Below are 56,736 nucleotides of genomic sequence, written 5' to 3' on the forward strand. Positions count from 1 at the left end.
GTAAGACTTCAATTTTTTTGATCAACCACTAACCGAAGTTAGTAAGTCGATCTTCTGAAGTCTCCAGCGAGCGCCCACACAAATTATCTGATTATCTATTTTAAAGAGCGTTGCCGTACCACTTAAGCCACTTCGTCTCTGTGTTAGAGTGAAGCCCTGTCCGTGTCAGCGAGGGCGTATATTAAGGATCTACAGATTTAGTGCAAGTGTTTTTTGGATTTATTTTAAATTAATTTATTTAACTGCAAGAAGGACAAATTAGAGTTCAATAATACGCAGTTCTTTCGGCATAGAAAAAGACACGCTCTCTTCCTGACCTTTAAGTTCTTGTGGGGCACTTCCACCCAAGGCAACCAAGCGTTCGATCACTTCGTTCACCAAAACTTCTGGCGCGGATGCACCAGCAGTAACACCAACACTCGACACACCTTGTAACCATGCCGAGTCTATCTCACTAGCATTGTCGATCAAGAAAGCTTTCGCTCCCATACGCTCTGCCAACTCCTTCAAACGATTTGAATTTGAACTATTCACTGAGCCAACCACCAACACTAACTGAGATTCAACCGCGAGGGTTTTCACCGCATCTTGACGGTTTTGTGTGGCATAGCAGATATCGTCTTTCTTTGGTCCGACTATTTTTGGAAAATATTCACGCAAAGCATCAATCACGACGGAAGTATCATCCATAGAAAGAGTCGTTTGCGTCACAAACGCTAAACGCTCTGGATTCTTCACATTTAACTTGGCGACATCGGCAGGATTTTCCACTAGGTAAATAGCACCACCTTGACTGTCGTCGTATTGCCCCATGGTGCCTTCCACTTCGGGATGACCGTCATGACCGATCAGCACACATTCCATGCCATCTCTTGAATAGCGCAATACTTCAAGATGTACCTTTGTCACCAATGGACACGTCGCATCAAAGACTTTTAATCCACGTGCCGTAGCAACATCACGCACAGCTTTAGAAACACCATGCGCACTGAAAATTACAATGTTGTCGTCTGGCACTTGATGCAGCTCTTCAACAAAGATAGCGCCACGGTTCTTTAGAGACTCCACCACAAATTTATTATGTACAACTTCATGGCGTACATAGATAGGTGGCTCAAATAAATCTAGACAGCGATTTACGATTTCGATCGCGCGGTCTACGCCTGCGCAGAAACCACGTGGATTGGCCAGCTGAATGGCAAAACTCATACCGTCTCCTCAATAGCCACTATTTGCGCTTTGAAGGTTAACGTGCGTCCTGCTAACGGATGATTAAAATCCACCTGCACCTGCTCTTCGCCGATTTGCGCAATCACACCAGGTAATTCATTCTTACCAACGTCTGCGAATGACACCACCATGCCCTCCTTCAAATCCATAGCGAACTGAGAGCGAGGAATCATTTGGATGTTATTTTCATTGCGTGCACCAAATGCTTTTTCAGGCGGCATGCTAAAACTAGCTTCTTGATTCACCTGCATACCTAGTAGCGCATCTTCGAAGGCGGGCAACAAACTACCATCGCCAAACTTAAAAGAGGCAGGGGCTTTCGAAAAGTTCGAATCAACAATAGCACCGTCTTCTAAAGACAATTCAAAGTGCAAAGTGACGCGACTATTCTTTGTAACTAAACTCATTGTTTTTTACCTTCCGGTTTCTTTACTACCAGAGTTTCTAGCAGCATTAAGATAACACCTATGGTGATTGCACTATCAGCGACATTAAACGCTGGAAAGTACCAAGCTTGCTGCCAATGAAACTGAATAAAATCCACCACATGCCCATATACCAAGCGGTCGTATAAATTACCGACAGCGCCACCGAGAATACAGGTTAGGGATAAGGCTTCCCACGGATTCTCACGCCCAATTTTGATTAGACGCCAGCTGATCCCTGTCACCACGGCAAAAGCGATCAATGAGAAGAACCAGCGCTGCCAGCCACCCGCCTCAGCTAAAAAGCTGAAAGCGGCGCCTGTATTGTAGCGCAGGGTTAAATCAAAAAATGGCAACAGTGGAATTTCTTCACCATAAGCTAATGAAGACTCAACGGCCTGTTTAGTGACCCAATCCAGTACAAAAATGCACAGCGCCAACAACCACCAGCGCTGGGCATTTTGCCATGATGCGAGCTTAATCATCTAAGCAAATAGGCGTTTCTCGCCCTCTCCATCTGGCAAGTTACTGATACAACGATCACAAAGTTCTGGATGAGCTTCACGCTCACCGACCTCAGGACGATGGTGCCAACAGCGAACACATTTAGCGTTTTCGCTTAACGCAACAGATACTTTCAAGCTTTCTAGGTCCGTCGCAACTGCATCTTCCCCAGCGTCACTCAAAGGTAGAACTTTGACGTCAGACGAGATCAATACAAAACGCAATTCGTCATCCAGACGTGCTAAAACTGACTGTAAACCTTCATCACAGTACAGGGTAATTTCCGCACTCAGGCTGGCTTTCATCTTGCCTTCACTACGAGCGGCTTCGAGCACCTTATTTGTCGCTACTTTAGCTTCCAACACTTGCTTCCAGAACTCACGCCCCATGGTCTCATCACCGGTTAGCGTCTCAAGACCTTGGTACCAAGTTTCTAGGAAAACAGATTCTCCACGCTCACCCGGCATAGACTGCCATAACTCATCTGCAGTGAAACTCAAGATAGGTGAGATCCAACGAGTGAAGGCTTCCATGATATGGTAAAGCGCCGTTTGCGCAGAGCGACGCGCCAAGCTGTCTGGCTGAGTGGTGTACTGACGATCTTTAATGATGTCTAAGTAGAACCCCCCTAGATCCACAGAACAGAAGTTTTGAATTTTCTGGTTCACTGTGTGGAACTGGTACTCTGAATAAGCGTGATCCAACTCTTCTTGTAGTTGCGCGGCACGATCTAGAATCCAACGATCTAGTGCAAGCATTTCCGTACTCGGCACAACATCTGTCGCTGGGTTAAAGCCACTTAAGTTCGACAACATGAAACGCGCTGTATTACGAATACGACGATAAGAGTCTGCAACACGCTTTAGAATCTCATCGGAAACGGTCATCTCTGTGGTGTAGTCCGTCGCAGCTACCCATAGGCGAATGATGTCTGCACCCAAAGTATCCATCACTTTTTGCGGCGACAAGACATTACCCAAAGACTTGGACATCTTACGGCCATCACCGTCTACAGTGAAACCATGGGTTAGCACTTGTTTGTACGGAGGCACACCACGTACAGCGATAGACGTCTTCAATGAAGACTGGAACCAGCCACGGTGCTGATCCGAACCTTCTAGGTAAAGATCTGCCGGGAAGCTTAGCTCATCGCGTTGATCAATCACTGAGTAATGCGTCACCCCTGAATCAAACCATACGTCCAACGTATCAGTAACCTTGCTGTACAATTCTGCTTCGTCGCCAAGCAATTCGCTGGCGTCTAGCTCGAACCAAGCATCGATTCCCTCCACTTCGATACGTTTCGCTACTTCTTCGATTAGGCGTGGCGTTTCTGGATGAAGCTCTTGTGTTTCTTTGTTGATGAAGAGTGCAATTGGCACACCCCAAGTACGCTGACGAGACACACACCAGTCCGGGCTGTTATTCAACATTCCTTCCATGCGATTTTGTCCCCAGCTTGGCACCCACTTCACACCTTCAACCGCGTGTTTCGCTGCATCCAGCAAACCTTCTTCGGTCATGCTGATGAACCACTGAGGTGTGGCACGGAAGATCAAAGGCGTTTTGGTACGCCAGCAATGAGGGTAGCTGTGGAAGATTTTCGACTCTTTCACCAAGGCATTGTGTGTATTTAGTGCCTCAAGGATCGCGCCATCTACTTTATAAACATGCATGCCAGCAAACTGCTCAGCCGCTTCGCTATAAACACCGTTGTCTTGCACTAGGTTCATAGTAGACAAGCCATTAGCACGACCAACATTAAAGTCATCTACGCCGTGGTCTGGTGCTGTATGCACACAACCCGTACCCGCTTCCGTGGTGACATGCTCACCAAGAATGACAGGAATGTCACGTTCAAAGAATGGGTGCTGTAGTACAGTGCCGTTTAAGTCTGCGCCCACAGAGCGGCCAACAATACGGTAATCCGTCGCTTCGTAACGCGCCATCAGGCCTTCAACCATGTCTTCCGCCACGATCAAGCGTTCCTTGCCCAGCCCCATATCAACTTCCACTAGGGCATAATTAAACTCAGGGTGAACCGAAACCGCCTGACTTGCAGGAAGCGTCCATGGGGTCGTCGTCCAGATAACAACCGAGACTTTACCTTCACCAGCTACATCACTAAATTTTGCTAGCAATGCGGCTTCGTCGTGTGGCGCGTAACGCACATCAAGAGATAAAGAGGTTTTGTCTTGGTACTCAACTTCCGCTTCTGCCAGGGCAGAACCACCTACCACACTCCAGTAAACTGGCTTGAAGCCTTTTACTAGGTGACCGTTCTCAGCGATTTTGCCCAGCGCACGAACGATATTCGCTTCCGTAGCGAAATTCATAGTTAGGTAGGGATTTTCCCAATCACCCATTACACCTAAACGGATAAAATCTTTCTTCTGTTGTTCAATCTGGCTGTAAGCGTACTCACGACATTTAGCACGGAATTCTTTATAAGAAACCTTAGTACCTGCCTTACCAATCAACTGCTCTACTTTGTGCTCAATCGGCAAACCATGACAATCCCAACCTGGAATGTAAGGCGCATCGTAGCCACTAACGGTTTTAGACTTAACAATAATATCTTTGAGGATTTTGTTAACCGCGTGACCAATATGAATACTGCCATTTGCGTACGGAGGACCATCATGCAGAATGAAAGACTTACGACCTTTACTAACATCACGTACTTTTTTGTATAGATCCATATCCTGCCAACGTTTTAACATTGCAGGTTCACGTTTTGCCAAGTCTCCACGCATCGGGAAATCTGTCTGTGGCAAATTAAGCGTCGCTTTATAATCACTCATGGTTTTTTGCTTTATCCTCAAAGATCATCAGTTCACTGATTCGGCAAAGAAACGAATTGCTTCTTCTTTGTCACATTGAATTTGTTGTTCCAGCTCTTTTAAGCCGGCCATTTTACGTTCCGCCCGAATAAACTGACAGAAGGTAACCTGTACATACTGGTCATACAGATCACCGTTAAAATTAAACAGGTGCACTTCTAATATGGGCGTTTTGCCTTGCACCGTTGGTCGCACACCAATATTTGCCACCCCTTGGTGACTAACGCCCTGCACTTGCAAGGTCACCGCATAAACACCCGCCAAGGCAGACTTAATACCTTTTAAATGTATATTAGCGGTGGGGAAGCCTAAGGTCCGGCCGAGCTGTTGCCCGTGCACCACACGACCACTCAACGTCATCGCATGCCCCATGTTTTCTTCTGCGCCTTGCACATCGCCACATTCAAGTGCCTGCCTAACCAAGGTGCTACTTACTCGTAGTCCTGAGGCATTTAACACCGAGGGGGTATTTTCGACGTCAAACTGGTGGCGTTCACCAAAAGTCTGCAAATACGCAAAGTCTCCATGGCGATCACAACCAAAACGGAAGTCATCACCCACCACCAAATGTTTGACCGAAAGGCCCTTCAGCAAAATCTGCTGACAAAAAGATTCAGCGGTTAACTGCTGTAACTTAGGGTTAAACGGCAAACACAACACAAAGTCGATGCCCTGCCCTTGTAACAACTGCACTTTATCTCGCAAGCGGCCAATCCGACCAGGGGCCGTCTCCGCTGCAAAAAACTCGCGTGGTTGCGGCTCAAAGATCATAATGCCAGCGGGTGACTGATACTCAGCCGCCAAGGCTTTGACCCGAGACAAGATAGCACTGTGGCCAAGATGTACACCGTCGAAGTTTCCTATCGTCAGCACACTATTCTTATGCTTTGAACGGATATTATGAATACCGCGAATTAACTCCATAGAACCCCGTACAAAACCATCTCACTCAGCGTCGAAAAAATAACCGCGATTATATAGCAGTTCACCACGCGAAGGTAGGCCAGCACATGAACAAGCCAGCCACCACCGCGCAGAAAATAGGAAAAGCCTATGAATGTTTCAGAATACTGGTACGTAAACCTGCCGCAAAGGCACTCATTCCATACACAGCAACACCCGCAAGAACGATAAGCAAGATATACCCAACACGCTGAGCGTCGCCCATTTGCGTCCACACCAGCCCCAACTTAGAAAACGCCCACAGACAAACGACTAACGCTACACTGGCACACACCAGAATCCGAACCAACTTTTTCCACTCTGATGTAAAGCTATGATGACCCTGCTTATGCAACCCACGCCATAGTAAAAATGCATTTAGACAGGCCGACAAACTGGTCGCCAGCGCCAACCCTACATGACCAAACGGCCATACAAGGATCAAATTCAACACCATATTAGAAACCATGGCGATAATACCGATGCGTACGGGAGTGCGGGTATCTTGGCGGGCATAATAGCCCGGCGCCAGTACCTTAATCAGCATCATAAAAATCAACCCCAAGGAATACGCCTGTAAACTCAGCGCAGCATTGGTAACATCCGCTACAGTCAACTCGCCTCGATAAAAAATCGTCGTAATCAAGGGCTCAGCCAGCATAAATAAGGCAATGGCAGAGGGCACCGCAATGAGCAATAACAATCGCAACCCCCAATCTAGCGTCACCGAAAAGCGCGAACCATCGCCCCCCGCAAAGCTACGAGACAAAGAAGGCAAAATCACCGTACTGATGGCAATAGCAAAAATCCCTAACGGCAGTTCATAAAGACGATCAGACAAATACAGCCAAGTGATGCTACCTGTTTGCAAGAAGGAAGCTAAAACAGTGTCTAACAACAAATTAATTTGACTGACCGACACCCCAAACAATGCAGGCCCCATCAACAATAAAATACGCCTAACCCCAGGATGGCGAAAACCCAACCTTGGCATAGGCAACAATTTTAAACGCCCCAGAAAAGGTATTTGAAACAACAGTTGAATAAGCCCTGCTGCAAACACCCCCCAAGCGACGGCTGTCTCTGCCTGCACAGCACTGCGCGCAAAGCAAAGCGTGGCAACCAGCAAGGAGATATTCAAAAAGATAGGGGTAATAGCCGGCACTGCGTATTCCCCATGAGCATTCAGTATTCCACCTGCCAGTGCCGTCAAAGAAATAAACAACAAATAGGGAAAAGTAATGGTCAGTAATTCTGCAGTTAATATTGATTGCTCACTGCCCGCAGTAAACCCCGGCGCAAACACATACACTACCCAAGGTGCTCCCACCATAAAAATCACCGTCACCAACAGTAACACCAAGGTCAGAGAGCCCGTCACCGCCGCCACTAAGGCACGCACTTCGGCTTTAGATTGATTCACTCGGTAATCACTAAGCACAGGAACAAACGCCTGAGCAAAGGCACCCTCAGCAAATAAGCGTCGAAAAAAATTAGGAATTTTAAACGCCACAAAAAAAGCATCAGCACTGCCACTTGCCCCCAAAACTGAGGCAAGCGCCGCATCTCGCGCCAGCCCCAAGATTCGAGAAAGAAAAGTACAAATAGAAACCAGCACGCCAGATCGTAATAAAGACAAGGATTTAGAAGACTTCTTGGCAGTTGAATTGAGTTTTGACATACGACCTTACACACATAAAAGAATGACAATGTTGCGAAACATAACGGCTGAATTATGCCTTACATAACCAATAATCTCAGCTGATTTGACTATTATTTGTATAATAGGGTTGTGGCATCGTGAAAAACTGGTAAAATCCGCCGCGAGATTCTCAAGTTGAAACTTGACATTAATTTCACGACACAGCAAAGTGCTAGGTCGTTTCATGTACAAATATTAAAGGAGCCAGACCGTGGCAAACTCCGCCGGTTCAAAAAAACGTGCACGCCAGGCAATCAAACGCCGCGCTCACAATGGTAGCCTTCGCTCAATGGTTCGCACTTACTTGAAAAAAGTAGATGCAGCTATCGAAGCAGGCAATCAAGCTGAAGCACAAGCAGCTTACGTTCTAGCAACTTCTAAGCTAGATAAAGCCGCTGATAAAGGCCTATATCACAAAAACAAAGCTTCTCGTCATAAGAGTCGCTTGAGTGCTAAAATCAAAGCACTGGCCTAATATCTATAAAAAAACCGGCTCATGCCGGTTTTTTTATACCCTCTCGTTATCCCATCACGCTAGTTCAGTAATAAAATAACCCACACTACAGCCGCCAACATTAGCGTTAGCATCACCGCTGCAGAGCCTAAATCTTTTGCTCGCCCTGATAACTCATGGTGTTCATCACTAATACGATCCACTACCGCCTCAACACTTGAGTTTAGCGTCTCAACAATCAATACCAAACCCACAGAAAAAACCATTAGCGCTTGCTCAATGCCGGAACCACCCAACCAAAGCGCCAAAGGCAAAGCCAACAAGAACAAGCGCACATCTAAGCGAAAGGATGCCTCATAGCGCCATTGGGCACGCAACCCTTGCACAGAGTACTTTGCCGCATCCAATACTCGTTCAAAACCACCCTTATTTGGCTTCGCCATGCCACACCCACTTTACGTCAAATGATCACCAGATCGTCCCGATGAATTAACTCGGGCTCACCTTCATACCCCAAAATATCACCGATGTCTGAAGAGGCATGCCCTAGCAATTTAAGTGATTCTGCCACACTGTAGTTCACTAAGCCGCGCGCAACCAGCGCACCCTTTTGGTCGACACACAACACCATATCGCCACGCGAAAAACTACCTTGAGCATCTTTCACCCCAACAGGCAAAAGACTGGTGCCAGAGCGACGTAAAGCCGCCACTGCGCCATCGTCCAACACTAAAGCGCCACGACTCTTCAAGTGCCCTGCCAGCCATTGTTTACGGGCCGCTAAAGGCTCATTCTCTGGCTGCAACCAAGTACCTAACATTTCACCACGCATCACTCGCGTGACCACATCAGGCTCACGACCAGAAACAATTAGTGTATCGGCCCCTGAACGAGCAGCTAAACGAGCGGCACGGACTTTCGTCAACATACCACCACTGCCCAACACACCAGCACCGCCACTTGCCATAGCCTCTAGACTGTCATCGGAGGCTAGAGCATGCGTGATTAATGTTGCATCTTTATGATCACGAGGATTTTTATCGAATAAACCTTGTTGATCCGTCAAAATAATCAAAGCATCCGCTTCCACTAAGTTGGCCACCAGTGCACCTAGGGTATCGTTATCACCGAAGCGAATTTCATCGGTTACAACCGTATCATTTTCATTAACAATAGGTACAACACCAAAGCCTATCAGCGTACGCAACGAAGAACGTGCGTTCAGGTAGCGTCGACGGTTTGATAAGTCATCATGAGTTAGCAAAATTTGCGCTGTGCACAAGCCATGTTTTTCAAAATGCGATTCGTAGATTCCCACAAGCTCCATTTGACCAACTGCCGCTGCTGCCTGCAGTTCGTTTACTTGTGTGGGGCGAGAAGCAAAGCCTAGGCGCTTCATGCCCGCTGCAATGGAACCGGAAGACACTAGGACAACTTCTTTACCTTGCGCTCGAAGCTGAGCGATCTGCTCGACCCAGAGACCAATTCGAGCAACATCCAATCCTTGACCATCATTGGTCAGTAATGCGCTGCCTATTTTGATCACTAAACGTTGCGCCTTCGCTATTTTTTCTCGCATTTCCATGATACTACTTCACTCATCAATACCGTGATTACACTGTCGTTAGCCGACGTACTCAACATCTACATCATAATCGTCATCATCAAAATCATCGTCATCTAGCTGCTGGCCAGCCTGACGGCGTTTTTCACGCAACGACATAATTCGATTACGACCTTCTTCATCGATCAAGGCACGCATCGCTTTCTCTTTTTCACGCTCTTCAGGGTTTTCTGCTAATAGCTCACGTTGCGTTTCAAGTGCCGTCATAAGATCCAGACACAACACTTCCGTACCTTCCCCGGAAATCGCTGAAATACGGTAAGCTTTACCTTCCCAACCCAAAGCATCGATCACGCTCTGACAGCGCTCTTCTAACTCATCAGCAGGCACCATGTCGGTTTTATTCAATACCAACCAACGCTCACGCTCTGCCAAAGCCGGGCTAAACTGTTGCAATTCATTTACCGCTATCATGGCCGCTTCCGCTGGCGTCACGTCATCCCACGGTGCTAAGTCGACAATGTGAAGCAAAATACGGTTGCGCACCAAGTGCTTCAAGAAACGAATACCAAGACCTGCACCTTCAGACGCCCCTTCGATGATGCCGGGAATATCCGCGATAACAAAACTCTGGTGTTTCTTAACTTTTACCACACCAAGGTTCGGCACCAAGGTAGTAAAAGGATAATCCGCCACTTTTGGCTTTGCAGAAGACACTGAGCGAATAAAAGTGGATTTGCCTGCATTCGGTAAACCCAGCAAACCTACGTCTGCCAACACTTTCATTTCTAGCTTCAAGGTACGCTCTTCACCCACAGTACCTTTGGTGGTTTGACGTGGCGCACGGTTGGTACTGGATTTGAAACGCGTATTACCCAAACCATGATGTCCGCCTTGAGCGACTTTTAAAGTTTGCCCTGCGCGCACTAAGTCACCCAACGTTTCGCCTGTATCTTCATCGATTACAGTTGTACCGATCGGCACTTTAATTTCTAAATCAGGACCTTTTGATCCGGTCATATCACGACCTTGGCCGCCCTGACCGTTTTCCGCAATGTACTTTTTGGTGAAACGGAAATCGATTAGAGTGTTTAACGACTCATCCGCTACCAAAATGACACTGCCGCCATTACCGCCGTCGCCGCCGTCGGGGCCGCCTTTAGCTACAAACTTTTCACGCCAAAAGCTCAACGCTCCGTTTCCGCCTTTACCGGCTCGAACATAGATACTGGCTTCATCAACAAATTTCACAGAAACACCCCTTCGGTGGGTTTATCAAACTTAATAAGCTTGATTATAGAATTCTTCCAAAAAAAAAGCCCCGCGTTGCGGAGCTCTTTTTAAGTTTTTTAGCAGGTATTAAGCAGCTACTACAGAAACTGTACGACGCTTAAATTTACCTTTCACTTCAAACTTCACTTGGCCTTCAGCAACAGCGAACAAAGTGTGATCTTTACCGATTTTAACACCTTCACCAGGATGGAATTGAGTTCCACGCTGACGAACAAGAATGTTACCAGGGATCACAACTTGACCACCAAAACGTTTGACACCTAATCGTTTCGACTCGGAATCGCGACCGTTACGAGTACTACCACCCGCCTTTTTATGAGCCATGACTTACTCCTTAAAATATGAATTAATTAACGCTTAGTTGATGCCAGTTACTTTCACTTCCGTGAACCACTGACGATGACCCATACGCTTCATAGAGTGCTTACGACGACGGAATTTCAAGATTTTAACTTTATCTCCGCGACCGTGAGAAACAACTTCCGCTGTTACTTTAGCGCCTTCTACAACAGGTGCGCCAACTTTAACGTCGTCGCCATTGCTTACAAGAAGAACGTCGTTAAATTCAATAACGCCACCTTCTTCAACAGCCAATTTCTCAACTTTAAGGGTTTGGCCTTCTTCTACACGGTATTGCTTACCGCCAGTTTTGATCACTGCAAACATGTTCTTCTCCAATAAGATTTATCCGGCTACTGAAATGATATTTGACCTACTTCTAGTGGCTGGAGTACCTATAAATTTATAGAAATACACTTGCCATATGATAGGGAGCAAAATGTGGATAAATCGGACGCGAGATTGTACAAAATCAAACCACTTAAAACAAGGGAAAAGCGATTGCTTTATGCATTTTTCATATTTTAGGTTGACCGCGACGGCGGCCTTACCTAGCATGGGGGCCACTTGCTGTTCAGCGTGAGACTTTTTAGCTTCGGAAATTGCATGCAATCCACACAAATCCATGATGTTGTCGCCAGTGAATTTGGTCAGGTCAACGAATACATAATGTCGCAACTTACGAGCGACATTCCTTTAATAGAACAAATCGGCTATTACATTATCAGTAATGGCGGTAAACGCCTCAGACCACTCTTGGTTCTACTTGCGGCCCGTGCCAGCAACGATCTTAACGATGATGCGCTACAACAAAGCATCAAAATGGCCACCATCATTGAATTCATTCACACCTCAACCCTACTTCACGACGATGTAGTGGATGAATCCGACATGCGCCGTGGCAAAAAAACCGCCAATGAAGAATGGGGCAATGCACCCAGCGTTCTGGTGGGTGATTTCCTCTATTCCCGCGCATTTCAGATCATGGTCGACGTGGGTAGCATGCAGTGCATGGATATTTTGGCAAAGACCACCAATATCATTGCCGAAGGGGAGGTGCAGCAGCTCATTAACTGTGGCGACCCAGACACCACGGAAGAAAGCTACCTAAAGGTTATCCAGTACAAAACCGCCAAGTTATTTGAAGGGGCGGCACTTTGTGGCGCAGTGATCGCTGGCGCAAATACCCAGTACCAACAAGCCCTGCAAGATTACGGCATGTATGTGGGCACCGCTTTTCAGCTCATTGATGATGTTATGGATTATGTCAGCACCGCTGAAGAAATGGGCAAGAGCGTCGGGGATGACCTTTCAGAAGGCAAACCTACCCTTCCGCTCATTTACACTATGCAAAACGGCACTAAAGAGGCCGCCGAGCGGGTACGTCAGGCGATTGTGACGGGCGGACTAGAACAGCTGGATACCATCATCCAAGATGTACAATCTTGCGGTGCTATTGAGTTCACGCAACAAAGAGCCCAACAACAAGCGGACTCGGCCATTAAAAGTCTAGAATGTTTGCCGGAATCAGATTACAAAACAGCCTTGATCAACCTTGCTCACGCATCGGTAAAACGCCGCAACTAAGAAGCATACAAAGTGCGCCAAGAACAACCCTTTGGCGCACTTACCTTATTCTTCGATATTTAGAATATCCTGAACCAGCTTGGCTGTGACCTGCGGATCTTCTTGCATAAAGCAATGCCCTCCTGCCGTTTCCACCAAACGTAAATTGCGGTTTAGTTTTGCCGCGAGACGATACGCTTTTTTGAACATAGGAAAGGTATCTTTACCCATCACTATGTAGGTAGGTACTGAAATTTTTAGGATATTTCGCCATAACCCCTTAGCCGTACTGCCAAATATGGCGGCTTCCATCCAGGTTGGGCAGATCAGCTCACAGTGCCCATTTTCATCTTGGCGAATCGAATACTCGATGTAATCCTCCAAACACTTATCTTGCCAACCTTTAAAAGTACCGCGCCCTTGATAGTTTGCTTTCACCTTATCAACATGACTCCACTGAGTGCGGCGACGATTAGCTTGTCGTACTACAGGCACTTTCCCAATAAGCCCTAACCACTGAACCACTCTCAGCATGAACAGCTGTTGAGGTGGGAAAAATGCTGGATCGAGTAGCACCATACGACTAAACAGACTAGGATCCTGAACACTCATGAGAGCCGTCATACAACCACCAAAGCTGTGCCCTACCCCAATCAGTTCACCATCCTTCGCACTGTGCTGGGTTTGCAACGACTGATAAAAACGCTGGGCGGTTTCATTCCAGCCAATAAAGTGCTCACCCACGCTAGACCCACCATGCCCCTCAGCTTCTTGAAGAATGAGGTTATAACCCTCGAGTTTAGACAAAAACTCGCTATAGGTACGCACGGCAAAACCGTTACCATGCAGAAAGTGAATACTCGCTTCCGCATCCACAAGGTCGCTACGATAGCCTTGCAAAAAACCACCTTGATACTCAAAACGCCATGGGATAAACGCATGTTCTTGGGAAGAACTCATAGAAATACTCAAATTTGATTCAAAACATAGCCAATCATTTTCTCACAGAAATTTAAAAAACCACCATTCAGGACAAAAATAGTTAAACTAATCGTCGCTAGATTTAGGGTTTTACGCAGATCGGACAGTAAATAGCCTTTTTTTTACAATTTGAGTTTGTTTTTTTTAGGGCTAAAGATTCATATTAGATCCTCAAACCGATATAATCAGCTAGATTTTATACTGCAAACTGAACCACGCGAACCCAGCCAAGCTATCTAAGCTTTCAGCTGCTATGTGGATATAGGACTATAATGACTACAGCTTCATCTTTTGAAAAAGACGAACTATTACAATGTGGCCACGGAGAAATGTTTGGTGCAGGCAATGCACAACTTCCAGTTGGTAACATGTTAATGATGGATCGCATCACTCACATTTCAACGGAAGGCGGTGAATTCGGTAAAGGCGAAATTATCGCTGAACTTGATATCAACCCAGACCTTTGGTTTTTTGCTTGCCACTTCCCTGGTGACCCAGTAATGCCAGGCTGCCTTGGCTTAGATGCTATGTGGCAACTTGTTGGCTTTTTCTTAGGCTGGAAAGGCAATAAAGGTCGTGGTCGTGCACTGGGTTCTGGCGAAGTGAAATTCACCGGTCAAATCCTACCAACTGCAAAAAAAGTTACCTTCCACATCCAATTAAAACGCGTTATCGAGCGTAAATTGGTTATGGGTATAGCAGACGGAAGCGTAAAAGTTGATGGTCGTGAAATTTACACTGCAAAAGATTTGCGTGTAGGCTTGTTCACATCAACTGATAACTTCTAACAGATTAAGTAAAAAGAGGCACTCTTATGCGTCGTGTAGTAGTAACAGGTCTTGGTATCGTCAGCTGCCTAGGCAATGACAAAGACAGCGTTCTAAACTCCTTACGCGAAGGACGTTCTGGTATTCGTTTCGCTGAAGATTACAAAGAATATGGCTTCCGTAGTCATGTTTGTGGTCGCATCGATTTAGACTCAGAATCTATCGATCGAAAAGTTCGCCGTTTTATGGGCGATGCAGCAACTTATGCATACGTTTCTATGCAGCAAGCGATTACGGACTCAGGCCTTACTGAAGAGCAAGTTTCCAATATCCGTACAGGCCTTGTTGCCGGTTCTGGTGGTGCGTCAGCGCAAAACCTAGTGGACTCTGCAGATACGCTACGCAACAAAGGCGTTAAGCGTGTTGGTCCATACCGTGTTACCCAAACTATGGGCAGCACCGTTTCTGCTTGCTTGGCGACGCCTTTCAAAATCAAAGGCGTTAACTACTCCATTACCTCAGCATGCTCTACTAGTGCTCACTGTATTGGTAATGCAATGGAGTTGATCCAGCTAGGCAAACAAGATGTTGTATTTGCGGGTGGCGGCGAAGAAGAAAGCTGGGCTCAAACTTGTATGTTTGATGCCATGGGCGCATTGTCTTCTAAGTACAACGAAACACCTGACAAAGCGTCTCGTGCTTACGATGCAAACCGTGATGGTTTCGTTATCGCAGGCGGCGGCGGTATGTTGGTAATCGAAGAGCTTGAACACGCCAAAGCACGTGGCGCGAAAATCTACGCGGAACTTGTTGGCTACGGCGCAACCTCTGACGGTTACGACATGGTAGCGCCTTCTGGTGAAGGCGCGAAGCGTTGTATGCAAATGGCGATGAGTACAATTGACGGTGAGATTGATTACATCAACACTCACGGTACAAGTACTCCTGCTGGCGACATGAAAGAGCTACAAGCTGTTAACGAAACATTCGGTGACAACATTCCATTAGTGAGCTCTACTAAGTCTCTATCTGGTCACTCTTTGGGTGCAGCGGGTGTGCATGAAGCAATCTACTGCTTGCTTATGATGGAAAACGATTTCATCACAGCGTCTGCAAACGTTGATGAGCTTGACGCCGCCGCAGGTAAAATTCCTGTTGTGACGACTCGTAAAGACAATGCAAACCTGAAACACATCATGTCTAACAGTTTCGGCTTTGGTGGTACCAACGCTAGTCTAGTATTCAAAAAATACGAAGACTAAGTTACCCGCCTTTTGTTAGCATAAAAAAACCGCATCTAATGCGGTTTTTTTTCGCCTGCTAATCACTGGATTAACAGGCGCTTAATACAAAGAAAATTACTTCAAAGGGAAGTCATGGCCTTTCGGTAACTGCCCCATAGTTTCACGCATCCAAGCATCCATTTCATTATGAAGCTCACCGGTTTTCTTGCCTTCGGCCTCAATAACTGGACCGACCACAACACGAATCGTACCCGGGTATTTCAAGAAACTGTTGCTAGGCCAAGTATAACCCGCGTTGTGAACCACAGGTAAAATCGGCGCATTAGCAGAGGTTGCAAGCATGGCAGCCCCTTTATTAAAGGCTTGCTCATCGTTCGGCTTAATACGCGTCCCTTCTGGGAAAATCAGCACAGAACGGCCATCCTCTAGACGCTCTTTACCCTGACTAATAATCTGCTTTAAAGCATTCGAGCGTTTTGAACGGTCAATCGCAATCGGCTGCACCATACGCAGCCCCCAGCCAAAAAATGGAATTGATAACAATTCTTTCTTTAATACTGTCGACACAGGCGCCATCAAGACTTGTAGCACATACGTTTCCCACTCGCTTTGATGGTTTGCTACCAAAACAACAGGGCGACCTTTTTCAATGTTTTCTAACCCAACAATTTCAACTTTAACGCGACAAAATACCCGAAACACCCACAACAAGCCTTTGTTGTGCTGATTCAATACTGGCTGACGAGCATTTTTGGGCAGTAGTAATGTGGCTAAGGGTGCCAATAAACCAAACAAAATCGTTGAAATTGCGTAATAAACAAAAAATATCGTTGAGCCAATCCAGGCTCCTATCGACGTGCACAAATTCATTGTAATGGCAGACCTCTATTATGAATTAAGCTGTTTCTGTTGCTGTTTTAGTGGATTGGCATACATTGCCAACACCGTTTCTCGTAAGTCTTCTGGGCAAGTTTCAAGGTACGCAGAAAAAGCTTTATCCGTCGTTGGTAAGCCCTGCTGTAAAGCTAAAGCGGCTTCGTTACTAGAATGAATAGCGTATTGAGAAATAATTTGACGATCTACTTCTGTAACAAAAGCTTCTGCCGTTTCAAAGCTATTATCCATCACATCACCAAACGTCACCACAACTTTACCTTTTTGCCCGACGATGCCGTTCTTAATGCTATCGATGTCTTCAAACTCACCTTTCTGATAGTTACCCGTGGTGGATTTTTGATGCAGCTCTCGAGCTTTATCAAAGGCACACGGATCATACTCATAAGAGATAGACACAGGCACAACGTTTAAATTACCCATGGCTTCGGCAAACGGCACCTTGGCTTTCTTTTGGCTCATGTAAAACATCTTAATAATGGCAGGGTCGGTTTGGTCCAAACCATCCTTCGCACGCCCCTCTTTTTGGGCAATCCAAATATTGGACTGCTCTTCCATAATAGAGTGACTGATATAGCCCGAAAGCTGACCAAAAGCAGCCATCATTTCGCGAATACCATTGGCCGAGCGTTTCACGATGAAGCTCTTGTTCAAACGCATCAGATCTGACACAAATGGTCGACGCAATAGGTTATCACCAATGGCAATGCGTACGGTATTAAGGCCGGCTAAATACAAACCGTAGTTTACAAAAGCTGGGTCCATCGCAATGTCCCTATGGTTCGACAAGAACAAGTAACCTTTGTTTTTGTCGAGCTTTTCGATACCGCGATACTCAACATCCGTGGTCGTGGTTTTAATCATACGTTCCATGTAGCCTGCCACACGCATCTGGAAATCGTGAACATTGGCAATACTTGATATCTGACGCTTTAGGGCCATTTTTACGGCAAAACCTAATGGGCTGCGTAGAATTTTAGGCCACTTCGCAAAGCGAAAATCAATAATCGTATTGATAAAAGCTGGCGTCTCAACCAAGTTATGCAATACCTCTACAACTTCATCGTCGTTGTAGGGGCGTATATCATGAAACTGATCCATTTAATTTTCCGTAAGTTATTACAATCGCAATTTGTTATTAGAATTTTTTATAGTGTTTCTATATTAAAGCCTAATGCTTCGAGTTCTGTACGCTTAGCCGTAGAAGACACTACGGCTACATTCTCGTTTTCTTTTACTAAGTAAGTGCGTGCCACATGCTGTAACTGTTCAATGGTTACCGCCAAAATGTTCGCACGGTATTTTTCTCGATATGCCAAAGAGCGTCCATGCAGCGCCACATAGAAATCACTTTGTGCTTCTCCAGCAGGAGACCCAGGTTTATCCATTGAGCCAATCACCCCTAAGACCGCTTCTTCAAGAGCTTCGTCGGTATGAGATTCACTAAGCAACCATTCAATCGAGGCATCAAAATCCGCTAGGGTTTCTGTTAAACGAGGGTCACGGTAAGAGTAAAAACGGAAAGCACCCAAGCTACCATCGAAACTCGCACCACCACCGTAAGCACCACCTTGCTCGCGAATTGCACGATGCAAGAAGCCATTACGCAAGAAACCACCAAGAACAGTAAGAGCCGCCACATCTGGGTGATCGCCCGATACCGTACGGAAGGCTTTACTACAGAAGTTCACTTGCGTCGCTGTCAACCACGCCGTTTTCACATTGCGCTCAACAGGGCTAAAGGCAAACGTTTGCTCGACCTGACCTTTCGGCAAGTCAGCAAATACTGGCGTCACATCCGCCATCATTTGAACTTCATGTTGTGGCTCGGCCACCATTAACAACTGCTTATCCGCCGACAATAGCTTAGCGTGAATACGCGTAAAGACAGCAAAGACTTGGCTTACCGCTGCATCATCCGCTTTCATCGCGTCATCTAGGGCAATGGCCGCGCGTATGCCCGTCATCCCACCCCAAGCTTCTTGTTGAGCAGAGTAACCAGAAATACCACTCGCTGCGGCGGTCATGGCTAAAGAATGGCCTTGTCCAGTGATGGATTGTTCACGGCGGGCACGGCGTTGTGCCACCAGCTCTTTGACTCGAGAGATCTCATCGAAGCGTACATTCAGCATGGTGTCTTTCAGCAGTTCGCTCATCGCCACAACATTGGAGACCAAGGCTTTCGAATTCAACACGAAGTAACCATTAACCGTTTGACGATCTTGCAGCGTTGCACGGATAGAGGTAGAAGCTCCGAAGCCACCACACACTTGCGCTTGACGCTCTTGCACGGCCAAATAATCCAATTCGCCCACACCAAGCTCAGTTAGCAAAGATGAGAACAGCGGCAAATGGCGCATTTCTTCTTCGTCTAGCTCGGGCAAGGTGATCACTAATTGCTGATACACCAAACCATTTGTACCTTGTGGATAAAAAGTAACGGGCAGATCACCCGCTTGCTGATGCTTTTCATATTCAGGCAGTTTGGCAGGCACATCTTCAAGGCCAACTTTTGGCAAGATGCTCATGTCATCCACTTGTGCCTGACGCGCTTTAAGGGCTTCACTGCGTTCAATAATTTGTTGTTTCTCAACGTCTGATAAAGCCGCTTTGATCTGTCTCAAACGCTCTGCTTCAGCTTCGTTACGGCGACCTTCCAACTTGTCGTCTGGGCTTAATGTCACAGTGACGCGGTGGGCGTTATCCAGTAGCAGGCTTTGAATTAGGCTTGGGATGTAGGCTTTATCCAAGACTTTTTCACGCATTTGCGCGATCACTGGATCAAGATCCAACTGGGCAATCACATCACCTGAGTGCACAGCGGTAGACAAGCCCGCTAGGATAAGCTGTAAGCCATAAGGATAACCGTCACCACCAATTTCACGCTGGCTTAGTTCCAATTGATGCAGCATGGCATCGACCATATCCTGAGGAACACCATTGGCGACAATGTCTTCAAGGGTGTTAATAATAAGGGCTTCCACTTCGCCACTGCGCTCACGTTCCACGCCTTCCAGGCCACACATAAAGCTCATTTCTTTATTGCTGTCTTCTAGACCACATAACGGCGATGGGGCACGGCCAAGCTTGCTGCTTTCCAGCACGCGACGCAAAGGTGATGCGCTGTTGTCTAGCAACACACTGGATAACAACTGCGCTTCAAACTGCTTGCTTAAGTCTGTGCTTTCTCCTAACAACCAAGCAACAACCACATGGCTCGCATCCGCTTTTACTTCGTCTGCGGCATAGCCTTCTTCTACTCGTACAGGTGAAAAGTAGCGCTTAGCATTCGGTACGCTAACTTGCGTGTCTAGACGCTCAAAACGGCTCAACACCTTAGTTTCGAATTCTGCTTGTAACGTTTGTGCTGGAATATCGCCAAACGTCATAAAGACAGCATTGGAAGGGTGGTAATGGGTACGATAGAAAGCCAACAAATCTTGATAAGACAAATCTGGAATATCACTTGGCTCGCCACCAGAGTTAAAGTGGTAAGTGTTATTCGGGCATAAGTATTTGGTCAGCGCTTGCCACAACACAGACGTTGTTGAGCTCATGGCGCCTTTCATTTCGTTGAACACCACGCCTTTAAAAGTCAGATCGGAATCCGCATTGGTGGGCTCTGCAAATTCTAAGCGATGGCCTTCTTGAGAAAAGTCCAATTCATCTAGGCGTGAAAAGAACACGGCATCTAGATAAACATCCAACAGGTTACTGAAATCCTTTTTGTTTTTGCTGGCAAAGGGGTAAGCCGTCCAGTCAGAGGAAGTAAAAGCATTCATGAAGGTGTTCAGGGAACGACGTATCATCATGAAAAAAGGGTCACGTACCGGAAATCGCTCCGAACCACACAATACTGTGTGTTCCAATATGTGGGCCACACCACAAGAATCCGTCGGTACGGTTTTTAAGCCAACCAAGAAAACATTTTCGTCATTGTCTGATGCCATGTGAAAATGTTTCGCACCCGTAACAGTGTGTTCAAACTCTTGAACCGTCACATTAAGTGCGTCAATAAACTCACTACGAATAAATGTGAACGCCGGGTGATGCCCATTGTGGTCGACCATTATTTACCTCTTGGAATTCGGATACGATGTCAAAATTGGGTAATCGCAGCCAGAAACAATAACTGGCCGCAAAAGTGGTGGGATTATAGCAAATTTGTCGCTTTTACTGCACGAATAAACGTGAAAGGTTTCGTAAGAAAACAGCCGATTTACTAACGTTTTTGCTGCTTTTCCCAGTTTTCCAGACGGGCTTTGTCACTTTTCTTGAATAACACGTAAACCGCCCCTAAACCGCCATGATGGCGCTGAGCGCTGTGAAATGCCATCACACTGTCTAGGTCTCGTAGCCATTTATTGATGTAACTCTTGATCATGGCTTGATCATTCGGATCTGGGGTTCTATCTCCTTTGCCATGCACAATAATCGCCACACGAATATCATGACGAACACAGTCTTCGGCAAACTGATAGACCTGCTCTCGCGCTTGTGCAACCGTATGACGGTGAAGATCTAAACGCGCCTCAATGCCATATTTACTTTGGCGCAAACGTTTGAACACACCATCTTGCATACCAGAGCGTTTAAACTCCAGCACATCATTAGGTTCTACTTTTTCTACGTAATCTTGAGACAGGTGATTTCGATCCGCCTCTTGAGCAATCGATGCGGCCTGCTTTCGAGCATCGAAATCTACCTGAGGACCTTTTTTACCCAGATATACCTCTTGGGTTTGTAATTGCTGAATGCCCGCTACTTCTTGAGCAAACAAGGAAGCTTCATCATCCTCGTGCACAATGCCACCTCTACACATCATAGCGCTACACGAACAGTAGCGACTTAATCTTAAAATGGTGCCATTATAGCAATTATCAAAGGCACCAGTAGCAAGCTTGCAAGAAAGTTTCTCTGTTGTTTTTATACTAAGCGTTAATTCTTGTACAGCTGTGTTGCTGTCCATAGTGTGTAAACATCGCTTGCTGGCCTTTTTGCCAAAAGCTCATTTCAGCATTGGCATACTGTACACCCGAAGCCGTTGGTGAGCGTTGCAAAACATCACTACTGTGACCGACCATCAATTTAACCGTTTCTGCAGTGTGTTCTGCGAGAGTAACCGCGCCCAAACTGTCGCATTGGTATTGATCAATGGCGGCGCCATTTTCGCCATCTATCGAGGTCTCATCAACGACTTTGCTAAATTCCATTCTTAGTAAGCCTGCATTATCGTACAACGTGAGTTTTCTCTGTGCTTCAACTTTAAAACTTACGGTTTCGTTGAGCGCAGAAAAAAGACGTCGCTCTTGTGAACCTAGCGCGACAGGACAGCCTCTCCTCGTCGACACAATGTTGGTAAACACCAGTCTGTCCGTACTCACAGAAGCTTTACCACTGAAGCGATTACAACCTGTAAAACCAGATATTCGATCTTGCTCTGAAAACGTCAACGTCAACGGTTGAGGACCACTTACGCCGCTTTGATCTAGGCTCTCAACTTGCCAACTCCCCTTTGGTAAGGACACAGCCTCTGCTTGCGGCGGTTTATCTTGCTGAATAAGCGGCTCCGTACACCCCACTAACAACCCTGTCATTATGATCATCAAAGACCAAGCACGCTTTTGCATAAATATACTCTTAACTGTCTACTACAAGCGTTATGCAAACATAATTAAAAAACACTGTCATGACCTTTTACGGTAAAGCTTGGTAAATATTCACGCTCAATTCTCTGTAGGGGTACTAACGGTCCTTTTCACAGATCAATCTTTCGTGATTACCGGTTATCCATGACAACCATCGCCTTTTTGAATTCAAAACAAAGGCTTCATTTTGCTCGATACCCTGTGTCACAACACCATCCATGTTTACTGCCATGAGATCATCACTAAACAACCATTCTCGGGATAGTATGCGTTGACCAGCAATCAGAGCGTCATGAAGTTTCTCTGAGTACACTTGAAGAGAAAAACCCGCCACTTCAGAAACCCCAATATAAGTTTGAGCTTTGCTTCCCACGACGACAGGCACAAGTAATTTACAGAGTTGCTGTTGCGGTGACTGAAACTGATAAGTGGCTTCACCTACTCGTCCTGCCATAAAGAATAGCGCCCCCTGTGTCATGTTAGAGACAGTAAGTATGCCAAGCACCTTCTTAGAGGGCCATTGCTCTGCATGCAAAGGAAAAAAGGCACTCGCGAAGGTTAAACACAAAACAAATATCATATGCTTCATAAAGCCACTCCTTTAGCCGAGACAAGCTCACTTGGCTGAGCCAGTTGATACGCCAGCCAAAATGGCCCGATTGCAGGAACTAAAAAAATGAATAGCCAAACCGTGCTTTTGCCTGCATCTTGCAAACGACGAATCATAGCCGCCAGCATAGGGATAAAACTGACGACACTGTAAAGCGCATCCAGCCATGACAGTTGATCACTCTTGATATCCCAGGCGATACAGCCAATAGAGATAACGCTATGTATTAGCATAAACATCCAAAACGCCTCTCTCCTTGAGCGCCCTGAAAAATCAAACCCTCGTCTCCATGCCTCAATATAAAAATTCATAACCAAACCTCTTCGATGAATGAAGGTCCTATTTTTGGTCAATGGCATCTAAAAAACGTCCTAATATGGGTTTTAGGACGTCCTGAAACCTGTATTAGGGTATATTTGGTGTGAAAATAGCGTGAGAGAGAGGTCTGTGAATGCCTGCCGAATGCTCAACTTAAGCTCATTAAGGAATGACTATGCTCGCCATCCCTGTTCCATTTGTTGTCTCCATGTTGTTGGGGTTATTGGCGACAACGCTTTATATGCAATTTGCCAAGCAGGCTAAACTCGCTTGTCTATTTCTGTTTCTATGCGCCCTCACTACAGCACTTGTTGGCCTTCGATGGACATTTGATCTGGCGGGATTACGAATCATTCAACCTATCTTTGCCGCCATTATTCCCTTCGCCGCTTGGTATGTTTTCGCGGCACAGGAAACGAATATCCGCCTAATACCACTCAAACATTTTATAGCACCTTTATTTATTATCCTTAGTGCCACCAGCCAACCTTGGCTAGCGCTTCCCTTAGATGAGGTACTAACACTCAGTTACGTGTGTTATGGCATAGCACTTATACGCATGGCGAATCAAGAAACAGCATTAACACGTGTTTCTTTAAACCGTTGGGAAGAAGTGAAGAAGGCAAAAAGTGTCGCGGGTTGGATGTTGATTTTCTCGGCTATGATCGATGCCTCTATGTCACTAGACTTCGCTCTTAATGATGGCAGGTTATCACTCTATATTCTAACAACAGCCCATCTTATCTTATTACCCGTGCTGTCTATCGCAGTTATTATCGCGGGCATCCATACCCCCCTTGACGATGATCAACCACTCTCACCTGAACCGACTAAAGCAGACACTAACACGCCGATGATGAACCATACTCGAGCGTTAGAAATTTGCCAATTATTAGACTTAAGAATACGTCAAGATAGCCTTTTCTTAGACCCCGAGCTGACGCTCTCTAGAGTGTCTCGCAAGCTGACTATTCCAGCAAAACAAATATCCAGTGCGGTCAATTTAATACACCAAAAGAATATCTCTTCTTTCATTAATGCTTATCGTATAGAGCATGCTCAGCAAGCTTTGACTCATACAGACGATCCCATCACTCAGGTTCTAATGAATTCTGGATTCCAAACCAAATCTAATTTTCACCGCGAGTTTTCACGCATTACAGGCATGACGCCAAGCGCCTATCGCAAACAGACACGCACTAGTGATTGATTGGATATCTCCTCGTAATCATTACCTAGGTTTCAGGGGATATTGGTAATATATGGTCTGTTGGTCCTCCCCATTGCGGGGAGTAAAACCCAGTTTTTCTAGCAGCTTAGCAGAAGCAGTGTTTGACTTATCGACACCGCCCACCAACATGGACCATGCTTCATTCTCTTGCGCGTATAGTATGAACCCCCGCACTAGTTCCGATGCTAAACCCTGCCCCCAATAATCTTCCGCTAATAAATACCCTATTTGCACATCGTCCGAGCTTTCAAATACAAACAAAAAGCCAATCACTTTGCCTTTTGACACTTCGACCATAAACAATCGACTGTCTGCCAGCATACGTTGCAACCAAATAGCCGCCTCTTGTGGGTTGGTTACATGCTGAAAGTAATCTGGGAGTTTGCCTACAACTGCAGGGTGAGTATCTCAGGGATACGAGACAGTAACTCATGGTATCGCCACTGAGCGCTAGACCCTTGTGCTTCCATGACCCGCAACCTTTGTGTCGTAAACATCATTCTTAATACACTCGCTTTTAACTAGTTAATCGGCTTAGCTTCGTGCATCACATGGAGCTTATTACCATCCAAATCACGGCAGTACGCGCCATAATAATGGGGGCGATAACGGAAACCGGGAGCACCTTCGTCTGTTCCTCCCGCGGCTAAGGCGGCTTGACAAAAGCGCTCTACGGCTTCGTTGCTCTGCGCCTGAAAACTTATTTGCACACCATTCCCCACGCTTGCTGGCTGCTGATTAAAGGGCGTAAGCACCCAAAAACAACTCGGGCCACCCACAGGGCCATAACCGATTTCGCCTTCTACCGTCATAGTTCGAACCATATTGAGAGTGGCCAGCAGAGTGTCGTAAAACGCCCCAGCCTTTTCTAAATCATGAGAGCCAAGAGTGACGCCTAACAGCATAAAATCATCCTATGTTGGGTTAGTTTAATGAGCTAAAGTTTACAGGCTTACAGCTCATGATGCTGTAAGTCTAGCCCAGAGCCCCTATAACAAACAGTTAGATAACTAGCGCTATACCTGCACATACTGAATGGAAAAATGCTCAGGAGGCGGTACTTGGTTAAAATCAGCAAAAGCCTGTAATTGTTCGGCAAATTCCGCTCTAAAAGCGTCTTCTTTGCTAAGTTTTTTCTCAATAAACAACTGGTTAATTTCCAGAGTGTTGTTTTTGCGATGGGCCTTGCAATCCAAGCGCCCCACCAGCTGACCTTGCCACAAGATAGGTAAACAGAAATAGCCAAATTGTCTTTTGATGGCAGGCACATAGCATTCAATAGTGTAGTCGTATTGGAATAGGGTTTTTAAGCGTGACCTTTGAATCACGAGATTATCAAAGGGTGACAATATACAAACCTTGTTACGCTTCATCCTCTGGTCAAGTAAGTCCAAGGATTTTTGAGTAGTATAAAACACATTACCTTGAACGCTCACTTGCTGTATCACGCCTTTCTCCATTAGACGATTCAATGCGGCCTCCACCTGTGGCTTCACTCCTTTTAACAAGTAGGCCATCTCTTGCAACTGCCCCAAGCCTTGGGCGCTAAGGTAGCTAAGCACCAAGTGTTCCGCATGGTCTTCTGGGCTTGGCAAGCTAGTATCAATGCCTGCTGGCAATACCCGCTCAGTGAGATCATAAACCTTATGAAAACTTTGCCGTTCACTGATCATTAAGTCCCCCTGCATAAACAAGGTTTCGAGCGCTTGCTTGGTCGGTTTGCTTTCCCAGCCTGTACGTTTTGCTACACTGGATTCAAAGTCTTTGGCCATCAGCGGCCCTTCTGCACGAATGCGGTCGAGCACATAGTCCATCAATTTGGCGTCTCTTTTATACCAATGGCTTTGCACTCCCGACTTGAGTGCCTGTTTGCGAGGTAGCGAATAGCGATAGTCCTGCATCGGCAGATACGCCGCCGCATGGGACCAATATTCAAATGCTTTACGCTCTTTAATTAAGCGGTCCAAATGTTCAGGCTGATACCTAGGGTTACGGCTCCAAAGCACATGATGATGCGCCCTTTGCACCACAGATATGGTGTCGATTTGCACATAACCCAAACGTTCTAGCGCCGCCAACGTCTGCTGATAAGCAGAGCCTGCAGCGGCTTTAGTCAGCAAGCCTTGGGATAAGAGAACAATTTTCTGCGCCTGCTCAAGAGATAGAGACATCATCACCTTTGTTTTGCACCCCATATAAATAAACGTTCGCCAGAAGTTAAAGCTACCTGCCTTAACGCCAGTATGCAAAACCAGCCCGCAATTCCCTGTCGCGAGGGTATAAAAAAGACTGCCAAACGATTGCTTGGCAGCCTTTCTATTTCGCTTATCTTGATCCGCTTACGTTATAGCTCGATCACGACCTGTTCACCATCAATGATCAGCTCAAGGGTATTACCCACCAGCTTATGAGACACTTGCGTTTTCGCCCCATCGGCTTTGCTTGGCACCAGCAGAGTCAAAATATTATGGGATTTCTTCGCTTTAAACTTAGCCTCAATGTGACGATGAACTTCTAAGTCTTGGAATTCCGCTGAGTCTACTTCACCAAAGCCTTCCACATTGTCGATGGACAATAGATCGTCCGTGCAGTCATTGATGAAAGTCACATCCAATAGCGCATTGTCACCAATGATTTGGAAAGACGCATCGCTGGTTTGTGTTTGGAACGTCGTGTGCAACAACCACGTTAAATCTTGTTCCGCTTTTAGCGTCGCGGTATCCCGCATGACGAACACCTTGCCCTTGGCAAACCAGATCTTACGCTTGTAGCTTTCTAGCTCTGGGTTGTGGAATTGGTAAGACGTTGAAGCATCCCCTTCCACAAACAAAACCTCTGACTCAGTGTCGTAATCACTGATCTTACCGCCCGCTTCAATACAGTAGCGGTCTTGGTGCTCGCCTTCGAAATTCGACGTGGTGTTCTCGGCATATTGGCCTTTGCCATCGAACAATGGCAAGTTTTTAGAGAAGGTGCGACGACGCCACTTAATGTGCATGTCGACACCAAAGCCACCGTAGTAGCCAGTAATGGCCGCCAATGTATCGCCAAAGGCATGCAAGGTATACGCATTTTGGTCACCGTGTGAGTGGCTGATCGAACCAAATGGGCTACATTTGTACACCATGTGGATATGCTCATCACGCTTCGTCATGTTGCTATGGAAAGCGGCCCAGCCAGTAATCGGGAAGACTTTTAATAACGGCTCGTTAGACGGCGCAACCTCTGGCATATCGTTCCACAGGTAATCAAAGCGCAAATCATCGTAACCGAAATCCCACCAGCCAAAGTTATAGAACTTGGTGTGTGCTTCCGTGTCACGAGCTTTCAATTGGTTGTAATACCAGATGTACTCAGGCTTGTTATTCACACCCGCAAAATGTTTGATGTTGTAGGCCAGTTTCAAACCGGGGAAATCACCAATACTGGATTGGTCACAGAAGCTGGCACGCTTAGAATGTACCGGCATACAGTACAATGGGAAATCGCCCGTGTTTTTGTAGAACTCTTTATTGAACATATTGATGGACGTGTAGCTTTTCAGCAGGTCGAACGACTCACCAAGGAATGCCATCTGAGTATTCCAGTAGTCCGGGCCTTCTGCCCATGCGCCATCTTGTCCACCCCATGGCGGATAATGTTTCGCATAATACTCGATACCGTACTCGATATATTCGCGTGCTTTCGGGTATTCACTGTAAAGGGCGATACAGGTGGGGATCACTGCGGAACTGATACTGCGCACCCCATGGCTGTTTAATGGGTTCGCCAATAGATCCACCGTCACTTGCAGGTGATGCATTATCTCTTCTAAACGAGCAATAAGCGCCTGTTTAATAGTGTCGCGTTCCGCCTCTGTGAAGTAAGCGTGCAACCAGTCGTAACCCCAAGCCATCGCCGCAATCACACGGAAGGCCGCTTCATCGTTATAACCGCGAGAGGTCACGCCTTCTGGGTCATAAGAGGCTAGTTGTAATGTCCAAGCTTTGGCTTTCGCGATCATGGCTTGGTCTTCTAACACGATACCAGCAATGGATAAGTTACGGGTGGCGTTAAAGGCTTCTTGGCAGCTAACGTACATTTGACGCCAGTAAGGGCGCCATAAAGAGGCCTTGCCAACAGTTTCTTCAGGGTAAGGTTGCGGCTCAGCATAAGGCTCCACATCGATAAATTTGAGTGTGGAGTTACTCATAAAGGCGTCGAACTTGCAGTAGCTGGCATCCTTTTTTAGATGTTCACGAAAGGCCGCTAGGTCTTTGCTTTGTACTAATAAACGTGGGTGCTCGACACTCAAGTTATCCAAAAAAGAAAGGTCGATATCGGCTTCTTGTACCTTGATCGGCATCACATCCACTAGGTTGCCCGCGGACTTATCGTTTTCTAATTTGATCGCTTTAATGGCGTCAAAAGATTTCTTATCAGACATTCAAAAACCTCGTTCTAAAAAGGGAGCCATCACTAGCCTCGTCATTTTTCGATGACAATTAAGCACTGCAAATTCACTGCGATGCTCATTCAGGCTTGTGTAATCTTGTTATTAAAATGGGTATCACACCCTGCACTGGCCGCTATTTTAACGTTGTTTTCTTTAATTGTCATACAAATGAGCATAGCTCTCATTCGCTTAACGATTGCTCACCCTCCAAAGCCTGCTTCACTGCGGGTTTAGGGGTGAAAGGCGACAACACAATACCTATAGAAGCCACCACGATTGCGCCAATGCCCAAGCATTGCAGTAACGATAGCTGCTCTCCTAGTATCAAAAAGCTGACGATCACCCCCATCACCGGCTCGCCACTGGCCATGACACCGTATATATGGGTGGGCAAGTTGCGCAAAGCAAACATCTCAAGCATCAGGGGTATGGCGCTGGATAACAGAGCGATCACCACTACTATCAAAAACACATTCGGCTCTAATATTTGGGAAAGTGAATCCGTGTCGCCAGCGGGCATCACGATCAAGGAAGCGACCACCAAACCGAGTGATGGTGCTTTGCTACCAAAGCGCTTACCCGCCTTCTTGCCCATGAGGATATAAGCACCCCAGAAGAACGCCGCCACCAGCGCGTAGAACAGCCCTAGCACATCAAGGTTTTCCACTTGCGCGGACTTTGGCAGCAGCAAGAAAATCCCCGTTGCCGCCAATAATACCCACAGATAATCGGAACGGTTTTTCGAATAAAACGCCGCCACACACAAAGGGCCAATCAGCTCCACCGCTAATGCCACACCGACCGGCACTGTCTTGATGGACATATAAAAGAACAGATTCATACCGGCAACGGTTATGCCGTAAGCCAAGACCGTTCCTAGGCTGTTGCGGTTAAAGCGCACCTGCCAAGCTTTTAACAAGAAGAATAAGATCACCGCCGACACCGACAAACGCAGCACAGTGACATCTTCTGGCGTGAACACCGAAAACATGGATTTCGCCAACGCCGCCCCAGCGGTAATCGACACTATGGCCAGCAGCAGTGCTGCCACAGACGTCATGAGCTTGAATGAAGGAGATGCCATCAGCATAAGTTAATCTCTAATAAGTCGAAAAATATGAGATAAAATTTATCAGCTTGGCGTATATTTCTAAGTCATAATTCACTTGGATTTGATAATTTTTATCAAAATATCCCTAAGAAAGGCCAAAACCTGATGGACGCATTAGATAAGAAGATCCTCGAACAGCTGCAAATAGATGCCAAAGCTTCCATGGGTTCGATTGCCGAAAAAGTCGGTCTGTCTGAACCCGCCTGCTATCGCCGAGTGAGACAACTGCGTGCTAGTGGTGTTATTGAAAAGGAAATGGCCATCGTTAAACCCAAAACCATGGGTTGGCCTCTAAGCATGCTCGTCATGGTCACCTTCGAAAGAGACCATAACACCATCATAAACAGCTTCCTTACTCGGGTTAACAAGGAGCCAGAAGTGCTCGATTCATGGTGTGTAACAGGAGATCATGATGTGGTACTACAAGTATTGTCTACCGACATGGAAGCCTTCGACGACTTCACCAACCGAGTGCTGCACAAAGACGACAGCGTGAAATACTTCCGCACCCTAGTGGTACTCAAACACGCCAAAGCCAACAGTCCGATACCGCCAGCTGGGTAGCGGCTTTCAAATATAGTAAGGGTTCTAGGATTCTACAGTCTATCTAATAGAAAAATTAAACAGACCAGAATGTGATCTTTACTCTCTGTCATATATCTCATATAAAGATGATGAGTGATTTAGTTTTGCTCTGACCGCAATTTATCGCTGATAGCCATTAAATTTTTGAAGTTTCGATATCTCTATACTCTAATGCGAAACAATTGTCTTTTGATATAAACGCTTCTCGTAAAGTTACTTTTGGTATATGGCTTTCTCTATTGAAGTTTATAGCATTAATTATATTTACTATAAGTTTTCTCTTATCGTCAGGGAAATCGCACCCTAGCGTAATACTACAAATCCGAGCATTAATTTGAGTTCGATCGGTATTTGGGTACTCAAAGCTGTCAAAAAATAATTTTTCTTTAGCATTGGTGAATATTCTTACTTCATCTTCGTAAGACCAGTCGTTATTTTTAGTTAGAAGGTACTGATTAAAAACATATAAATCTTTTTCTAAGTTTCTTTTAGATTCATCTATATAACTCACTTTTTCTATACCAACCCCGTAAGGGAGCTCCCCACCAAACCAATACTCAACCATTATACCTTGGTGCTCTTGGGCATAGTGAGACCACATCAACATTGAATTGTTATTGTTCGATAGCGAGCAGATACGATAGTTGGTATCTATGAGGCTATTCGAATCGAGCTTACTTAATGTTGGTAGTTCAATCGGGTCATTTAATTGTTTTTTCGACGCCAAATAAAAGTACTGGCTGGTAAGTGCATCAATACTATTGACATTAAAAGGGGAGTACTTGAAAAGCCGGCCTGATTTTGCTGTAAAGGTGTGCCATTTGAACTGGTTAATCAGATCTACATTGTACCAGTATTGCAAATATTTATATTCTTCTTCTGCTATTTCTACATCGGACAATCTTTCTGCGCAGCTAATATAATTACCTATGAGAATGTGATTGTGCTCTTTTGATGAGCGCATCAACTCTATCGCAAGCTTGTAGTATTGAAATGCAAGGCTAAGTTCGTTTTTACGCTCATAACAGACGCCGATACAATTGTACGATGACATAGTTGGTTGATTACCAGCGTGAAACTTGGTGACATTCTCTATGACGAAATCAAATTCATTGCACTCGATGCCTAAGTCGTATAAACGTAAGAAATCGTCGCTACTCATATCTCCGTTAGATAATTTGACTTTCATCTCTGCGAGCTGTGTATCGTAGTATGTGCTGTTCCACTTAGTTTTTAATGATTTTAACTCACCACTCAAATGCTCATATATTTGGTGTCTAATTAGGTCGGGAGAGTCAAGTGCCTTCATCACTTCTTGATATATTCCCAATATATCAATCATATTGTTAAAGTGTTTTTTTTCTATAAATAATTGCTCTAGCTCATCGATTTTATGTTTGCATCTAACTGCTTGATATAGAATTTTAGATTCATCGCGCAAGGTCTCTGCCTTATCATTAATAAACTCCAAAATTTTCTTGTTCGCTGGCTGCTTTAGGTGTGACAACGCTAGCAAGTAATACAGACGTCCGTTTATATCATGTCGGTAATGCAAATCGTCTGTTGAAACATCTTCATGGTAAGTAACGACGTCTTTATATTCCCCAGCCTGAAAAGCTTTTTGTATTAGTACCTGCTTCAGAGGATTAGCTTCGCCTTTCTCTGATTCCTTAACATAAACTTGATAAATTTCTTTGTTGTCATTCCCCAATAACTTATCGACCTGCCAGTAACGAAGCTTGCTTAACGCAAACTCTTTACTGATTAAGTTGCGATTGAAATACGCTTCAATGATTTCAACATTTACTGTCTCCATTGATTCTATTAGGGCTAAGCAATTCTCAACTTCATCAAGATAGAAAAGCGCAAAAACAAGCATGCCATTCCCGCAAGTAACTTTACTGTCTTGAACTAAAGATTTGATAAACTGCCAGTCTTGAAGAGTAAAGTTAGAGAAGTTATTTCCGCAGTAGAGCAGGTTATCGATTGTTCGACCTAGCTTCTCAAATTCATTTTTTTCATAATCGATTTTTAATGATGTTATGCATGAGTTCGTATTATGATCCGTTATAAAAAGTCCCCAATGAGCGTAAGAGTTGTTTGGGTTTAGTTTTATAGCATACCGATAGAAGCATGCTGGAATGTGCTGTTCATTAAATGAGTCGTAAATTTTATTTGCGGTATCCCCAAGGTAGCAGTAGGCGGATGATTCATCACTGTGTCGTAAAGTTACCTCGGCAATAACATCATCCAAACATTCTTGCTTTAGATATTGGATAAAGTAATAAAAACCTAGATACCATTCATTACCATCGGACCGCCAACAGCTATCTAGAAAAGTTAGCTTCGAAAATTCTTGCTCTTTAATCCAACTAATTATCTTTTTATCATCAACACTGCTCATAACATCCATTCTTTAAATCGCGGGTATTATCAATAAAACGTAATAAAATGGGGCAAAGTCAAATCATCAATTTCCTCTACTCCAATTTACTCCCATCACGACCAGACATTCAATCTCCCAATCAAAAAAAGCCCCGCAATTTTGCGAGGCTTTCTATTTCGGTGCTTAAACAACAAGTCTTAGAACGGAATATCGTCGTCGAAGTCGTCGAAGTTCGGTGCTTGTTGTGGTTTTGGCTCTGGTGCTTTAGGTGCTGGTTGTGGCGCACGTTGCTGCGGAGCGGATTGAGCAGGCTGCTGTGGCGCGTTGCCCCAGCTACCGAAAGATTGTGGTGCAGCTTGTTGCGGAGCCTGTTGTGGTGCTTGCTGAGGCTGTCCGTAACCACCTTGCGCAGGTTGCTGGTTAAAGCCTCCTTGCGGTGCGTGTTGTTGTGGCGCTGCCTGCTGTGGTGCTTGGTTGTAGCCGCCTTGTGCAGGTTGCTGAGCTGGAGCATTGTTGCCGTAGCCGCCCTGTTCGCCACCGTAAACGCCTTGTTGGCCGCCGTTGTTATCGCCACGTCCGTCTAGCAGTTGCATTTCGTTGGCAACGATCTCTGTGGTGTAACGTTTGATGCCGTCTTTTTCCCACTCACGAGTACGTAAAGAGCCTTCTACGTAGACTTTAGAGCCTTTTTTGATGTAGTCGCCAGCGATCTGACCTAGGCGGAAGTTACCACGGTCCATGAAGGCCACTCGGTGCCATTCTGTACGTTCTTGCATTTGGCCGGTTTGCTTGTCGCGCCAGCTTTCTGTTGTCGCCAAGTTAACGTTAGCAACGGCTGCACCTGATGGCATGAAGCGTACTTCTGCATCGTTGCCTGCGTTACCAATTAAGATGACTTTATTTATTCCACGTGCCATGACGTTGTTCTCCAACTATAAATAGATATTGTCTGTTAAAGATTTATTTGCGGAGCAATCTGTCGCAAAGCGTCTTTGTCTAATAATTTCTTGTCTACTTTCAAATAGGCGGTTTGCTCATCTGAAAAAATCTGCATATCTTCCACTCCTTGGACTTGAGCAAGTTTTGCGCTGAGTTCGCTGACTGCTTGGTCGTTTGTCTCTGTTAGGCTAAACGCTAAGCTGCTCAGTTGTTTTGGCGGTGTCTGCCAGTAACAAGCGAGTGTCCAAATCAGTAACACGCCACCTACTGCCCAAAAAACGGCACTCGATGAATAATACTGTAATAGCCAACCCCCACATAAACCACCAATAAAGGAGCCCATAAATTGGTGTGTGGAAAACACGCCCATGGCGGTACCTCGGTAGCCGACTGGTGCGAGTTTACTGATGAGTGATGGTAAGGTCGCTTCGAGAGTATTAAAGCCAATAAAGTATAGCCACAATAATAGCCCAAATATCCAAATCTGTGGTGCCCACTGTAGCAGCAAGGCGCTAAAACCTAGCATGGCCACTACAAAAATAAGCACGCCTTTCATTTTGCCTTTTGTCTCGGCAATAATGACCAATGGTACCATACCCACAAAGGCAAAACCCATGACTGCCAGATATAACCAGCTATGTTGTGCCAAGGGTAAATCAAACTGATTAATTAATAGGTTTGGAATGGTTAAAAACAAGGCGGTTAGGCTGCCGTGTAGTAATAATACGCTGATGTTCAAAAAGCGCAGTTGGCCGTCTTTAAGCACACGACCTAGGGCGACTAGGCTTGGTGTGGTGTCACGGCGAAAGGTATGTTGCACTATGTTAGGCACAGCAAAGACAATTAAGGCTATGCCCAATAACGAGAAGAAGAAGGATAGATAAAACAGTCCTGATAGTCCGACTAGGTCGAATAACCATGGCCCTAGCACTAAGGACAACATAAACGAGGCACCAATACTTATGCCGACGGTCGCCATAGCTTTGGTACGGTTTTGCTCGCGGGTCACATCACTTAATAGAGCCATTAGAGTGCTAGCAATGGCGCCTGCCCCTTGCACAGCGCGACCGATAATTAATACCATGATATCGTTAGCGTTGGCACAAATGAGGCTACCTAGGGCGAACAATAATAAGCCGATGATGATGACGCGTTTACGGCCAATTTTATCGGACCACATGCCCATGGGAATTTGTAAGAAAGCTTGGGTGAAACCATAGATACCGATGGCCATGCCTATCATCGCAGCGTCGGCGCCGTTTATGCCATCGGCGGCCACACTTATCACTGGCATGATAAGGAATAAACCTAACATTCTGAATAGGTAGATCAGCGCTAATGCAAGTACAGAGCGACGTTCGAGAGCATCCATAAGGAAAAATAACCAACCAGCTAAAGGGTTAAGACAGAAATATGTCAATTTTACAAAAAATACCGTTGAAGCTCCATTTCAACTACTGTAAAAATAGACAGTAATTTCATTAACTAACAAAACATTTACTGTTAGCTAACTTCACATTGGAGACACATGGATACCATTACTATACGCGGGGCCCGCACCCACAACCTAAAAAATGTGGACCTAGACATCCCTCGCGATAAGTTAGTCGTGATTACTGGCTTGTCAGGATCGGGCAAGTCTTCCCTCGCCTTTGACACGTTATACGCCGAAGGCCAACGTCGTTATGTTGAATCTTTATCAACCTACGCTCGCCAGTTTTTATCCATGATGGAAAAACCCGATATTGATCATATCGAGGGGTTATCGCCTGCTATCTCTATTGAGCAGAAGTCAACGTCACACAACCCTCGTTCTACGGTCGGTACCATCACCGAGATCTACGATTATTTGCGTTTGTTATTTGCTCGTGCAGGTCAGCCAAGATGTCCTGACCACGGCGAACCACTTGAAGCGCAGACCATATCACAAATGGTCGATAAGATAATCTCCTTGCCAGAAGAAAGCAAAATGATGCTTTTGGCTCCGATTGTTAAAGATCGAAAAGGTGAGCACTTACATACTCTTAATGATTTGTTATCTAAAGGTTTTATCCGTGCTCGTATCGACGGCATAGTGGTTGACTTGGACGATGCTCCGGCATTGGAAAAAAACAAAAAGCACACTATTGAGGTGGTTGTCGACCGCTTTAAAGTACGCTCAGATTTACAGCTACGCTTGGCGGAATCTTTCGAGACTTGTTTAGGTTTGTCCGACGGTATCGCAAAAGTCATCAATATGGACGACGAAGACGATGTGCATATTTTTTCCAGCAAGTTTGCCTGTCCTGTTTGTGGTTACAGCCTAACCGAGTTGGAACCTAGACTTTTCTCTTTCAATAACCCTAATGGTGCTTGCCAGACCTGTGATGGCCTTGGTACACACCAGATGTTTGACCAAGAACGCATCATCCAAGACGACACGCTGACGCTCGCTGAAGGCGCCATTCGTGGTTGGGGACGTCGTAGTATTTATTATTACCAACAGTTGAGCGCGCTTGCCCAGCATTATGGTTTCGATATTGAAGCGCCTTTCAAAGACATTCCGGCAGAGTTTCAAAAAAGCATTTTGCATGGCTCTGGTAAAGACAAAATAGAGTTCATGTACATCAATGAGCGGGGCGATAAGATGACCCGCTCCCATGTGTTTGAAGGGGTCATTCCGAATTTACAGCGTCGCTACCATGAAACCGAATCGGACTCGGTGCGAGATGACTTGTCTCAGTATATTAGCACTCGTGCTTGTCCGGATTGTCATGGCTCCCGCTTGAATCGTTCGGCGCGAAATGTCTTTATTGCTGAGCAAACCTTACCTGAAATTGTGACCTACCCTATTGCTGAGTGTTTGAAGTATTTTGAAACGTTAGAGCTGGCTGGGTCGCGAGGCGAAATCGCATCGAAAATTTTAAAAGAAATACGTGATCGCCTAACGTTCTTGGTCAACGTTGGTCTGGACTACTTAACCCTAGATCGCAAAGCCGACTCGCTGTCTGGTGGTGAAGCACAACGTATTCGTCTTGCTAGCCAAATTGGTGCGGGTCTAGTGGGGGTTATGTACATATTGGACGAGCCTTCGATTGGCTTACACCAACGAGATAACGAGCGCTTAATTGCCACTCTGACGCGTTTACGAGATTTGGGTAATACGGTGATTGTGGTGGAGCATGATGAAGATGCGATCCGCATTGCCGATCATGTTGTGGATATCGGCCCAGGAGCAGGTGTACATGGCGGACAAATCATTGCTAGCGGTACGCCTCAAGATATTATGGATTGTCCTGAATCAGTCACCGGACAGTTTTTAACGGGTAAACGTAAGATAGATATTCCAGCGCTTCGTCATCAGGCTAAGAACAAACAGTTTCTCAGCTTGATCGGGGCAAAAGGTAATAATCTAAACGATGTTACTTTAAATATCCCCGTGGGCGTGATGACCTGTGTGACAGGCGTATCAGGTTCGGGTAAATCCACCTTGATCAACGGCACACTTTATCCGTTGGCCGCCACAGCACTTAATGGCGCGACAACGTTAAAAGCAGCGCCTCATGAGCGTATCGAGGGCTTAGATTTATTTGATAAGTGTGTAGACATAGACCAAAGCCCAATTGGTCGTACGCCACGTTCAAACCCGGCTACCTACACGGGTATTTTTACGCCTATGCGTGAACTGTTCTCCGCGACCCAAGAGGCCAGATCTCGTGGTTATAAACCAGGGCGCTTTAGTTTTAACGTGAAAGGCGGACGCTGTGAAGCCTGCCAAGGCGACGGTGTGATCAAGGTAGAAATGCATTTCCTACCGGATGTGTATGTGCCGTGTGATGTCTGTAAAGGCAAACGCTACAATCGTGAAACTCTCGAAATACAATACAAGGGTAAAAATATTCACGAGTGTTTGGATATGACCATCGAAGATGCTCGAGAGTTCTTTGATCCCGTGCCTAGCATTGCCCGTAAGCTGCAAACATTGATTGATGTAGGTTTAGGCTATATACGTCTTGGGCAAGCCGCCACGACGCTCTCCGGCGGTGAAGCACAAAGGGTAAAACTGGCAAAAGAACTGTCGAAACGCGATACCGGTAGCACTCTGTACATTTTGGATGAGCCAACCACAGGTTTGCATTTCTCAGATATTGAACAATTACTGAAAGTTCTGCATCGCCTACGAGATCATGGCAATACGGTGGTGGTTATTGAGCATAACTTAGATGTGATCAAAACCGCGGATTGGATTATTGATCTAGGTCCAGAAGGTGGTAGCGGTGGTGGTTATATTATCGCAGAAGGCTCGCCTGAAAAAGTTGCTGAGGTGGAAGGCTCACATACAGCACGCTTCTTAAAGACCATGCTCAATTAATCTCTAACTGAACACATAAATCCCTTTACAGGTTTGTAGAGGGATTTTTTTTGCTCAAATTTATAAAAAATGAGAGATTAATCGAACACTAAAATTTAGGCACAAAAAAAGCCGAGCTGTTATAAGCTCGGCTTTTTTGTTACTTGCTGATATTACTCAGCGGCTTCAGCAACTGGTCGATCGACCAATTCAACGTAAGCCATAGGAGCGTTGTCACCTGTGCGGAAGCCACATTTAAGAATGCGAACATAACCACCAGGACGAGTTTGGTAACGAGGACCAAGCTCAGAGAACAATTTACCTACTGCATCTTTGCTACGAGTACGAGCAAAGGCAAGGCGACGATTCGCAACAGAATCGATTTTCGCCAATGTGATCAATGGCTCTGCAACACGACGAAGTTCTTTAGCTTTTGGCAACGTAGTTTTAATAACTTCGTGCTCAAATAAAGAAGCAGCCATGTTTTTGAACATCGCTTTACGATGCGAGCTAGTACGGTTTAAGTGACGTCCACTCTTACGATGACGCATTATACATTCCTTACTAAACTACTGAGGTCAGGAAACAATGACCTAGCGAGCTAGTACTTTGCTATCGTCTTTCAAACTAGCCGGTGGCCAGTTCTCTAAACGCATTCCCAAAGACAAACCACGCTGTGCTAAAACATCTTTAATTTCAGTTAATGATTTCTTACCTAGGTTAGGCGTCTTAAGAAGCTCAACCTCGGTACGCTGAATCAAGTCACCGATGTAATAAATATTTTCTGCTTTCAAACAGTTAGCACTTCGAACGGTCAATTCAAGATCATCAACCGGGCGTAGCAAAATTGGATCGATTTCATCCTCTTCTTCTTCAACAGGTGCTTCGCTTTCGCTCTCAAGAGCGACAAATACTGCGATTTGTTGTTGAAGAATAGTCGCTGCGCGACGGATTGCTTCTTCTGGATCAATCGTACCATTGGACTCGATGTCTAAGACAAGCTTGTCCAAGTCAGTACGTTGCTCTACACGAGCATTATCGACACTGTAAGCAACACGACGTACAGGGCTAAAAGAGGCATCCAGTTGCAGGCGGCCAATAGGACGAGTCTCATCGTCGCCAGCAACACGAGCATCAGCAGGCTCATAACCACGACCACGAGCTACTTTGATCTGCATCGTTAATTCAGCAGTATCATCTAAGTGAGCAATAACGTGATCTGGGTTAGCGATCTCTGCATCGGCAACTAGCTGAATATCACCAGCAGTTACAACACCAGGACCCTTTTTACTTAAAGTAAGAGTTGCTTCATCTTGCCCGTGTAGAGCGATCGCAACTCCTTTTAGGTTAAGAAGAATCTCAATTACATCTTCTTTAACCCCTTCAATTGCGCTGTATTCGTGCAATACACCGTCGATTTCTACTTCAACAATTGCACAACCAGGCATTGAAGACAAAAGAATACGGCGCAACGCATTACCCAAAGTATGACCAAAACCACGTTCTAGTGGTTGTAGCGTTACTTTAGCTCGCGTATTACCTAATTCCTGAACTTCAATGTTGCGTGGGGTTAACAATTCGCTCACTGAACGCTGCATAGATCCACCTATTTCTTAATCCTAATTACCGACTTACTTAGAGTAAAGTTCGACAATTAGGTTCTCATTAATTTCAGCTGATAAATCGGCACGTTCTGGAGCAGCTTTGTAAGTTGCTTCCAATTTAGTTGAATCAACTTCGATCCAATGGATCGGTGCGCGATTTTTAGATAGCTCTAGTGCGCTTTGTACACGCAATTGCTTCTTAGCTTTTTCACGGATAGACACAACGTCACCAGCTTGAACTTGGTAAGACGGGATGTTAACCGTTGCACCGTTAACTAGAATACCTTTATGGCCAACTAGTTGACGAGCTTCCGCACGTGTAGAACCAAAACCTGCGCGGTAAACAACGTTATCTAAACGTGATTCCAAAAGTTGCAAAAGGTTTTCGCCAGTTGCGCCCTTTAGACGAGCTGCAGATTTGTAGTAGTTACGGAATTGTTTTTCAAGAACACCGTACATACGACGTACTTTTTGTTTCTCACGTAATTGTAAGCCGTAATCAGAAAGACGACCGCGACGTGCACCGTGCACACCAGGAACTGTTTCTGCTTTACATTTCGACTCAAGAGCGCGTGAACCGCTCTTCAATTGCAAGTCGGTACCTTCACGACGAGACAACTTACAAGTTGGACCTATATAACGAGCCATGTATCTGTCTCCTCAATTAAACGCGACGTTTCTTAGGTGGACGGCAACCGTTGTGCGGGATTGGCGTCACATCTGTGATGTTATTGATACGCAAGCCCAATGCATTCAATGCACGAACTGCGGACTCACGACCTGGACCTGGGCCCTTGATCATTACGTCAACGTTTTTAAGGCCGAACTCTTGTGCGACAGCACCGGCACGTTCCGCTGCTACTTGAGCTGCGAAAGGAGTACTTTTACGAGAACCGCGAAAACCAGAACCACCGGCAGTAGCCCAAGACAATGCGTTGCCTTGGCGATCGGTGATAGTCACAATAGTGTTGTTAAATGACGCGTGTACATGAGCAACACCGTCGACAACCGTCTTTTTGACTTTTTTCTTGGTATTGCGCGTAGCTGGCTTAGCCATATTGCACTTTTCCTATTTAATGCTCAGCTCTAGCTAACTTAGGTAGCTAGAGCGAAACGCGTTTAAATTACTTACGAATTGGCTTACGAGGGCCTTTTCGTGTACGAGCGTTCGTTTTGGTACGTTGACCACGAACTGGTAGGCTGCGGCGGTGACGAATACCGCGATTACAGCCTAAGTCCATCAAACGTTTGATAGACATACTGACTTCACGGCGAAGATCACCCTCTACAGTATACTTAGCAACTTCACCACGAAGTTCATCAAGGATTTCATCACTTAATGAACCGATTTTCGCAGTTTCAGCAACACTAGTTGCAGCACAAATTGCGCGTGAACGAGTGCGACCGATTCCGAAGATGTAAGTCAGAGAAATGACCGCATGTTTATTGTCAGGAATATTGACACCGGCTATACGAGCCATTCACTTTACTCCGTTGTTATGGATGAATTAATCATCACTTTACATAATTAGGGCGGCTGATTATGCCTACATTTAGACTATAAATCAACCACCCTATCCTATCATTGAGCAAACTTGCTAATTAGCCTTGACGCTGTTTATGTCTAGGCTCAGTTTTACAAATTACTCGAACTGCACCGTTACGACGAACGATTTTACAGTTACGACAGATTTTCTTTACAGATGCACGTACTTTCATGTTCAACTCCAACCTATGCTTAACGCATTAGGCCATTTGGACCATAACCAGTCAGATTAGATTTCTTCATTAATGACTCGTATTGCTGGCTCATCAGATGACTTTGAACTTGCGACATAAAGTCCATGACAACCACTACTACGATTAACATAGAAGTACCGCCAAAGTAGAATGGAACATTCCACGCAACAACAAAGAACTGAGGCATCAGCGACACTAGAGTGATGTATAAAGCACCAAACAATGTCAAACGGGTCATTACACCATCAATATATCGAGCTGTATGATCGCCTGGACGAATACCCGGTAAAAAAGCACCGGACTTTTTCAAGTTATCTGCCACATCTTTAGGGTTAAACACTAGCGCTGTATAGAAGAAGCAAAAGAATACAATTGCTATCGCAAATAACAGCACATAGAGAGGTTGCCCTGGAGCAAGAGCCAAAGAGATATTCTGCAACCATTCCATTCCTTCGCCTTGACCAAACCATTGGCCGATCGACGCTGGGAACAAAAGGATACTTGAAGCAAAGATAGGTGGAATAACACCCGCCATATTCACTTTAAGTGGCAAATGACTCTTCTGTGCGGCAAACACTTTTTTGCCTTGTTGGCGCTTAGCATAGTTCACAGTAATGCGACGCTGACCACGTTCGATGAAAACAACGAATGCGACAGTGGCAATGGCTATGATACCAATTAACAACAAAGCAAGAATATTAATATCGCCTTGACGAGCCGACTCAAAAGATTGACCTAGAGCAGATGGAAGGCCTGCAACAATACCAGCAAAGATAAGAATGGAAATACCATTACCAATACCTTTCTCTGTAACTTGTTCACCTAACCACATCAAGAAAACAGTACCAGCAACCAGAGTAACTACCGCAACTGCGTAGAATTCTAGACCACTGCTAAAGGAGATACCTTGACTTGCCAAACCAACTGCCATACTAGCAGACTGGACAAGCGCAAGTAGCACCGTACCGTAACGAGTGTATTGAGTAATCTTGCGACGACCCGCCTCACCCTCTTTCTTAAGTTGCTCTAGCTGCGGACTCACAACCGTCAATAACTGCATAATAATTGAAGCAGAAATGTAAGGCAGAATACCGAGCGCAAAAATACTCATACGCTCGAGTGCGCCCCCTGAGAATACGTTAAATAAACTCAGAATTGTGCCTTCATTTTGATCAAACAGTGCTGACAGCCTATCAGGATTAATTCCTGGCACAGGGATGTGTGCACCGATTCGGTATACAATAATTGCTAAGAAAACGAAGCGGATACGAGCCCAAAGCTCGCTTAATCCACCTTGCATCCCAGCGGGTAGTGAGTCACGCTTTGCCATCTATTCCTCGACTTTTCCGCCAGCTGCTTCAATAGCGGCACGAGCACCTTTAGTCACTTTAAGACCGCGAACAGTAACAGCTTTGTCGATAGAGCCAGACAAGATTACACGTGCAGTTTTAATTTGATGACCAAGGATATCGGCGCTCTTAAGGGCAGCCAAATCTACAACTTCAGCATTTACAGCAGCAAGTTCGTTCAAACGAACTTCAGCAACATACTTTGCCTGACGTGAAGTAAAACCAAATTTTGGCAGACGTTTCTGCAAAGGCATTTGACCACCTTCAAAACCAGGTTTTACTGAGCCACCTGAGCGAGATTTAAGACCTTTATGGCCTCGTCCGCCGGTTTTGCCCAAGCCGCTACCAATGCCGCGACCAACACGTTTAGGAGCATGTTTGCTACCTTCGCCAGGACGAAGTGTATTTAAGAACATGTTATTCTCCTACCACTTTTACCATGTAATAAACTTTATTAACCATACCACGAACAGATGGAGTATCTTCCAACTGACGAGTTTGGCCAATCTTACTTAAACCCAAGCCTTTAACAGTTTCACGGTGCTTTGGAAGACGACCGATCGGGCTGCGGGTTAGTTGAACTGTGATGGTTTTGTTAGCCATGACACATTACCCCAAAATTTGATCGACTGACTTACCGCGTTTTGCTGCGATTTGCTCAGGTGCTTTCATATCCTGCAAACCTTTGATCGTAGCGCGAACTACGTTTACTGGGTTTGTAGAGCCGTAACATTTTGCCAATACGTTGTGAACGCCAGCGATTTCAAGAACCGCACGCATTGCACCACCGGCGATAACGCCAGTACCTTGTGACGCAGGCTGCATGTAAACTTTAGAAGCGCCATGTGTTGCTTTAACAGGATACTGAAGAGTATCGCCGTCAAGCTTAACAGACACTAGGTTACGGCGAGCTTGTTCCATAGCTTTTTGAATCGCTTGAGGAACTTCGCGTGCTTTACCACGACCGAAGCCAACCTTACCATTACCATCTCCGACAACTGTTAAAGCTGTGAAAGAGAAGATACGACCACCCTTTACAACTTTAGCAACGCGGTTTACTTGAACTAGCTTCTCTTGGAGGTCGCTAGTTTGTTGATCATTAACTGCCATTTGCTACCCCTTAAAACTCTAGACCGGCTTCACGTGCAGCGTCAGCAAGTACTTGAACGCGACCGTGGTATTTGAAGCCAGAACGGTCAAAAGCGACCGAAGTGACACCTGCTTCTTTAGCGCGTGTAGCAATCAAAGTACCGACTTCTTGAGCCGCTGCTTTGTTACCAGTCGCTTTAGCACGTAGAGCTTCTTCAAGAGTAGAAGCGCTCGCTAGAACTTTACTACCACATGGAGAAATCACTTGAGCATACATATGGCGTGGTGTGCGATGTACAGTAAGACGATTCGCACCTAACTCACGAATATGCAAGCGCGCACGGCGTGCACGACGAATTCGAGATTGTTTTTTAGTGTTCATGAATGCTTACCTACTTCTTCTTAGCTTCTTTACGACGAACGATTTCGTCTGCATAGCGAACACCTTTGCCTTTATATGGCTCAGGTGGACGGAAACCGCGAACTTCTGCAGCTACCTGACCAACGGCTTGTTTATCAACACCCTTGATCACGATTTCTGTTTGAGAAGTACATTCAGCTGTAATGCCTTCAGGAAGTTCGTAGTCAACTGGGTGAGAGAAACCCAGAGACAGGTTAAGTACTTTACCTTTAACGGCAGCACGGTAACCTACACCTTGAAGAAGCAATTTTTTCTCAAAACCTTGGCTTACACCAACAACCATGTTGTTAACCAAAGCGCGAGTTGTACCAGCTAAGGCACGGCTTTGTTTTGCACCATCGCGCGCAGCGAAAGTGATAACGTTTTCTTCTTTAGACACAACAACGCTTGTGTGAACATTAAACTCTAAAGAACCTTTGCCGCCTTTTACAACAACATTTTGGCCTTTAAGAGTCAAATCTACACCACTAGGAAGCGTCACGGGACTATTAGCAACTCGAGACATACTAACTCCTAGAATACAGTGCAGATTACTTCGCCACCAATACCAGCAGCACGAGCTGCACGGTCTGTCATCACACCTTTAGAGGTAGAGATGATTGCAACACCAAGGCCTGCTTCTACTTTAGGTAGATCAGTTGTGCCTTTGTATTGACGCAAACTTGGGCGAGATGCGCGTTTAATTTCTTCGATAACCGGCTTACCTTCGTAGTATTTCAACTCGATAGTAAGTGTCGGTTTGATCGCTTCGTCTACAGAGAAGTTACCTACGTAACCTTCTTCTTGTAGTACAGATGCGACTGATGCTTTCATTTTTGATGAAGGCATGCTCACAGTGGTCTTAGCGGCCATCTGTGCATTACGAATACGTGTGAACATATCCGCAAGGGTATCTTGCATACTCATTTAAGAGCTCCTAATTGAAAAAACCATTGTGCAGCAAATAGAGCTCGCGCATAGTACACAGCAGCGAGCAGAATGTCCAGCTTTTAGACACCCCACCCACTGCAATGTATTATGATCGTGCTCTACTTGCTTACCAACTAGCTTTCTTCAAGCCTGGTACGTCACCGCGCATCGCTGCTTCACGCAGTTTGATACGAGACAAGCCGAAACGACGGTAAACACCGTGTGGACGACCTGTAACTTGACAACGGTTACGTTGGCGAGAAGAAGATGAATCGCGTGGAAGCGCTTGAAGTTTCAAGGTTGCTTCCCACTTTTCATCGTCCGATGCATTAACGTCGCTAATGATCGCTTTTAGAGCAGCACGCTTTTCAGCGAACTTTGCTACTAATTTGGTGCGTTTTGCTTCGCGCTGAATCATTGAGATCTTTGCCATGATTCCTACCTCTTATTTCTTGAAAGGGAAACTAAAGGCGGCTAGCAAAGCACGACCTTCTTCGTCGGTACGAGCAGTCGTTGTAATGGTAATATCCATACCACGTACACGATCTACTTTATCGTAGTCGATTTCTGGGAAGATGATCTGCTCTTTAACACCCATGCTGTAGTTACCACGACCGTCGAAAGACTTAGGATTAAGTCCACGGAAGTCACGGATACGTGGAATAGCTACATCAACCAAACGGTCGAAGAAATCCCACATACGCTCACCACGTAGAGTTACTTTACAACCGATCGGGTAACCGTCACGGATTTTAAAGCCTGCTACTGATTTACGCGCCTTAGTCACTACAACTTTTTGGCCGCTAAGTGCTTGAAGATCGTTAACCGCATGCTCAAGAAGTTTCTTGTCTGCGATTGCTTCACCAACACCCATGTTCAATGTGATTTTAGTGATTTTAGGCACTTCCATCACGTTTTTGTATGCAAACTCTTCAGTAAGAGTTGATACAACTTGATCTTTATAAACTTGCTTAAGTCTCGCCATGGCTATAATTCTCGCTCTTAGGCGTCGATCGCTTCACTGTTTGATTTAAAGATACGTACTTTCGTACCGTCTTCATTCAATTTAAAGCCGACGCGATCCGCTTTGCCAGTAGCATCGTTATAGATAGCTACATTAGAAATTTGGATAGGTGCTTCTTGTTCAACGATGCCGCCAGTTGAACCCTTCATAGGGTTTGGTTTTTCATGTTTCTTAACGGTGTTAACACCAGAAACAAGAACTCGACTATCGTCTACTACCTTAACCACTTTACCGCGTTTGCCTTTATCTTTACCAGCAATCACGATAACTTCGTCGTTACGTTTGATTTTACGCATAATGTCCCCTCTCCCTCTTACAGCACTTCTGGTGCAAGAGAAACAATTTTCATGAATTGCTCTGTACGCAATTCACGTGTTACAGGGCCAAAGATACGAGTACCAAGTGGCTGTCCTGACGCATTCAATAATACCGCAGAGTTTACATCAAAACGGATTACAGAGCCATCTGGACGACGAACACCTTTCTTAGTTCTAACGACAACTGCGTTAAGAACTTGCCCTTTTTTAACACGACCACGAGGGATCGCTTCTTTCACTGTGACCTTAATAATGTCACCGATAGCAGCATAACGACGATGTGAGCCACCCAGTACTTTAATACACTGAACACGCTTTGCGCCGCTGTTATCTGCAACATCAAGCATCGATTCTGTTTGAATCATTACTGCTCTCCAATCAAATTAGATAACAAGTCTCACGAAGGGGCAGCTTAAACAGCTGCCGCTTTGTTAACAACTTGAACCAGATTCCAAGTCTTAGACTTAGAGTAAGGACGTGTTTCTACGACCTTAACGGTATCACCGATCTGACACTCATTGTTCTCATCGTGAGCGTGTAGTTTTGTAGAACGACGAATAAACTTACCGTATAAAGGGTGTTTTTCAGTACGTTCAACAAGTACCGTGATGGTTTTATCCATCTTGTCGCTAACTACTTTACCAGTAGCTGTACGCGCTTTTGTTTCTGCCATCTTAGTTACCTGCCTTATCGTTTAGCACGGTTTTAACACGTGCGATATTGCGGCGAACCTGTGAGAGCAAATGTGTTTGCGCTAACTGACCAGTGGCTTTCTGCATACGCAGAGTAAATTGCTCACGCAGTAGTTCGATCAAGGTCGCTTGTAGCTCAGCTACAGACTTTTCTTGCATTTCTTTTGCTTTCATCTACATCACCGTACGCGTTACGAAAGTTGTGGACAGAGGAAGCTTAGCAGCAGCCAACGCGAATGCTTCGCGTGCTAGCTGTTCTGAAACGCCCTCAACTTCATAAAGCATCTTGCCAGGTTGAATCTGTGCAACCCAGTATTCTACGCTACCCTTACCTTTACCCTGACGAACCTCAAGAGGTTTCTGAGTAATCGGCTTATCAGGGAATACACGAATCCAGATTTTACCACCACGTTTGATGTGACGAGTCATTGCACGACGCGCCGCCTCAATTTGACGAGCAGTAATACGACCGCGAGCAGTCGATTTTAAACCGAATTCACCAAAGCTAACCTGATTACCGCGTAATGCAAGACCGCGGTTACGGCCTTTTTGCATCTTACGGAATTTAGTACGTTTCGGTTGTAACATGACTTACCCCCTACTTAGACTTCTTCTTTTGTGCGCCTTTATCAGCACGCACTTGTTCAATACCGCCCAAGATTTCGCCTTTGAAGATCCACACTTTAACACCGATGATGCCGTAAGTTGTGTTTGCTTCATAAGTAGAGTAGTCAATATCAGCGCGTAGTGTATGTAGAGGCACACGACCTTCACGATACCACTCAGCACGTGCGATTTCAGCACCGCCTAAACGACCACTAACCTGAACCTTGATACCTTTCGCGCCTGCACGCATAGCATTCTGTACTGCACGTTTCATTGCACGACGGAACATAACGCGACGCTCTAATTGGCTTGCAATATTTTGCGCAACCAATTTCGCATCCATTTCAGGCTTACGAATTTCTTCGATGTTAATGTGGACAGGTACGCCCATCATTTCAGAAACTGCATTACGTAGTTTCTCAACATCTTCGCCTTTCTTACCAATCACGATGCCTGGACGGGCAGTGTGAATTGTAATACGAGCTGTTTGAGCAGGACGTTGAATCTCGATACGAGAAACAGAAGCCTGAACCAATTTTTTCTCCAAGTACTCACGAACCTGAAGATCATTTAATAGCAGCTTAGAGTAGTTTTGATTATTCGCATACCAAGTAGAAGTATGATCTTTAACTATCCCTAGGCGTATACCAGTTGGATGAACCTTCTGACCCATTGGGTTTCTCCTAATTAGTCAGCGACTTTAACTGTTATATGGCAACCGCGTTTTAGAATACGGTCAGCACGGCCTTTAGCACGTGGCATAATACGTTTCAGAGTCATAGCCTCATCAACATACGCCGTAGAAACACGCAAGTCATCTATATCAGCACCTTCGTTGTGCTCAGCGTTAGCTACAGCAGACTCTAGTACTTTCTTGACAATTACTGCCGCCTTCTTAGGACTGAACGTTAGAATGTTCAGTGCTTCGCTAACAGATTTGCCGCGGATTTGATCTACAACCAAACGGGCCTTCTGCGCTGAGAGGCGAGCACCTTTTAATGAAGCGCTTACTTCACTCATATTAATACTCCTAATTACCGTTTGGCTTTCTTGTCCGCAGCATGACCACGATATGTACGGGTCGGAGCGAACTCACCCAATTTATGACCGACCATGTCTTCAGTTACAAGAACTGGAACATGCTGGCGACCATTATGGACAGCGATAGTCAACCCTACAAAATCAGGGAAGATAGTTGAACGGCGTGACCAAGTCTTAATTGGACGTCGATCTTTTTTCTCTACCGCAGCCTCTACCTTTTTCAACAAATGAAGGTCGATAAAAGGACCTTTTTTTAGTGAACGTGGCACAGTCGTTTCCTCTTATTACTTAGTACGGCGACGTACAATAAGTTTATCAGTACGCTTGTTGCTGCGCGTTTTGTAACCTTTAGTAGGCACACCCCATGGAGATACTGGATGACGACCACCAGAGCTACGTCCTTCACCACCACCATGCGGGTGATCAACTGGGTTCATCGCTGCACCGCGGACGGTTGGACGAATACCACGCCAGCGACTAGCACCAGCTTTACCCAGAACTCGCAAGCTATGCTCGGAGTTAGAAACTTCACCCAAAGTAGCGCGACATTCAGTCAACACTTTACGCATTTCACCTGAACGTAGGCGAAGCGTAACGTAGCGACCTTCACGAGCAACTAGCTGAGCAGAAGCACCGGCTGAACGTGCAACTTGTGCACCTTTACCTGGCTTAAGCTCGATACAGTGAACAACACTACCCACTGGAATATTTTGCAGAGGCAAAGTATTACCAGCTTTAATAGGCGCATCTGCACCACTGGAAACTACAGAACCAGCTACCATACCTTTGGAAGCGATAATGTAACGACGCTCACCATCAGCATATTTAACCAATGCTATGTTTGCAGAACGGTTTGGATCATATTCCAAACGCTCAACTACCGCAGGAATTCCGTCTTTGTTACGACGAAAATCAATCATACGGTAATGCTGCTTATGACCACCACCTACGTGACGCGTAGTGATGCGTCCGTTGTTGTTACGTCCACCCGACTTGCTCTTTTTAGAAAGCAAAGGAGCGTAAGGTGCACCCTTATGCAAGTCGTTGTTAACAACACTAACAACGTGACGACGGCCTGCAGACGTTGGCTTACTTTTTACAACAGCCATTGACCTATCTCCCCTTATTCAGCGACCATGAAATCAATGTCTTGACCTTCAGCTAAACGAACATACGCTTTTTTCACGTCGCTACGTTTGCCTAGACCACGAACTGTACGTTTTGTCTTACCTTTATGGTTCAACGTACGAACAGACTCAACTTTGACTTCAAACAGCGCTTCGATAGCTTGTTTGATTTCTGGTTTCGTTGCATCACCAGTCACTCGAAAAACGTACTGACCATTGCCTTCGGCTACGATCGTTGCTTTTTCAGAGATATGTGGACCCAACAGAACTTTATAAATGCGTTCGCCGATCATGCTAGTGCCTCCTCAACTTGTTTCAGAGCACCAACTGTCACCAACACTTTGTCGTAAGCAATCAAGCTAACAGGGTCGATAGACGCTGCATCACGCACATCTACGTTTGGTATGTTGCGAGCCGCTAGGAAAAGATTGTCATCCAACTCGTGGGAAACAATCAAAGCGTTCTCAACATTCAATTCTGCCATTTTTGCTTTGAAGAGCTTAGTTTTTGGAGCTTCTAACTTCAGATCTTCAACAACAACAAGACGGTCTTGACGTACAAGTTCAGACCAGATGGTGCGCATTGCTGCACGGTACATTTTCTTGTTTACTTTCTGAGAGTGATCCTGTGGTTTTGCAGCGAAAGTAACACCACCAGAGCGCCAAATTGGGCTACGGATAGTACCTGCACGTGCGCGACCAGAACCTTTTTGTTTCCAAGGTTTACGTCCACCACCGGCTACTTCAGAGCGAGTTTTCTGAGCGCGTGAACCTTGACGAGCGCCAGCCAAGTAAGATGTAACTACTTGGTGTACTAGTGCTTCGTTGTATTCACGGGCAAAGGCTACTTCAGAAACTTCTACTGTTCCTTCCGTACCTGTAAGATTCAAGTTCATTGTCTACCCCTCTTAGCGAGCTTTAACAGCTGATTGAAGAATAACATCACCGTTCACAGCGCCAGGAACCGCACCTTTCACAAGGATAAGGTTACGTTCTGCATCTACGCGAACCACTTCAAGTGATTGTGTAGTGACTTGTGCTGCGCCCATGTGACCAGCCATCTTTTTGCCTTTCCAAACACGACCAGGTGTTTGACATTGACCGATGGAACCAGGAGCACGGTGAGACAATGAGTTACCATGTGTTGCGTCTTGCATAGAGAAATTATGACGCTTGATGGCACCTTGAAAGCCTTTACCTTTAGATTGACCAGTTACGTCAACCATTTGGATCGATTCGAAATCAGCTACAGTTAGTTCATCACCAACATTGATTTCTTTCTCGTCACCTGACAGGCGGAACTCCCATAAACCACGACCCGCTTCAACGCTTGCTTTTGCATAATGCCCAGCAGCAGCCTTGTTGACACGGCTCGAACGGCGAGTACCAACAGTTACTTGAACAGCTTGATAGCCATCAGTTTCTGCAGTTTTCACCTGAGTAACGCGGTTCGGTTCTACCTCGATAACGGTTACTGGCACGGATACACCCTCTTCATTGAAGACACGTGTCATTCCGGCTTTGCGTCCGACTAATTGAATAGTCATTTTTTACCTCATTTGCCAGTTGTGTATGGGGCTATCACCCGCTACGGCCGACCATTCCAGATCGTTCCACTATTTAGTGCATAAGCCGACTGATAACCAGCCGGTTCTCGCACCCCAAACTTTAGGGATTAACCTAAAGAAATTTGTACTTCCACGCCTGCCGCAAGGTCTAGCTTCATTAGAGCATCAACAGTTTTTTCTGTTGGCTCAACGATGTCTAGAACACGTTTGTGTGTACGGATTTCATACTGATCACGCGCATCTTTGTTTACGTGTGGAGAAACCAATACTGTGTAACGTTCTTTGCGAGTAGGAAGCGGAATCGGTCCACGTACTTGCGCACCTGTGCGTTTCGCTGTGTCCACAATTTCTTGTGTTGAAGCATCAATCAGACGGTGATCAAATGCTTTCAGACGAATACGGATTTTTTGGCTTTGCATTTCCAACTCCAAATACAGTTTTTAAATGACCTAATTGTACATTTATTAGGCCACAATCCTTTTTTAAGGACGGCGAATATTAGCCATTCACAAACTGGTTGTCAAGTAACCAACTTTAAAAAGAATGGAGCTTAAAATAAAAAAGGCCACTCGATGAACGAGCAGCCTTTTTTTGAATCACTTAACTTCGATATTACATATCGATTAAAGGATTATTTTAGTACTTTAGCTACAACACCAGCACCAACAGTACGGCCACCTTCACGGATCGCGAAACGTAGACCTTCGTCCATCGCGATTGGGTGAATCAAGGTAACAGACATTTGAACGTTGTCACCAGGCATTACCATTTCAACACCTTCAGGAAGCTCACAAGCACCAGTTACGTCAGTTGTACGGAAGTAGAACTGAGGACGGTAACCTTTAAAGAAAGGAGTGTGACGACCACCTTCATCTTTACCCAAAACATATACTTCTGCTTCGAATTCAGTATGAGGGTTGATAGAGCCAGGCTTAGCCAATACTTGACCACGCTGAACGTCTTCACGCTTAGTACCACGCAGAAGAACACCACAGTTCTCACCAGCACGACCTTCGTCTAGAAGCTTACGGAACATCTCAACGCCAGTACAAGTTGTTTTCGTAGTATCTTTGATACCAACGATTTCAACTTCTTCACCAACTTTAACGATACCACGTTCAACACGACCAGTTACTACTGTACCACGACCCTGGATAGAGAATACGTCCTCGATAGGCATGATGAATGCACCATCGATTGCACGCTCTGGCTCTGGGATGTAAGAATCTAGTGTCTCTACTAGGTTCTTAACAGCAGTTGTACCCATTTCGTTGTCATCTTCGCCGTTCAATGCCATTAGAGCAGAACCTGGGATGATTGGAGTGTCATCACCTGGGAAGTCGTATTCAGAAAGAAGGTCACGCAATTCCATTTCAACCAACTCTAGCATTTCAGCGTATTCTTCAGAATCCGCACCGCCACAGTCTTCAGCCAAAAGGTCAGCTTTGTTTAGGAATACTACGATGTAAGGTACACCTACTTGACGAGAAAGAAGGATGTGCTCACGAGTCTGAGGCATTGGGCCGTCAGTTGCGCCACATACTAGGATCGCGCCATCCATTTGAGCAGCACCAGTGATCATGTTTTTAACATAATCGGCGTGTCCAGGACAATCTACGTGTGCATAGTGACGATCTGGAGAATCGTATTCTACGTGAGAAGTAGCGATAGTGATACCACGCTCGCGCTCTTCAGGAGCATTATCGATACCGTCAAATGCTACAGCTTCACCGCCGTATACTTCAGCACATACGCGAGTTAGCGCAGCTGTAAGTGTTGTTTTACCATGGTCAACGTGACCGATTGTGCCAACGTTAACGTGCGGTTTATTACGTTCAAATTTACTCTTTGCCATGATACATACACCTTAAGAATTAGTAAGTATGATGATTAATCTTCATTTTTGATGATCGCGTCTGCCACACTAGCCGGTGCTTCAGCGTATTTCTCAAACTCCATTGCATAACTTGCACGCCCTTGCGACAAACTACGCACGTCAGTTGCATAACCGAACATCTCCCCGAGAGGCACTTCAGCACGGATTATCTTCCCTGACGGGGAATCGTCCATCCCCTGAACAAGCCCACGACGACGATTCAAGTCACCCATCACGTCACCCATGTACTCCTCAGGAGTTACAACTTCCACTTTCATTATCGGCTCAAGGACACAAGGATCTGCATCCAATGCGCCTTTTCTCAAACCTTGAGAAGCAGCAATTTTAAAGGCCATTTCGTTAGAGTCAACATCATGGTAAGAACCATCAAACAATACGACCTTAGCACCCAACAATGGATAGCCTGCGACCACACCGTTTTTCATTTGCTCTGAAATGCCCTTCTCTATTGCAGGGATGTATTCTTTTGGAATCGCACCCCCAACAATCTCGTTGACAAACTCAAGCCCTTCTTTATCAGTTGGGATTAACTTCATCACGACGTGACCGTATTGACCACGACCACCAGATTGACGCGCAAATTTGTGATTAATCTCCACTTCTTTGCGAATTTTTTCTCGGTAGGATACTTGCGGCTTACCAATGTTCGCCTCAACCTTGAACTCACGACGCATACGGTCGACAAGTATATCAAGGTGTAATTCACCCATACCTGAGATAATAGTTTGACCTGTCTCTTCATGTGTTTCAACACGGAAAGACGGATCTTCTTGCGCCAGTTTACCCAACGCAACACCCATTTTTTCTTGATCCGCTTGAGACCTAGGCTCAACCGCAACAGAAATAACAGGCTCAGGAAATTCCATTCGCTCAAGCACAACAATATCTTTCATGTCACAAAGCGTATCGCCGGTGGTAACAAACTTCATACCAACGGTTGCGGCTATATCACCCGCCAACACTTCTTTGATCTCTTCACGATTATTTGCGTGCATTTGAACCATGCGACCAATGCGCTCACGCTTCTGCTTAACAGAGTTGTATACAGCATCACCAGACTTCAAAGTTCCTGAGTACACACGAATGAACGTTAATGTACCCACAAATGGGTCTGTTGCAATTTTAAACGCCAATGCAGAGAACGGAGCCTCATCGTCAGCAGTTCGAGTTACAACGGTTTCACCATCTTCGAGCGTACCTTCAATCGCTTTAACTTCAAGCGGTGAAGGCATGTATTCAACTACCGCATCAAGAACAGCTTGCACACCTTTGTTTTTAAAGGCAGAACCACAGGTTACCAATACAACTTCATTGGCTAACGTGCGAATGCGCAAACCACGCTTAATGTCTTCAACAGATAAGTCACCTTCTTCAAGATACTTATCCATTAATTCTTCGTCGGCCTCTGCTGCCGCCTCAACCATTTGCTCACGCCATTCGTTTGCGTCATCAACAAGATCCGCAGGAATGTCTTCCAAAGAGAAAGTCATGCCTTGATCTTCTTCATTCCACATAACTGCTTTCATCAATACCAAGTCAACAACACCGCGGAAATCTTCCTCAGTGCCAATGTTGATTTGAATTGGGACAGCGTTTGCGTTTAAGCGATCCTTCAACTGTTCGACCACCGAATAAAAGTTCGCGCCAGTACGGTCCATCTTATTGACGAACACCATACGCGGCACTTCATATTTATTCGCTTGACGCCAGACAGTTTCAGTTTGTGGCTGAACACCAGAGGAACCACAGAGCACAACGACTGCACCATCCAAAACACGCAATGAACGCTCAACCTCAATGGTGAAGTCCACGTGTCCAGGTGTATCAATAATATTAATACGGTGTTGGTCAAATTGCTGACTCATACCACTCCAGAAACAAGTTGTTGCTGCTGAAGTTATGGTAATACCGCGTTCTTGCTCCTGTTCCATCCAATCCATGGTAGCTGCACCATCGTGCACCTCACCAATTTTATGAGATAGACCAGTATAAAAAAGAACACGCTCAGTCGTCGTCGTTTTACCTGCATCAACGTGTGCACAAATACCGATGTTACGGTAGCGGTTGATAGGTGTTTTACGTGCCACTGTGTATATTGCTCCGAACGATTAGAAACGGTAGTGAGAGAAAGCTTTGTTGGCTTCAGCCATGCGATGAACGTCTTCACGCTTCTTAACCGCAGAACCTTTGTTCTCAGCCGCATCAAGGATCTCACCTGCTAGACGTAGAGCCATGGATTTTTCACCACGCTTACGAGAAGACTCTACCAACCAACGCATAGACAAAGCTACACGACGTGCTGGACGTACTTCTACAGGGACTTGATAAGTTGCACCACCTACACGGCGAGATTTAACCTCTACCATAGGCTGGATAGACTCTAGGGCTTTTTCGAAGATACCCATTGGCTCTTCGGTTTTAGCGCGTTCTGCAACAGTGTTAAGTGCATTGTAAACAATGCTTTCTGCTACAGATTTCTTGCCACTAACCATTACATGGTTGATGAATTTAGCAAGAAGTTGGCTTCCGTGTTTAGGATCCGGAAGGACTTCACGCTTAGCGACGACGCGTCTTCTAGGCATATCTATATCCTCTTCAGGTTCGCCCGAGACAATAATATTACTGCTCGGCCTTACTGTATTAAAAAATTGTGTCTAAACGATGAATTAAGAAGCGGTTGCTTACTTAGGACGTTTAGTACCGTACTTAGAACGGCCTTGCTTACGATTTTGTACGCCTGAAGTATCCAAGCTACCACGTACTGTGTGATAACGAACACCCGGTAGATCTTTTACACGACCGCCACGAATCAGCACTACGCTGTGTTCTTGTAGGTTGTGACCTTCACCACCGATGTAGGAAGTTACTTCAAAGCCGTTAGTCAAGCGAACACGACATACTTTACGCAAAGCCGAGTTAGGCTTTTTAGGTGTAGTAGTATATACGCGTGTGCAGACACCGCGGCGTTGCGGACAAGCTTGTAACGCAGGAACGTCACTCTTTACCACTTTA

General features: G+C 45.6%; 65 protein-coding genes and 1 pseudogene (1 of these 66 only partly in view). 7 read left to right on the plus strand and 59 right to left on the minus strand.

Translation table 11 applies throughout. The features are described from left to right. Positions 1 to 258 precede the first annotated feature (258 nt). The 6 genes from ispH to murJ form a co-directional block, all read right to left on the minus strand. The gene (gene ispH, locus ABJF92_RS04735) at positions 259 to 1,209 is read right to left on the minus strand and encodes a 4-hydroxy-3-methylbut-2-enyl diphosphate reductase (protein WP_446814697.1); all 951 of its coding nucleotides are present in this window, start codon (positions 1,207 to 1,209) and stop codon (positions 259 to 261) included. Next, positions 1,206 to 1,637: an FKBP-type peptidyl-prolyl cis-trans isomerase gene (locus ABJF92_RS04740; RefSeq protein WP_446814698.1), complete on the minus strand. Its 432-nt coding sequence runs from the start codon at positions 1,635 to 1,637 to the stop codon at positions 1,206 to 1,208. The genes ispH and ABJF92_RS04740 overlap by 4 nt, the downstream gene beginning before the upstream one ends. Beyond that, positions 1,634 to 2,140 carry a signal peptidase II gene (gene lspA, locus ABJF92_RS04745; RefSeq protein ID WP_446814699.1) on the minus strand — a complete coding sequence of 169 codons (507 nt, stop codon included), beginning with the start codon at positions 2,138 to 2,140 and terminating at the stop codon, positions 1,634 to 1,636. The genes ABJF92_RS04740 and lspA overlap by 4 nt, the downstream gene beginning before the upstream one ends. Then, a complete protein-coding gene (gene ileS, locus ABJF92_RS04750; RefSeq protein WP_446814700.1) occupies positions 2,141 to 4,963 on the minus strand; it encodes an isoleucine--tRNA ligase in 2,823 nt (940 codons plus the stop codon). A gap of 27 nt (positions 4,964 to 4,990) precedes the next feature. After that, positions 4,991 to 5,926: a bifunctional riboflavin kinase/FAD synthetase gene (gene ribF / locus ABJF92_RS04755; protein ID WP_446814701.1), complete on the minus strand. Its 936-nt coding sequence runs from the start codon at positions 5,924 to 5,926 to the stop codon at positions 4,991 to 4,993. Positions 5,927 to 6,053: 127 nt separating this feature from the next. After that, the gene (gene murJ / locus ABJF92_RS04760; RefSeq protein WP_446814702.1) at positions 6,054 to 7,625 is read right to left on the minus strand and encodes a murein biosynthesis integral membrane protein MurJ; all 1,572 of its coding nucleotides are present in this window, start codon (positions 7,623 to 7,625) and stop codon (positions 6,054 to 6,056) included. A 232-nt stretch (positions 7,626 to 7,857) separates the two neighbouring features. Between murJ and rpsT the strand changes: the two genes are divergently transcribed. Beyond that, on the plus strand, positions 7,858 to 8,121 hold the full coding sequence (rpsT, locus tag ABJF92_RS04765) for a 30S ribosomal protein S20 (RefSeq protein WP_445977635.1): 264 nt from the start codon (positions 7,858 to 7,860) through the stop codon (positions 8,119 to 8,121). A gap of 59 nt (positions 8,122 to 8,180) precedes the next feature. Here the strand turns inward: rpsT and ABJF92_RS04770 are convergent, their stop codons facing one another. From ABJF92_RS04770 to rplU, 5 genes are all read right to left on the minus strand, one after another. Next, positions 8,181 to 8,543, minus strand: a complete 363-nt coding sequence (locus tag ABJF92_RS04770; RefSeq protein WP_446814703.1) for a diacylglycerol kinase — start codon at positions 8,541 to 8,543, stop codon at positions 8,181 to 8,183. Between the two features lie 17 nt (positions 8,544 to 8,560). Further along, positions 8,561 to 9,685, minus strand: a complete 1,125-nt coding sequence (gene proB / locus ABJF92_RS04775; protein WP_446814704.1) for a glutamate 5-kinase — start codon at positions 9,683 to 9,685, stop codon at positions 8,561 to 8,563. Between the two features lie 39 nt (positions 9,686 to 9,724). Continuing rightward, on the minus strand, positions 9,725 to 10,915 hold the full coding sequence (gene cgtA, locus ABJF92_RS04780) for an Obg family GTPase CgtA (protein WP_446814705.1): 1,191 nt from the start codon (positions 10,913 to 10,915) through the stop codon (positions 9,725 to 9,727). A gap of 108 nt (positions 10,916 to 11,023) precedes the next feature. Beyond that, positions 11,024 to 11,281: a 50S ribosomal protein L27 gene (gene rpmA, locus ABJF92_RS04785; protein WP_445977639.1), complete on the minus strand. Its 258-nt coding sequence runs from the start codon at positions 11,279 to 11,281 to the stop codon at positions 11,024 to 11,026. A gap of 33 nt (positions 11,282 to 11,314) precedes the next feature. After that, entirely contained in the window at positions 11,315 to 11,623 is a 309-nt protein-coding gene (gene rplU / locus ABJF92_RS04790; RefSeq protein WP_445977640.1) for a 50S ribosomal protein L21, read from the minus strand. A 279-nt stretch (positions 11,624 to 11,902) separates the two neighbouring features. Here rplU and ispB point away from each other — a divergent pair, with 279 nt between their 5' ends. Next, positions 11,903 to 12,883: an octaprenyl diphosphate synthase gene (gene ispB, locus ABJF92_RS04795; RefSeq protein WP_446814706.1), complete on the plus strand. Its 981-nt coding sequence runs from the start codon at positions 11,903 to 11,905 to the stop codon at positions 12,881 to 12,883. Positions 12,884 to 12,928: 45 nt separating this feature from the next. Here ispB and ABJF92_RS04800 read toward each other — a convergent pair whose 3' ends face one another. Then, on the minus strand, positions 12,929 to 13,822 hold the full coding sequence (locus ABJF92_RS04800) for an alpha/beta fold hydrolase (protein WP_446814707.1): 894 nt from the start codon (positions 13,820 to 13,822) through the stop codon (positions 12,929 to 12,931). Between the two features lie 293 nt (positions 13,823 to 14,115). Between ABJF92_RS04800 and fabA the strand changes: the two genes are divergently transcribed. Together fabA and fabB are read left to right on the plus strand one after the other, a co-directional pair. Continuing rightward, a complete protein-coding gene (gene fabA / locus ABJF92_RS04805) occupies positions 14,116 to 14,631 on the plus strand; it encodes a 3-hydroxyacyl-[acyl-carrier-protein] dehydratase FabA (protein WP_445977643.1) in 516 nt (171 codons plus the stop codon). A gap of 26 nt (positions 14,632 to 14,657) precedes the next feature. After that, complete coding sequence (gene fabB, locus ABJF92_RS04810; RefSeq protein ID WP_446814708.1) at positions 14,658 to 15,872, plus strand: beta-ketoacyl-ACP synthase I; 1,215 nt, start codon at positions 14,658 to 14,660, stop codon at positions 15,870 to 15,872. A gap of 96 nt (positions 15,873 to 15,968) precedes the next feature. Here fabB and ABJF92_RS04815 read toward each other — a convergent pair whose 3' ends face one another. The 7 genes from ABJF92_RS04815 to ABJF92_RS04845 form a co-directional block, all read right to left on the minus strand. Continuing rightward, on the minus strand, positions 15,969 to 16,724 hold the full coding sequence (locus ABJF92_RS04815; protein ID WP_446814709.1) for a lysophospholipid acyltransferase family protein: 756 nt from the start codon (positions 16,722 to 16,724) through the stop codon (positions 15,969 to 15,971). A gap of 18 nt (positions 16,725 to 16,742) precedes the next feature. After that, positions 16,743 to 17,849 (minus strand): 1-acyl-sn-glycerol-3-phosphate acyltransferase, encoded by a 1,107-nt coding sequence (locus tag ABJF92_RS04820; protein WP_446814710.1) that lies wholly within the window; start codon positions 17,847 to 17,849, stop codon positions 16,743 to 16,745. Between the two features lie 47 nt (positions 17,850 to 17,896). Next, a complete protein-coding gene (locus ABJF92_RS04825; RefSeq protein WP_446814711.1) occupies positions 17,897 to 20,818 on the minus strand; it encodes an insulinase family protein in 2,922 nt (973 codons plus the stop codon). A gap of 152 nt (positions 20,819 to 20,970) precedes the next feature. Continuing rightward, positions 20,971 to 21,552, minus strand: a complete 582-nt coding sequence (gene smrA, locus ABJF92_RS04830) for a DNA endonuclease SmrA (protein ID WP_446814712.1) — start codon at positions 21,550 to 21,552, stop codon at positions 20,971 to 20,973. Positions 21,553 to 21,679: 127 nt separating this feature from the next. Next, positions 21,680 to 22,378 carry an META domain-containing protein gene (locus ABJF92_RS04835; protein ID WP_446814713.1) on the minus strand — a complete coding sequence of 233 codons (699 nt, stop codon included), beginning with the start codon at positions 22,376 to 22,378 and terminating at the stop codon, positions 21,680 to 21,682. A gap of 115 nt (positions 22,379 to 22,493) precedes the next feature. Beyond that, positions 22,494 to 22,985, minus strand: a complete 492-nt coding sequence (locus ABJF92_RS04840) for a hypothetical protein (RefSeq protein ID WP_446814714.1) — start codon at positions 22,983 to 22,985, stop codon at positions 22,494 to 22,496. Further along, on the minus strand, positions 22,982 to 23,365 hold the full coding sequence (locus ABJF92_RS04845; RefSeq protein ID WP_446814715.1) for a DUF805 domain-containing protein: 384 nt from the start codon (positions 23,363 to 23,365) through the stop codon (positions 22,982 to 22,984). Before ABJF92_RS04845 ends, ABJF92_RS04840 begins: the two co-directional genes overlap by 4 nt. 134 nt (positions 23,366 to 23,499) lie before the next feature. Between ABJF92_RS04845 and ABJF92_RS04850 the strand changes: the two genes are divergently transcribed. Then, positions 23,500 to 24,534, plus strand: a complete 1,035-nt coding sequence (locus tag ABJF92_RS04850) for a helix-turn-helix domain-containing protein (protein WP_446814716.1) — start codon at positions 23,500 to 23,502, stop codon at positions 24,532 to 24,534. A gap of 21 nt (positions 24,535 to 24,555) precedes the next feature. On the opposite strand, the pseudogene ABJF92_RS04855 reads toward ABJF92_RS04850, so the two are convergent. From ABJF92_RS04855 to ABJF92_RS04875, 5 genes and pseudogenes are all read right to left on the minus strand, one after another. Further along, positions 24,556 to 24,918: pseudogene (locus ABJF92_RS04855) on the minus strand (GNAT family N-acetyltransferase); the annotation flags it as partial. Between the two features lie 158 nt (positions 24,919 to 25,076). Next, complete coding sequence (locus ABJF92_RS04860) at positions 25,077 to 25,460, minus strand: VOC family protein (RefSeq protein WP_446814717.1); 384 nt, start codon at positions 25,458 to 25,460, stop codon at positions 25,077 to 25,079. A 111-nt stretch (positions 25,461 to 25,571) separates the two neighbouring features. Further along, complete coding sequence (locus ABJF92_RS04865) at positions 25,572 to 26,729, minus strand: winged helix-turn-helix domain-containing protein (RefSeq protein ID WP_446814718.1); 1,158 nt, start codon at positions 26,727 to 26,729, stop codon at positions 25,572 to 25,574. 170 nt (positions 26,730 to 26,899) lie between these two features. Next, positions 26,900 to 28,981, minus strand: coding sequence for a DUF4962 domain-containing protein (locus ABJF92_RS04870; RefSeq protein ID WP_446814719.1), 2,082 nt, complete (start codon positions 28,979 to 28,981; stop codon positions 26,900 to 26,902). 190 nt (positions 28,982 to 29,171) lie between these two features. Then, on the minus strand, positions 29,172 to 30,080 hold the full coding sequence (locus ABJF92_RS04875) for an EamA family transporter (protein WP_446814720.1): 909 nt from the start codon (positions 30,078 to 30,080) through the stop codon (positions 29,172 to 29,174). A 126-nt stretch (positions 30,081 to 30,206) separates the two neighbouring features. Here ABJF92_RS04875 and ABJF92_RS04880 point away from each other — a divergent pair, with 126 nt between their 5' ends. Beyond that, positions 30,207 to 30,665 (plus strand): Lrp/AsnC family transcriptional regulator, encoded by a 459-nt coding sequence (locus ABJF92_RS04880; RefSeq protein WP_446814721.1) that lies wholly within the window; start codon positions 30,207 to 30,209, stop codon positions 30,663 to 30,665. A gap of 157 nt (positions 30,666 to 30,822) precedes the next feature. Here ABJF92_RS04880 and ABJF92_RS04885 read toward each other — a convergent pair whose 3' ends face one another. From ABJF92_RS04885 to ABJF92_RS04895, 3 genes are all read right to left on the minus strand, one after another. Beyond that, the gene (locus ABJF92_RS04885) at positions 30,823 to 33,090 is read right to left on the minus strand and encodes a DUF2971 domain-containing protein (protein WP_446814722.1); all 2,268 of its coding nucleotides are present in this window, start codon (positions 33,088 to 33,090) and stop codon (positions 30,823 to 30,825) included. Positions 33,091 to 33,269: 179 nt separating this feature from the next. Further along, complete coding sequence (ssb, locus tag ABJF92_RS04890) at positions 33,270 to 33,989, minus strand: single-stranded DNA-binding protein (RefSeq protein ID WP_446814723.1); 720 nt, start codon at positions 33,987 to 33,989, stop codon at positions 33,270 to 33,272. A gap of 35 nt (positions 33,990 to 34,024) precedes the next feature. Next, positions 34,025 to 35,383, minus strand: coding sequence for an MFS transporter (locus ABJF92_RS04895; RefSeq protein WP_446814724.1), 1,359 nt, complete (start codon positions 35,381 to 35,383; stop codon positions 34,025 to 34,027). 156 nt (positions 35,384 to 35,539) lie between these two features. Here ABJF92_RS04895 and uvrA point away from each other — a divergent pair, with 156 nt between their 5' ends. Next, positions 35,540 to 38,362 (plus strand): excinuclease ABC subunit UvrA, encoded by a 2,823-nt coding sequence (gene uvrA / locus ABJF92_RS04900; protein WP_446814725.1) that lies wholly within the window; start codon positions 35,540 to 35,542, stop codon positions 38,360 to 38,362. 152 nt (positions 38,363 to 38,514) lie between these two features. Here the strand turns inward: uvrA and rplQ are convergent, their stop codons facing one another. From rplQ to rpsL, 32 genes are all read right to left on the minus strand, one after another. Beyond that, entirely contained in the window at positions 38,515 to 38,892 is a 378-nt protein-coding gene (gene rplQ, locus ABJF92_RS04905) for a 50S ribosomal protein L17 (RefSeq protein ID WP_446814726.1), read from the minus strand. Between the two features lie 42 nt (positions 38,893 to 38,934). After that, on the minus strand, positions 38,935 to 39,939 hold the full coding sequence (locus tag ABJF92_RS04910; protein ID WP_353666896.1) for a DNA-directed RNA polymerase subunit alpha: 1,005 nt from the start codon (positions 39,937 to 39,939) through the stop codon (positions 38,935 to 38,937). A gap of 33 nt (positions 39,940 to 39,972) precedes the next feature. Beyond that, positions 39,973 to 40,593 (minus strand): 30S ribosomal protein S4, encoded by a 621-nt coding sequence (gene rpsD / locus ABJF92_RS04915; protein ID WP_446814727.1) that lies wholly within the window; start codon positions 40,591 to 40,593, stop codon positions 39,973 to 39,975. 16 nt (positions 40,594 to 40,609) lie between these two features. Next, positions 40,610 to 41,002 (minus strand): 30S ribosomal protein S11, encoded by a 393-nt coding sequence (rpsK, locus tag ABJF92_RS04920; RefSeq protein WP_009836290.1) that lies wholly within the window; start codon positions 41,000 to 41,002, stop codon positions 40,610 to 40,612. Between the two features lie 67 nt (positions 41,003 to 41,069). Next, the gene (rpsM, locus tag ABJF92_RS04925; RefSeq protein ID WP_446814728.1) at positions 41,070 to 41,426 is read right to left on the minus strand and encodes a 30S ribosomal protein S13; all 357 of its coding nucleotides are present in this window, start codon (positions 41,424 to 41,426) and stop codon (positions 41,070 to 41,072) included. Between the two features lie 121 nt (positions 41,427 to 41,547). Beyond that, positions 41,548 to 41,664 (minus strand): 50S ribosomal protein L36, encoded by a 117-nt coding sequence (gene rpmJ, locus ABJF92_RS04930; RefSeq protein WP_347984854.1) that lies wholly within the window; start codon positions 41,662 to 41,664, stop codon positions 41,548 to 41,550. Between the two features lie 19 nt (positions 41,665 to 41,683). Then, complete coding sequence (gene secY / locus ABJF92_RS04935; protein ID WP_446814729.1) at positions 41,684 to 43,015, minus strand: preprotein translocase subunit SecY; 1,332 nt, start codon at positions 43,013 to 43,015, stop codon at positions 41,684 to 41,686. Beyond that, on the minus strand, positions 43,016 to 43,450 hold the full coding sequence (rplO, locus tag ABJF92_RS04940; RefSeq protein WP_446814730.1) for a 50S ribosomal protein L15: 435 nt from the start codon (positions 43,448 to 43,450) through the stop codon (positions 43,016 to 43,018). It abuts the gene before it with no gap. A 1-nt stretch (position 43,451) separates the two neighbouring features. Beyond that, positions 43,452 to 43,637, minus strand: coding sequence for a 50S ribosomal protein L30 (rpmD, locus tag ABJF92_RS04945; RefSeq protein ID WP_446814731.1), 186 nt, complete (start codon positions 43,635 to 43,637; stop codon positions 43,452 to 43,454). 6 nt (positions 43,638 to 43,643) lie between these two features. Continuing rightward, a complete protein-coding gene (rpsE, locus tag ABJF92_RS04950; protein WP_446814732.1) occupies positions 43,644 to 44,144 on the minus strand; it encodes a 30S ribosomal protein S5 in 501 nt (166 codons plus the stop codon). A 10-nt stretch (positions 44,145 to 44,154) separates the two neighbouring features. Further along, positions 44,155 to 44,505, minus strand: coding sequence for a 50S ribosomal protein L18 (rplR, locus tag ABJF92_RS04955; RefSeq protein ID WP_445977672.1), 351 nt, complete (start codon positions 44,503 to 44,505; stop codon positions 44,155 to 44,157). Positions 44,506 to 44,515: 10 nt separating this feature from the next. Then, positions 44,516 to 45,049 (minus strand): 50S ribosomal protein L6, encoded by a 534-nt coding sequence (gene rplF, locus ABJF92_RS04960; protein ID WP_446814733.1) that lies wholly within the window; start codon positions 45,047 to 45,049, stop codon positions 44,516 to 44,518. 8 nt (positions 45,050 to 45,057) lie between these two features. Continuing rightward, on the minus strand, positions 45,058 to 45,450 hold the full coding sequence (gene rpsH, locus ABJF92_RS04965) for a 30S ribosomal protein S8 (RefSeq protein WP_446814734.1): 393 nt from the start codon (positions 45,448 to 45,450) through the stop codon (positions 45,058 to 45,060). Between the two features lie 130 nt (positions 45,451 to 45,580). Beyond that, on the minus strand, positions 45,581 to 45,886 hold the full coding sequence (rpsN, locus tag ABJF92_RS04970) for a 30S ribosomal protein S14 (protein ID WP_226754447.1): 306 nt from the start codon (positions 45,884 to 45,886) through the stop codon (positions 45,581 to 45,583). A gap of 12 nt (positions 45,887 to 45,898) precedes the next feature. Continuing rightward, on the minus strand, positions 45,899 to 46,438 hold the full coding sequence (gene rplE, locus ABJF92_RS04975; RefSeq protein WP_446814735.1) for a 50S ribosomal protein L5: 540 nt from the start codon (positions 46,436 to 46,438) through the stop codon (positions 45,899 to 45,901). A gap of 17 nt (positions 46,439 to 46,455) precedes the next feature. Next, on the minus strand, positions 46,456 to 46,773 hold the full coding sequence (rplX, locus tag ABJF92_RS04980; protein ID WP_445977676.1) for a 50S ribosomal protein L24: 318 nt from the start codon (positions 46,771 to 46,773) through the stop codon (positions 46,456 to 46,458). A gap of 17 nt (positions 46,774 to 46,790) precedes the next feature. Continuing rightward, positions 46,791 to 47,159, minus strand: a complete 369-nt coding sequence (gene rplN, locus ABJF92_RS04985; protein WP_445977677.1) for a 50S ribosomal protein L14 — start codon at positions 47,157 to 47,159, stop codon at positions 46,791 to 46,793. Positions 47,160 to 47,206: 47 nt separating this feature from the next. Beyond that, entirely contained in the window at positions 47,207 to 47,467 is a 261-nt protein-coding gene (gene rpsQ / locus ABJF92_RS04990; protein ID WP_446814736.1) for a 30S ribosomal protein S17, read from the minus strand. A gap of 1 nt (position 47,468) precedes the next feature. Beyond that, positions 47,469 to 47,660, minus strand: a complete 192-nt coding sequence (rpmC, locus tag ABJF92_RS04995) for a 50S ribosomal protein L29 (RefSeq protein ID WP_012071928.1) — start codon at positions 47,658 to 47,660, stop codon at positions 47,469 to 47,471. Beyond that, positions 47,661 to 48,074 (minus strand): 50S ribosomal protein L16, encoded by a 414-nt coding sequence (rplP, locus tag ABJF92_RS05000; RefSeq protein ID WP_013659455.1) that lies wholly within the window; start codon positions 48,072 to 48,074, stop codon positions 47,661 to 47,663. 10 nt (positions 48,075 to 48,084) lie between these two features. Further along, positions 48,085 to 48,765, minus strand: a complete 681-nt coding sequence (gene rpsC, locus ABJF92_RS05005) for a 30S ribosomal protein S3 (protein ID WP_445977679.1) — start codon at positions 48,763 to 48,765, stop codon at positions 48,085 to 48,087. A gap of 14 nt (positions 48,766 to 48,779) precedes the next feature. Next, positions 48,780 to 49,112 carry a 50S ribosomal protein L22 gene (rplV, locus tag ABJF92_RS05010; protein WP_067020136.1) on the minus strand — a complete coding sequence of 111 codons (333 nt, stop codon included), beginning with the start codon at positions 49,110 to 49,112 and terminating at the stop codon, positions 48,780 to 48,782. 14 nt (positions 49,113 to 49,126) lie between these two features. Continuing rightward, entirely contained in the window at positions 49,127 to 49,402 is a 276-nt protein-coding gene (gene rpsS / locus ABJF92_RS05015) for a 30S ribosomal protein S19 (RefSeq protein WP_036163121.1), read from the minus strand. A gap of 15 nt (positions 49,403 to 49,417) precedes the next feature. After that, positions 49,418 to 50,242 (minus strand): 50S ribosomal protein L2, encoded by an 825-nt coding sequence (gene rplB / locus ABJF92_RS05020; RefSeq protein ID WP_446814737.1) that lies wholly within the window; start codon positions 50,240 to 50,242, stop codon positions 49,418 to 49,420. 14 nt (positions 50,243 to 50,256) lie between these two features. Further along, a complete protein-coding gene (gene rplW / locus ABJF92_RS05025; protein WP_446814738.1) occupies positions 50,257 to 50,553 on the minus strand; it encodes a 50S ribosomal protein L23 in 297 nt (98 codons plus the stop codon). Continuing rightward, positions 50,550 to 51,155, minus strand: coding sequence for a 50S ribosomal protein L4 (gene rplD, locus ABJF92_RS05030; protein WP_445977681.1), 606 nt, complete (start codon positions 51,153 to 51,155; stop codon positions 50,550 to 50,552). The genes rplW and rplD overlap by 4 nt, the downstream gene beginning before the upstream one ends. 12 nt (positions 51,156 to 51,167) lie before the next feature. Next, complete coding sequence (rplC, locus tag ABJF92_RS05035; protein ID WP_446814739.1) at positions 51,168 to 51,806, minus strand: 50S ribosomal protein L3; 639 nt, start codon at positions 51,804 to 51,806, stop codon at positions 51,168 to 51,170. Between the two features lie 128 nt (positions 51,807 to 51,934). After that, entirely contained in the window at positions 51,935 to 52,246 is a 312-nt protein-coding gene (gene rpsJ / locus ABJF92_RS05040; protein WP_067207662.1) for a 30S ribosomal protein S10, read from the minus strand. 212 nt (positions 52,247 to 52,458) lie between these two features. Further along, positions 52,459 to 53,682 (minus strand): elongation factor Tu, encoded by a 1,224-nt coding sequence (gene tuf / locus ABJF92_RS05045; protein ID WP_446814740.1) that lies wholly within the window; start codon positions 53,680 to 53,682, stop codon positions 52,459 to 52,461. A 35-nt stretch (positions 53,683 to 53,717) separates the two neighbouring features. Further along, entirely contained in the window at positions 53,718 to 55,811 is a 2,094-nt protein-coding gene (gene fusA, locus ABJF92_RS05050) for an elongation factor G (RefSeq protein WP_446814741.1), read from the minus strand. A gap of 21 nt (positions 55,812 to 55,832) precedes the next feature. Then, a complete protein-coding gene (gene rpsG / locus ABJF92_RS05055) occupies positions 55,833 to 56,306 on the minus strand; it encodes a 30S ribosomal protein S7 (protein WP_445977685.1) in 474 nt (157 codons plus the stop codon). Positions 56,307 to 56,405: 99 nt separating this feature from the next. Then, a protein-coding gene (gene rpsL, locus ABJF92_RS05060; protein ID WP_036163109.1) for a 30S ribosomal protein S12 crosses the window boundary here: on the minus strand, positions 56,406 to 56,736 show its 3' portion. Its footprint extends 41 nt past the window's final position; 331 of the gene's 372 nt are visible here — the last part of the coding sequence; its start codon lies beyond the right edge, outside the window — the gene reads right to left on this strand; it ends in the stop codon at positions 56,406 to 56,408.

It is taken from the genome of Marinomonas sp. (genome assembly GCF_039940335.1).
Taxonomy (GTDB): domain Bacteria; phylum Pseudomonadota; class Gammaproteobacteria; order Pseudomonadales; family Marinomonadaceae; genus Marinomonas.

Bases quoted from the DNA above. Each gene is read 5' to 3' on its own strand.
- rplR (WP_445977672.1), bottom strand. From the start codon at position 44,505: ATGAACACTAAAAAACAATCTCGAATTCGTCGTGCACGCCGTGCGCGC.
- rpmD (WP_446814731.1), bottom strand. From the start codon at position 43,637: ATGGCTAACAAAACCATCACAGTTCAACTAACCCGCAGCCCGATCGGT.
- rplC (WP_446814739.1), bottom strand. From the start codon at position 51,806: ATGACTATTCAATTAGTCGGACGCAAAGCCGGAATGACACGTGTCTTC.
- rpsN (WP_226754447.1), bottom strand. From the start codon at position 45,886: ATGGCAAAGATCTCAATGATTCAGCGCGAAGCAAAACGCACCAAATTA.
- fabB (WP_446814708.1), top strand. From the start codon at position 14,658: ATGCGTCGTGTAGTAGTAACAGGTCTTGGTATCGTCAGCTGCCTAGGC.
- rpsQ (WP_446814736.1), bottom strand. From the start codon at position 47,467: ATGGCAGAAACAAAAGCGCGTACAGCTACTGGTAAAGTAGTTAGCGAC.
- ispH (WP_446814697.1), bottom strand. From the start codon at position 1,209: ATGAGTTTTGCCATTCAGCTGGCCAATCCACGTGGTTTCTGCGCAGGC.
- rplN (WP_445977677.1), bottom strand. From the start codon at position 47,159: ATGATTCAAACAGAATCGATGCTTGATGTTGCAGATAACAGCGGCGCA.
- rplX (WP_445977676.1), bottom strand. From the start codon at position 46,773: ATGCGTAAAATCAAACGTAACGACGAAGTTATCGTGATTGCTGGTAAA.
- fabA (WP_445977643.1), top strand. From the start codon at position 14,116: ATGACTACAGCTTCATCTTTTGAAAAAGACGAACTATTACAATGTGGC.
- ABJF92_RS04910 (WP_353666896.1), bottom strand. From the start codon at position 39,939: ATGCAGCGTTCAGTGAGCGAATTGTTAACCCCACGCAACATTGAAGTT.
- proB (WP_446814704.1), bottom strand. From the start codon at position 9,685: ATGGAAATGCGAGAAAAAATAGCGAAGGCGCAACGTTTAGTGATCAAA.
- rplE (WP_446814735.1), bottom strand. From the start codon at position 46,438: ATGGCGAGACTTAAGCAAGTTTATAAAGATCAAGTTGTATCAACTCTT.
- ABJF92_RS04845 (WP_446814715.1), bottom strand. From the start codon at position 23,365: ATGCCATTGACCAAAAATAGGACCTTCATTCATCGAAGAGGTTTGGTT.
- rpmA (WP_445977639.1), bottom strand. From the start codon at position 11,281: ATGGCTCATAAAAAGGCGGGTGGTAGTACTCGTAACGGTCGCGATTCC.
- ileS (WP_446814700.1), bottom strand. From the start codon at position 4,963: ATGAGTGATTATAAAGCGACGCTTAATTTGCCACAGACAGATTTCCCG.
- ABJF92_RS04835 (WP_446814713.1), bottom strand. From the start codon at position 22,378: ATGCAAAAGCGTGCTTGGTCTTTGATGATCATAATGACAGGGTTGTTA.
- ABJF92_RS04740 (WP_446814698.1), bottom strand. From the start codon at position 1,637: ATGAGTTTAGTTACAAAGAATAGTCGCGTCACTTTGCACTTTGAATTG.
- ABJF92_RS04825 (WP_446814711.1), bottom strand. From the start codon at position 20,818: ATGGTCGACCACAATGGGCATCACCCGGCGTTCACATTTATTCGTAGT.
- rpsK (WP_009836290.1), bottom strand. From the start codon at position 41,002: ATGGCTAAGCCAGCTACGCGCAATACCAAGAAAAAAGTCAAAAAGACG.
- rplU (WP_445977640.1), bottom strand. From the start codon at position 11,623: ATGTTTGCAGTGATCAAAACTGGCGGTAAGCAATACCGTGTAGAAGAA.
- ABJF92_RS04770 (WP_446814703.1), bottom strand. From the start codon at position 8,543: ATGGCGAAGCCAAATAAGGGTGGTTTTGAACGAGTATTGGATGCGGCA.
- ABJF92_RS04865 (WP_446814718.1), bottom strand. From the start codon at position 26,729: ATGATGTCTCTATCTCTTGAGCAGGCGCAGAAAATTGTTCTCTTATCC.
- rpsE (WP_446814732.1), bottom strand. From the start codon at position 44,144: ATGGCAGTTAATGATCAACAAACTAGCGACCTCCAAGAGAAGCTAGTT.
- rpsH (WP_446814734.1), bottom strand. From the start codon at position 45,450: ATGAGTATGCAAGATACCCTTGCGGATATGTTCACACGTATTCGTAAT.
- rpsM (WP_446814728.1), bottom strand. From the start codon at position 41,426: ATGGCTCGTATAGCCGGTGTCAATATTCCTGACAATAAACATGCGGTC.
- rpsC (WP_445977679.1), bottom strand. From the start codon at position 48,765: ATGGGTCAGAAGGTTCATCCAACTGGTATACGCCTAGGGATAGTTAAA.
- ABJF92_RS04860 (WP_446814717.1), bottom strand. From the start codon at position 25,460: ATGCTGTTAGGCGTCACTCTTGGCTCTCATGATTTAGAAAAGGCTGGG.
- ABJF92_RS04820 (WP_446814710.1), bottom strand. From the start codon at position 17,849: ATGGATCAGTTTCATGATATACGCCCCTACAACGACGATGAAGTTGTA.
- ABJF92_RS04880 (WP_446814721.1), top strand. From the start codon at position 30,207: ATGGACGCATTAGATAAGAAGATCCTCGAACAGCTGCAAATAGATGCC.
- rplQ (WP_446814726.1), bottom strand. From the start codon at position 38,892: ATGCGTCATCGTAAGAGTGGACGTCACTTAAACCGTACTAGCTCGCAT.
- tuf (WP_446814740.1), bottom strand. From the start codon at position 53,682: ATGGCAAAGAGTAAATTTGAACGTAATAAACCGCACGTTAACGTTGGC.
- ABJF92_RS04875 (WP_446814720.1), bottom strand. From the start codon at position 30,080: ATGCTGATGGCATCTCCTTCATTCAAGCTCATGACGTCTGTGGCAGCA.
- rpsG (WP_445977685.1), bottom strand. From the start codon at position 56,306: ATGCCTAGAAGACGCGTCGTCGCTAAGCGTGAAGTCCTTCCGGATCCT.
- rpsD (WP_446814727.1), bottom strand. From the start codon at position 40,593: ATGGCTCGTTATATAGGTCCAACTTGTAAGTTGTCTCGTCGTGAAGGT.
- rpmJ (WP_347984854.1), bottom strand. From the start codon at position 41,664: ATGAAAGTACGTGCATCTGTAAAGAAAATCTGTCGTAACTGTAAAATC.
- ABJF92_RS04850 (WP_446814716.1), top strand. From the start codon at position 23,500: ATGCTCGCCATCCCTGTTCCATTTGTTGTCTCCATGTTGTTGGGGTTA.
- lspA (WP_446814699.1), bottom strand. From the start codon at position 2,140: ATGATTAAGCTCGCATCATGGCAAAATGCCCAGCGCTGGTGGTTGTTG.
- rplD (WP_445977681.1), bottom strand. From the start codon at position 51,155: ATGAACTTGAATCTTACAGGTACGGAAGGAACAGTAGAAGTTTCTGAA.
- ABJF92_RS04840 (WP_446814714.1), bottom strand. From the start codon at position 22,985: ATGAAGCATATGATATTTGTTTTGTGTTTAACCTTCGCGAGTGCCTTT.
- ABJF92_RS04870 (WP_446814719.1), bottom strand. From the start codon at position 28,981: ATGTCTGATAAGAAATCTTTTGACGCCATTAAAGCGATCAAATTAGAA.
- ABJF92_RS04885 (WP_446814722.1), bottom strand. From the start codon at position 33,090: ATGAGCAGTGTTGATGATAAAAAGATAATTAGTTGGATTAAAGAGCAA.
- rplW (WP_446814738.1), bottom strand. From the start codon at position 50,553: ATGATCGGCGAACGCATTTATAAAGTTCTGTTGGGTCCACATATCTCT.
- rpmC (WP_012071928.1), bottom strand. From the start codon at position 47,660: ATGAAAGCAAAAGAAATGCAAGAAAAGTCTGTAGCTGAGCTACAAGCG.
- ABJF92_RS04815 (WP_446814709.1), bottom strand. From the start codon at position 16,724: ATGAATTTGTGCACGTCGATAGGAGCCTGGATTGGCTCAACGATATTT.
- ribF (WP_446814701.1), bottom strand. From the start codon at position 5,926: ATGGAGTTAATTCGCGGTATTCATAATATCCGTTCAAAGCATAAGAAT.
- ABJF92_RS04800 (WP_446814707.1), bottom strand. From the start codon at position 13,822: ATGAGTTCTTCCCAAGAACATGCGTTTATCCCATGGCGTTTTGAGTAT.
- rplB (WP_446814737.1), bottom strand. From the start codon at position 50,242: ATGGCTGTTGTAAAAAGTAAGCCAACGTCTGCAGGCCGTCGTCACGTT.
- murJ (WP_446814702.1), bottom strand. From the start codon at position 7,625: ATGTCAAAACTCAATTCAACTGCCAAGAAGTCTTCTAAATCCTTGTCT.
- rplV (WP_067020136.1), bottom strand. From the start codon at position 49,112: ATGAGTGAAGTAAGCGCTTCATTAAAAGGTGCTCGCCTCTCAGCGCAG.
- secY (WP_446814729.1), bottom strand. From the start codon at position 43,015: ATGGCAAAGCGTGACTCACTACCCGCTGGGATGCAAGGTGGATTAAGC.
- rplO (WP_446814730.1), bottom strand. From the start codon at position 43,450: ATGTTCTTAAATACACTTCGTCCTGGCGAAGGTAGCAAACATGCTCCT.
- ssb (WP_446814723.1), bottom strand. From the start codon at position 33,989: ATGGCACGTGGAATAAATAAAGTCATCTTAATTGGTAACGCAGGCAAC.
- rpsJ (WP_067207662.1), bottom strand. From the start codon at position 52,246: ATGCAAAGCCAAAAAATCCGTATTCGTCTGAAAGCATTTGATCACCGT.
- uvrA (WP_446814725.1), top strand. From the start codon at position 35,540: ATGGATACCATTACTATACGCGGGGCCCGCACCCACAACCTAAAAAAT.
- rplP (WP_013659455.1), bottom strand. From the start codon at position 48,074: ATGTTACAACCGAAACGTACTAAATTCCGTAAGATGCAAAAAGGCCGT.
- ispB (WP_446814706.1), top strand. From the start codon at position 11,903: ATGCAATCCACACAAATCCATGATGTTGTCGCCAGTGAATTTGGTCAG.
- ABJF92_RS04895 (WP_446814724.1), bottom strand. From the start codon at position 35,383: ATGGATGCTCTCGAACGTCGCTCTGTACTTGCATTAGCGCTGATCTAC.
- rplF (WP_446814733.1), bottom strand. From the start codon at position 45,049: ATGTCTCGAGTTGCTAATAGTCCCGTGACGCTTCCTAGTGGTGTAGAT.